Below are 54,414 nucleotides of genomic sequence, written 5' to 3'. Positions count from 1 at the left end.
AATCATGGTGGAATTGCTCTCTCCATACCATGATACGAGGTAGGCTGGCTCACCTCAAAAACCTACCCCCGAAAGCCTCCCAGCCTCCCCCCGCTGGGGGGAGGAGTCTGACACCCCTCCCCCAGCGGGGGAGGGGCAAGGGGTGGGGGCCACCATCCCCCTCCGGGGGAGGGGCAAGGGGTGGGGGCCACCATCCTCCAGCGGGGGAGGGGCAAGGGATGGGGGCTGGAAATGAGGCCCCCCTCCCAGCCTCCCCCCAGCGTGAGAGGGGCAAGGGGTGGGGGCAACACCCCCGCGCGAGCTAACGCCCTACCCCAACCCGGCCAGCGCAGCGCGCACCCGTTGCAGCAACTGTTGCAGCGTAAATGGCTTGGCCAGCACACAATCGCTTGGGAGGCTCACCGGCTCGTTGCCGGCATACGCCGACACATACAACACCCGCAACGCCGGACGTTTGATGCTAAGTTGGCGGTACAGCTCATCGCCGTTCATCGCGGGCAGCATGACATCGCTAATGAGCAGATCGATCGGCCCTTCGTAGCTCGTGGCGAGGCTCATGCCGTGTTCGGCATCCATCGCCTCAAGCACGTGATACCCATGCAGGCGCAACGCACTGGCAATCAGGAGTAATACCGCCGGTTCGTCTTCAACCACTAGCACTGTCTCGTGTCCGGTCAATTGGTCATTCGCAGCAATGTCGTTGCTTGGCGCCGGCGCCGTATCAGCTAACGCCGGCAAATAGATGGTAAAGGTTGTGCCGTGGCCGGGGGCGCTCTGCACGTCAATGTGGCCGCGGTGTTGCTTGATGATACCGAACACGGTGGCAAGACCAAGGCCGGTGCCTTGCCCTTGTGGTTTGGTGGTGAAGAACGGTTCAAAGATGCGGGGCAAGATGTCTGGATCAATCCCGCAGCCGGTATCTTGCACCTGCATCGTCACGTAGTCACCGGCGGCCAGACTGGCCGGATGATACGGAACATTGCCATCGATCCGCACTGGTGCAGTTGAGATGGTGATCGCACCGTTGCCTTCGATGGCATCACGGGCGTTGATCACTAAATTGAGCAACACTTGTTCAATTTGACCTGCATCGGCCATGATTGGCCACAGATGAGGATTGAGCTGCAGATGGATGGCGATCCGTTCGCCGATCAAGCGCCGCAGAATCCCGGCAAAATCACTGATAATCTGATTGAGATTAACCGGCTTCATCTCGAGCCGCTGGCGGCGGCTGAAAGCCAGAATTTGACGGGTCAGCGCAGTAGCGCGAATGCCGGCGGCCCGGATCTGGTCAAAATCGGCGTATAGTTCGCTATCGGGCGGCGCTTCGAGCAGCCCCATCTCGGCAAAGCCGATAATCGGCACCAGCAAGTTGTTGAGGTCGTGGGCAATACCGCTGGCCAATGCGCCAATCGCCTCTAGCTTCTGCGACTGGAAGAGCTGTTCGGTGAGCCGTTGCTGCTCTTCCTCCATCTGTTTACGATCGGTCAAATCGAGGTGCGCGCCGAGCATGTGGGTCGGCTGGCCGTTCTGATCGTAGATCAGCGCCGCTTGCGAGCGGATCCAGCGGTAACTGCCATCTTTATGGCGGAGGCGAAACTCAAGCGCGAAATTGGGCCACGGTTGGCGCAGATAGCGGTCAATCGTGTTCAGGCAGCGCTCGCGATCATCGGGATGCAGCCGCTCTTCCCATACGGCGAAGGAATCAACCAGCTCATCAGCCGCATACCCAAGCTGCGCTTTCCATTCGGGCGAAAAAAAGACCCGATTGGTGGCCAGATCCCATTCCCATAAGCCGATGTGGGCTGACTGCACCGCGAGTTGCAGCCACATTTGGGCGCTGGTGAGCATCGACTGTTGCAGCCGGTTGACTTCGAGCGCCAGCCGGCGCGCGCGGAGCATGATCTCGATCCGGGCTTGTAATTCGGCTTTCTGGATCGGGCTAATGACCAATTCATCAACTGTGCGCCAAAGATGGCGGGTGTGCAGTTGGACGTCGCGCCGGGTCGTGACGAGTAAAAAGGGTAAAAAGATCGGGTGGGCGGCGGCCCGGCGTTGCTGAATGGCCGCCTCGTACCGGTCGAGGGCGGGGCCATCGACAATGCAGAGCTGGAACGGCTGCTGCAGATCGGCGGCGCTGTGTCCTTCGATAATCTGATAGCGCGCTCGCAGCCAATCACGCAGTTGGTTCCGGTTGGTGGCATTGGCTAATAGCAGCAAAATCGTATCGCCGGGCATTGGCGATCCTTTATAGCTTATCGACCCACGTTGGCATTCCGCTCAGGATGCCGCGCAGGTTGGTCAGCGGCTTGCCCACCTTGATCCCGTAACGAGAAATCGTAAACTCGCGCAGCGTCTTCTCAAAATCACCTAACCGCTTCTTCAACACGCCGATCGCCTTGCGCAGTTCACCATCAATCTCTAAAAAGCGTAAGAAAATGATATTATCGCCCAAGTAACTCGCGCCAATGTCAGTGACTTGAAAATCGCCGACGATGCTATTCGTATCCATAATAAGAATGACCGTCACACCTTTGCTTTGCAGATACTTGCTCAGCGCGTGCAATTGGCTGATCAGATCTTCTCCTTGCATACAGAGCCGGTAGCCGGTGACGCTATCGATCATCACCATCTTCACCTGTTCTTGCTCGACATAATAACGCAAGTGTTGGGCGAATTCATCCGAGTTATACTGTAACGGCTCGATCTTCTCAACCCGCAGCAGCCGATGCGTCTGCATCGCGCGTACCGGAATGTTCACCGCTTCGCAGCGTTGCAGCATAATCTCGATCTCCTCTTCAAACGAGAAGACGATCGAGCGTTCGCCGCGGCTCGCCGCTTCTTTCATAAACTGGAAGCCGAGCGTCGTTTTGCCAACGCCTGACGGGCCGGTGATGAGCGTGATGGTGCCGCGTTCAATGCCGCCGTTCATCAACTCATCCAACTCTGGCACGCCGGAAGGCATGGGGGTAAAGGCATGGCCGGCGATCAGCGGGCTGGGTACGATGCGCGGGAAGACGTGCAGGCCGCTGTCGGTCAGCCGCATCGCGTGGCGACCACTGATGAACGATGAGCCGCGCATTTTGCTCACACTGAGGTAGCGTCCACTTTGGATTAATTCGAGGGTAATGATGCCATCGGAGATGTACTGGAGATCATCATCGGGAAAGGCTGCACTATTCTCGGCGGAAAAGATCACGGTTGTCTGTTGTTCGGCCAGAAAGCGCAGGAATGAGATGACTTGCTTGCGGAACTGGAAGATATCGGGGGTCAGATAGCGAAACTGCGTAATCGGATCAAAAAAGACCCGGCTCGGTCGCAAGCGTTGCACCGTCTCGACGATTTGGCGGGTGATCGGCTCGCGCTCTACTTCCGCTGGCGAAAAGATATCGTAGATTTCAGTTTTGGCGAAAAAATCCGATGACGGGCTAAGGTCAAGGATATGCACGTTGCTGAGGTCGATGCCGATCCGCGCTGCGTTGCGGCGAATTTTGCTTTCGGCCTCTTCGAGGCTGATAAAGAGCGCCGTTTCGCCATTGGCGGCGCCGGCTGCGAGAAAGTGCAGGCCGAGCGTGGTCTTGCCAGCGCCGGGGCCGCCGCGCACCAGATACGCATAATGCGGAACCAAGCCGCCGCCGATGATTTCGTCGAGGCCGGGGATGCCGGTGGTGAGGCGGTTCGCTGCTGCGTCGTTCATGAGTTGTCCCTTTGGCTAGGCGCGTAGTCGCTACGCTTATCCTAACGATTTGGTCAATTCACGTCAAGAATGTAGTTGGCCAGCGCATCTCTTGCGCAGGATGGTGTAGCATGCAGGCGCAATGTGATCGTATGTGGGTGAAAGGAATGGTTCATGAACGAGCGAGTGCAGCGGTTGCGCGCCACGTTGGCAGAGCAGGGATTGCCGGCGATTCTGCTGACGGCGCCAACCAGCCGGCGGTATCTCAGCGGGTTTACCGGCAGTGCCGGCGCGTTATTGATCAGCGCCGAGGCAGCGTTCTTGCTGACCGATGGCCGGTATACGGTGCGCGCGGCGGCTGAGGCGCCGGCGTTTACTTTGCGTGAAGTGCGCGCAGCGGTGAAACCGCTGCCGAAACTGGTCGCTGAGCTGGCGGCGGAATTGGGTCTGAGCCGGCTGGGTTTTGAGGCGGCGGCGATGACGGTGGCCGAGTATCAGCAGTTTGCGAAGGCGTTGGCTGAAACGGTTGAATTGGTGGCGACCGAGAATATCGTGGAAGAACTGCGCGTGGTGAAAGATGCCGGCGAGATCGAGCTATTGCGGCGCGCGGCAGCGATCACCGATGCGGCGCTGGCGGCAGTGTTGCCGGTGTTGGCTCCTGATATGACCGAGCGTGAAGCGGCGTGGCGCCTCGAAGTAGCGCTGCACGATCTGGGGGCCGATGGGCCTTCCTTCCCGATTATTGTGGCCGCTGGCCGCAATAGCGCCCGTCCCCATCACGAGCCGGGCCATGATGTGTTGGGTGAAGGCCAGCCGATCATCATCGATATGGGGGCGCGGCTCAATGGCTATCACGCCGATCTCACCCGCACCATCGTACTGGGCCAACCCGACGACACCTTCCGCGCGGTGTATGCGGCGACGCTCGCCGCTCAGCAGACGGCGATCCGCGCGTTGCGTCCCGGTTTGCCGTGGGCCGAAGCCGATGCGATTGCCCGCCGGGTGATCGAAGAGGCCGGCTATGCCCATGGCATTGCCCATAGCCTCGGCCACGGCGTGGGTTTGGTCATCCACGAAGCGCCGTGGCTGCGGATCACTGCCCCCGACGCGCCGCCTAGCCCGCCGTTGCAAGCCGGTATGGTGACGTCGGTCGAACCGGGGATTTATCTGCCGGAATGGGGTGGCGTGCGGATTGAAGATTTGGCGCTCATAACTGATGACGGATGCGAGGTGCTGTCGCAGGCGCCGCGTTAGAGCAGAGAAGTAAGGGCACAGCAACGCTGTGCCCTTACGAGATGACGGGTGGCGGTGCTGGTTGCTATACCTCGCGCACAGTGACTTTGGTCATCTTATCGCCTTGCTGGATGGCGTAGACCACGTCCATACCAGACACGACCTTGCCAAACACGGTATGGCGGCCATTCAGGTGGGGTTGGGGGGTGTGGGTAATGAAAAACTGGCTGCCATTGGTGTTGGGGCCAGCGTTCGCCATCGAGATGACGCCAGCCTCGTGCTTGAGCGGGTTGCCCATCACCTCATCGGGGAAGCGATAGCCGGGGCCGCCGCTGCCGCGCCCGGTCGGGTCGCCACCCTGAATGACGAAATCCTTGATCACCCGATGGAAGGTGAGGCCATCGTAAAAGCCTTCGCGGGTGAGGAAGACGAAATTGTTGACCGTCATCGGCGCATGCTGCGGGTAGAGATCAAGCTCAATCGTACCGCGGGTGGTCTCCATCGTCACCCGATAGGTCTTGGTGACATCAATCTGCATTGCTGGCGGGCTGCTCCACTGTTTAGCCACGGGTATGCTCCTCATTCTTTCAAGTACAGCGATTTTTCGTCATTGTACCATTGAATAGGGTGCTCTGAACGGGTTCTGTCCGCTAGCGGGGGAGATTGCGTCGCCGCGCGAGGGCAGAGAGCACCGCTCGGCCCCTACCGCTCGGCTCGCAGACAACCGGTTACGTTGCGAGGGTGTGCAGCGCCCGAAGCAATCTCCTGCTTCAGCGAGAATCATGGCTGAGTGGTCTCCATCCGTTAGCGCGGGGGATTGCTTCGCCGCCGGAGGCGGCTCGCGATGACACCCATCTCACCCTACGGCAACCAACCTCTTGCCTGCAAATCTTCATTACCAACGAGACAGAGGAACAACTGCTCATCACGCTGTTCAATCCGCCCGCGCTCAAACCATTGCTGGTCAGGGTTGGCTGGGCTCAGCGGATACCCAAGGGTTGCCACACCGCCATATTGCACCCATGCCTGCAACATCTTGCCGCACAGGTTATAGCCAGTTTGCGGGAAGTAACGGCAATCGGCGCGCGGGTTTTCGGTGGGAGCCGGCCCCTGCTCTGCGATGAGCGCTGCCGCCACCCGGCCAAGCGTTGGTGTCGCGTTGGCTGTGAGCGGCACTTCAATCCGGCCCCGTTCAAAATATTGCACCAACTCATCGCGCCCGCTATCAACATTACGTTCGATAAACGGCGCCGTGCGCGGCATACCAAGCGTGATCATCCCACCCGCCTGCTGCCAGCGACTCAGAAACGGATCGCTCAGCGTTTGGCCAGTAGCTGGAAAATAACGCTCACCACTCTCAGGTGGCTGGGGTGTCGTGGGCAATGCGGCTGTCGGCAACAGGCCCCGCGCGCGCAACAGGGCCGGCCCATCCGGGGTGGCCGCCCGGTAAATGCCGTGAATGGTGCCTACTAAGACGACGCCGGTCGGGCTGGCACTGATGTCAGTAATGTCGGGGGTATAGGGAATATCGTCGCGCAGCGCAATTGGGCGGGCCAGTTGCAAGCGGAGTTCGCGCCAGCCGGCCAAATCATCCCAGCGCTGCGGGTCGAGGTTGCGCCACACATGCCCGTCGTCGCTGCCGGCCCAGAGTGTGCCGCCGCTGACAATGCTCACCGCGATCCGTGTTGCCGGCAGCGGCGCTGCCACCCAGTTGGCGCCGTCAGTGCTACGCCAGAGTGCGCTTCCCGACACCGATGGCTGATCGGGGCTAGCAATCAGCGCGATCAAGGCGCCGTCGGGGCCAACCAGCAATTCGCGCGGGCGGGAGGCAGCCGGCCATTCGCCCCAGCGATCCCACGACAGACCGCTATCAGTAGAACGGAAAAGCTGCCGGTTAGCGATCGCATACAATGTGCCATCAGGCGCAACGGCCAGCGTCGTTTCAGCCGGGTCGGGCAACGGTTGGGCCAGATCGCGCCACGTGAAGCCGCCATCGTCCGAACGGCGCAGCCGCCAGTCGCCGTGAATCGCCAAGAGCGCGCCGTTGTGCTGAGGCGCAAGCGCGAGCTGATAATACATTGCCCGGCTGACAATCTGCCAATGCTCGCCAAAATCATCGCTGCGGTAGAGATAATGATCACCCCAGCGGTAGAGGTACAAAATGCGCCGTTCGGTGTCAACAACGATGCGTCCGTAATGCAAATTCGGCGTTGCGGGACTCAGCGGCTGCCACGTGCGGCCCGCATCGAAACTATGCCAGCCGCCGATGGGCGAGGTCGCGTAGACATGATTCGCATCCAGCGGATCCCAGACAAGGTTATGCAAATGCGGGTAGAGGTAATCGCTTGGTGATCCCATCATCGGCGCCGGGCGAGCGTGGAGTGAGGCCGGTGCAGAGCTGATCAGCGCAAAGATGAGAAGAATGAGGGCGGTTGGCAACCAAACGTTGCGCATAGCGATACTTTCACGGTCGTGATAAGGGATTTGATCTGATTACAGACCATTTTATACATAGTCAGGACATTTTGAATGATAAATGGATGAATGGAGTATTCATGTTCTATGTAGTCGTTTCAAGGGCTCGTACACACTTGTCATGGCGAGGGCGCGCAGCGCCCGAAGCAATCTCCCGATTCAGTGAAAGGTATGTCTGAGCGGATCGCTCTCGTGTTCGCGGGGGATGGCTTCGCCGTGCGAAGGCAACGCACCGCTCTGCCCCTACGTGCGGCTCGCAATGACAAGAGAGGTAACGGCTTCGCCGCAGTGGCCAGCGCAGCGTGTTGATCTTCACGTGGAGGTTTTCCCCTCACCCTTCCCCCAACCGGCGGGTAGCGTAGGTAAGCTCTTTGGCGGTCGCGCTGGGGCGATGGGTTTGGTCGAGGGTGGCGGCTTCGGCGACAGCGAGCGCGGCCAGTTCTGTTTCGCCGGCTTCGCGCAGGCGCGCCGCCAGTTGGCGCAACAGTTGGGCTGCCGTAGCGTAGTCGCCTTGCTGGCGGGCAAGGTTGGCACGCTGGTGCAGGTGGGCGATGGTGGCGCGGGTAATGATCGACAGTAAGGCGGGCGGCGGGTTGGTTGCCTGTAGCTCGTAGTGGGCGATGAGGTCGTGGTGTTGTTCGTGTTGGCCGCTGCTAAAGCGGAGGCGGGCCAGCCGGCGCTGGCTGCCGGGCGGGCCGGGGGCAACGAGGAATTCGCAGAGCAATCGCACCGCTTCACCCCGGCGCAGATCGCCGAGCGGCAGAGTCAAGCGCCGGCCATGCTCGGCACTGAGCGGGGTTAGCACGCTTAGCGCAGGGGCAAGGCGGGTGATCCGGCGTAGCGTCACCGTTTGCGGCAGCGCCATCTGCATCGTGATCGCTTGGGCCGAGGTCTGGCGGGCATGCTCCAGCTCAGCGGCGATGATGGCTGGGATGTGGCTGGCGTCAAGCACAAAGCTGGCTCTCCCGCCACTGAGGTCGGCGAGTTGGGTGAGTAACGCTTCTTCAAAGGCGCCACCCAAGCCGATCGTGCTGATGGTAATGCCGCGCGCCGCCGCTTCGCGGGCTGCGGCGACGCACAGCGCTGCATCGGTGGTAAAGCCATCGGTGAGCAGCACCACCCGGCGCACTGCCGGTTCATCGGTGACGACAAACTGGGCTAACGCCAGTTGCAACCCTTGCGCGAGATTGGTCGTGTCGCCGAGGCGCAGCGCCGGCAGGCGGGCAATCGCGGCGACCAGCTCGGCGCGGCGGTCGCCGGGGGTGCTCGGCGCCAGCACCATTGCATCGCTAGCACAGGCGATCAGCGCCAGCCGGTCGGTCTGATCGAGCCGTTCGATCAGGCTGTGCAGGGCGCGGGCGGTGTAGTCAATTGGGCTCGGGTAGCGGGCGCGCATGTCATTCGCCAGCGGCGTGCCTAATTGCCACACCGGCACTCCGTCAACCAGCACCTCGTGCGCGCCGCTACTGCGCACCAGTTCGCGAAACTGGTCTTCATCGACCAGCGGAATGCGCATCGAGCGGCTGGCGTCAGCCACGATCGCCAGATGCAGCGGCAGATCGCGGTAGCCATCGGCGGCAATCGTCAGATGGACATACGCCACTTGCGGTTGCGACAGGACAGGCAATGTTACCGGTTCAGGAGCGCAGCGCACCTGTAACGGCATACGCAAATCCCTTAGCGGCAATCGGCTGGTAACGGCGGATCGCTGAACGTCAATTCGAGTACTGCCCCGTTATTGTAGGTCGTGATGCGCCGAGTGCGGGTGATGGATTGCAACTGGTTTGATCCAGCCACCCGGATGCACGAATCAACGCTGGTGACTTCGATCGTTTCGCGAACACCGCCACGGGTAACGCCAATGATAAACTCTTGGGCCACGGCCAGCTTGACCGGTTGCAAAAAGCCGAGGCCGAGCAGGCTGATCGCCAGCATTGTGATCACAAAGAGCCAGAGAAGACAGCCGCTGGGGCCGCGCCGTTTGGGGGGCGGCGATTTGGATTGGGTTGCTGGTTGTTGCTTACTCTGCTGACCGGCTGGTTGTTGCGCTGCCATACCTTCATCCGTAACAATCTCTCAAAAGCGTCTATTCGTTTTCCGGCAATGGTTCAAGGTCAACCAGATGGGCGCCGGCGGCAACGCTCGCACCAGCTTGATAGGGCAAGCGGCGCACAATGCCGGCATACGGGGCAACGACGGTGTGTTCCATCTTCATCGCTTCGAGCACCAAAAGCGGCTGGCCTTCGCGCACCTGTTCGCCGACGGCGACGTGCAGCCGCACAATCGTGCCCGGCATTGGCGCGTTGAAGCTGGCGGCATTCTGATCATTGGCGCGGCTGGCCGTATCGGCGGTGAGCGGCGCCGGACGGGTGAGGTGGTGGCTCTCGCCGCGCCATGCAATCTGCCAACCCTGATCGGCGCGGGCAAAAAAGAACTGTACCCGTTGCCCATCGATCGTAAGAGCCAATTCGTGATCGCCGCGGTGCGCCAACGTAACCTGCGTGTCCCAATCATTCCCGCTGACCTGCCAGCCATCCACGCGCGGCGTCACCCGCAGCCGGTGCTCGCCGTGCGCAGTGAAGGTCAGCGGGATCGTATCGCCGCCGAGCCGCCAGACGGCAGCCAGCGGATCGCGGGCCGGCGGTTCGGCGGTGACGGTGAGGATTGCCGCTGCAATCAATACCTCACGCGGGGGCGGGCCGGGTGGCGGCACAAGACCTTCGTGTTCGGACAAGAAACCGGTATGGGTCGCGCCATCGGCAAAGGCCGGATGTTCGGCAATCGCCTGCAAAAGCGGCAAGTTGGTAGTGGGGCCAAGCACCGCCATCTCGCGCAGGGCGCGACGCAGGCGGGCCACCGCTTGTCGCCGGTCGGCCCCGGCCACGATCAGCTTAGCTAGCAGCGGATCGTAATGCACCGTCACCTCATCGCCGCTGGTCAGACCGGCATCAACCCGCACCCCCGGCCCCTGCGGCGGCGCGAAGAGAGCAACCTTGCCAACCGCCGGCAAGTAGGTGCGCGGATCTTCGGCGTACAACCGCACCTCGATCGCGTGGCCGCGCACCGTTATATCTTCTTGGCGGAAGGGGAGCGGCTCGCCGGCGGCAATCGCAATCTGCAAGTGAACGAGATCGTAGCCGCAGACCAACTCGGTTACGGGATGCTCGACTTGCAGCCGGGTATTCATCTCTAGGAAGTAGAATTCGCCATTAGGGGCAAGAATGAATTCAACGGTGCCGGCATTGACATAACCAGCGGCGCGGGCAACCGCGACGGCGGCATTGCCCATCGCGGCGCGCAGGGCCGGGGTCAGCGCCGGGGAAGGCGCCTCTTCAACCACCTTCTGGTGGCGGCGCTGGATCGAACAATCGCGCTCGCCGAGATGCACCACGTTGCCGTAGCGGTCGGCCAGCACCTGAATCTCGACGTGGCGCGGGCGCAGCACCAGCCGCTCGATGATCAGCCGGTCGTCGCCAAAGGCAGCGCGCGCTTCGCGGCGCGCGCCTTCGATGGCCGCCGGCACCTCGGCCAAATCGCCGACCGAACGCATGCCCTTGCCGCCGCCGCCGGCGCTGGCCTTAATCAACAACGGCGGCCCAATCCGGCGCGCCTCGGCGATCAGGCGCTCGTCGCTCTGATCTTCGCCGTCGTAGCCGGGCACGACCGGCACACCGGCAGCTTGGGCCAGCAACCGCGCCTCAGCCTTGCCACCCATCGCCGCAATCGCGGCTGGCGGCGGGCCGATGAACGTGATGCCGGCGGCGGCGCACTGTTCGGCGAGTTTAACGCTCTCGCTGAGGAAGCCGTAGCCGGGATGGATGGCCTGCGCATTCAGTTTCAACGCCGCCTCGACAATCGCCTCGGCGCGCAGATAACTTTGGGCAGCGGGAGCCGGCCCGATCAGCGCAGCGGCATCGGCCATGCGCACGTGCAGCGCCTTGGCATCGGCTTCGGAATAGACAACCACTGGGCTAATGCCCAATTCGCGGCAGGCGCGGATGATCCGCACCGCAATTTCGCCGCGGTTAGCGATCAAGATGCGGTTGAACATGGGCGTAAGTTGGGCAAGACAGCTTCGCCAAACGCTTTAATCCATTCCACCTGATTGCGACCGACATTATGCACATAGATCTCGTCGAAGCCGAGATCGATAAACTGTTGGAGGTGGGCACGGTGCTGGTCGAGATCGGACGAAATCAACACTCGTCCGCGAAAATCTTCAGGCCGCACCAGCTTGGCCATTGCGGCGAAATCTTCGGGAGAGCGAATATCTTGCTTGGGGAAATTCATGCCGCCGTTCGGCCATTGGTTCAGCGCATTCTGCAACGCCTCTTCATCGGTGGGAGCCCACGAGACATGCAGTTGCAGCAGTTTTGGCATTTTATCAGGGTCTTTGCCGGCCTCGCGCGCGCCGGCGGCAAAATCGGCCAGAATCCGGCGCAGCTTCTCAGGCGCGGCCCCCGGCGTAATCAAGCCGTCGCACGTCTTGCCCGCCCACCGCAGCGTCTGCGGGCCGGTGGCGGCGATATAGATCGGTACCGGCTGTTCCGGCAGCGTCCATAACCGCACCTTGTTCATCTGAAAATAGCGCCCGCGGTAGCGCGCCTCTTTGCCGCTTAGCAGCTTCTGAATAATCTCGGTCGCCTCTTGCAGCATCTCAAACCGCACCAGCGGTTCGGGCCACACCCCACCGACCACATTCTCATTCAGCAACTCGCCGCTGCCCAAGCCGAGCCAGAAGCGTCCGGGGAACATGGCGCCGAGGGTGGCTGCCGCTTGCGCAATTACTGCCGGGTGGGTGCGGAATGAGGGGCAGGTTACACCCGGCCCAAAGCGGTGGTTCGTCATCACGCCGAGCGCGCCCATCCAACTATAGACGAAGGCGTTATGGCCTTGAGCAGGCACCCATGGTTGGAAGTGGTCGGCGGCCATCACGCCACGGAAGCCGTATTGCTCAGCGAGCCGGCAATGTTCGAGCAGTTCGTTGGGATGAAACTGTTCTAGCGCTGCGGATAGGCCAATCGTTGCCACAAGCGTTACCCTTATTGTTTCAGGTGAAGTCTAGCGCATAGTATACCACGAGGCGGCGTGACGCCTTGTCACGGCGCCGGTAAAGCGATCGTAATCAGGCGGTGGGTCAATTCGACGTTGCCCTCGACAATCACCCGGTCGCCAATGCACGACACTAAGGTCAACCGTTCATCGCCGGTAGGAAGAATGTACTGCACTTGATCTGGCGTTACCCGCTCTTTGCGCGCCACCACGTAGCGGAAGACGGCGCCATCGGCACTGTAGAGAAAGATCTCGCTGCCAATCGCTAACCGTTCCACATCGGCAAAGGGCGCGGGAATATGCGGCGCTTTGCGGAAGCGCAAGACATGCCCCCAGAGCACAATGTTCTCACCTTGGCCCGGCTTGGCGCTGTAGAGGTACCAGCCGACATCGTGATCGAGCACGATCGGCACGTTGTTGTTGTCCAATCCAACCGGATACAAGGTGCGGTCGAGGTTAATGGCCGGAATGACCAGCCGTGCCGGAGTACGGTCGCCGGTTGGCGGCGGGGTTGGCGCCAGCGTTGCGGTTGGCGATGGAGTTGGCGTCGGTTCGGCAGTGGGGGTAGCAGTAGGGGTTGCGGTAGGCGCAACGGTCGCCGTTGCGGTTGGGAGCGCGGTTGGTGTGGCGGTTGGCGTTGCCGTTGGTATGCTGGTGAGTGTGGCAGTTGCGGTCGGTGACGGCACAGCTAACGCCGCGGCATCAGTCGCGGCGACGCTGCACGCGCTGAGCAAGCTACCGGCTAACATGATCAGCAATAACAGTCGCGTCACGGATCACCTCAGTCCAGTTCATCGTCCCTCTGGTAGCCTACCACAAATTCCTATGGCGCGCGGCAGTGCAACTGCCGCGGACAATTCTGATGTCATTGCGAGGTTGAATAGCCACAAAAACACGCAAAAGACACGAAAACGATCAGATTGTTTACGTTGTTTGTGTGCTTTTGTGGCTATTCTGCGCGGTGCTCACCCCCCGGCCCCGCTCCTACCTGACAGCGGGATCGGGGGAGGCGCTGGGTGGAGGAATAGCCACGAAAAGACACAAAAGACACGAAAACGATCGGATGTTTGTGTCTTTTGTGTGTCTTTGCGGCTATTCTGCGCGGTGCTCACGGGGCCGCCCGACCGAAGCAATCTCCCGCTTCAGCGAGAAAAGCCGCTGAGCGAAAACGATCGAATTTTTGCGTCGTTTGTGTGTTTTTGCGGCTATTCTTCTTGTCGCAGCTCGCAATGACAGAGGGGGCAGCAATAGCACGGTGCATAATGGTGTACTATACCTCTGGCAGAATCATTACGACGCTTCACGTTGACATCTATGCGCACATTGACCGTCCACCATCTAGGTTTTATGGAGTACACCGCCGCGTGGGAGGTGCAGCGCCAGTTGGCCCGCCAACGTTCGAGCGGCCAGATCGGCGATACGCTGCTCTTGGTTGAGCACCCGCCGGTGATTACGCTCGGCAACAAGGCCCGTCCTGACCACATTCGCGCTGCACCGGAGGCGCTAGCGGAGCGCGGGGTGGCTGTCGTGCAGAGCGATCGCGGCGGTGAAGTGACCTATCACGCGCCGGGGCAACTGGTCGCCTACCCGATTTTCAAGCTCTCGCAGCACGGCAGTGATGTCGGGCGCTACGTGCGCGGCTTGGAGGAGAGCGTGATCCGCGTGTTGGCCAGCTATGGCATCACCGGCGAGCGGGTCGCTGGCTTGACCGGCGTATGGGTGCGCGGCGGCGCGGCCAAAATCTGCGCAATCGGCGTGAAGCTCAGCGCGAGCGGGGTGACGACCCACGGGTTGGCGCTAAATGTCGATCCCGATCTGAGCGGGTTTGATCTGATCGTGCCCTGTGGCATCACTGATCGCGGCGTCACTTCGCTGGCTGCCGAGCTGGGTGCGGCGCCGCCGTTGGCCGAGGTGGCCGAGCGGTTGGTCGGGCAGATCGGTGAGGTGTTTGATCTGCAACCGGTCGCGACGGTGCAACGAAGCGTCTGATCGAGTTGCCCATCATGCGGTACAATACAACAGCGACATCGAAATCATAGCTGATCGCCCGCTGGCGGCGATCACTGGAAGGCGAGAGCGCCAATGGCAGAACTGATACCGCTCAGCGAGGTGGGGGTGACGAACACCGCACCTGCCGCCACCAACCGGCCCCGCCGGCCCGAATGGCTCAAGGCCCGCGCCCCCGGCGGCGCTAACTATCATGATGTGCTGCGCCTCATGCGCGAGAAAGGTCTCAATACCGTCTGCGAAGAGGCGCGTTGTCCGAATATCGGCGAGTGCTGGAGCCATCGCACAGCAACCTTTTTGCTGCTCGGCGATACCTGCACCCGCGGTTGCCGCTATTGCGCCATCGGCAAAGGCAAACCTAAGCCGATTGACGAGGAAGAGCCGGAGCGGGTGGCCGAGTCGGTGGCCCATCTGAAGCTGAAGTTTGCCGTGCTGACCTCAGTCAACCGCGACGATGTGCCCGACGGCGGTGCGCATATCTTTGCCCGCACGATTGAGCTGATCCGGCAGAAGGTGCCCGATTGCAAGGTTGAGGTGCTGATTCCCGACTTCGACGGCAATTGGGACGCGCTGGCGATGGTGTTAGACGCCGAGCCGGATGTGCTCAACCACAATATCGAGACGGTGCCGCGGCTGTTTCGCCGGTTCCGCCCGCGGGCCAAGTTTGAGCAGAGCATCGAACTCTTGGCGCGGGCGCGCGCCGCTCGTCCGCATTTGGTGACGAAGAGCGGGATGATGGTTGGCGCTGGCGAGACGAATGAAGAGGTGTACGAGGTGATCGACCGGCTGCGCGAAGCCGATGTCAATGTGTTGACCATCGGCCAATACCTTGCCCCCGACGCGAGCTACTGGCCGGTGCATCGCTACGTCACCCCTGCCGAGTTCGCCGATTTCCGGGCCTACGCGCTGGCGCGCGGCTTCCGCCATGTCGAGAGCGGCCCGCTGGTGCGCTCAAGCTACAATGCCCATCTGCACGTCGGTGCAGCCCAACATTAAGGCGAGAGTGGGGAGTAGTCGTTAAACATCTTGTGGCTATTCCCCACACCCATTGCGCCTGAGCGCCACTGCGTTTATCATTTTGCCTATCATTGCAATGCGGTGATTTCGGCGGCGCGGGCCGGGTTCGCGCCGCCGCTGCCAGAAACGAAAGGATTGTTCCGTGAGCGAGCAAGTGTACGATCTGGTCGTGCTAGGATCAGGGCCGGGCGGCTACGTCGCTGCCATCCGCGCCGCCCAACTCGGCATGAAGACGGCGATTGTCGAGGTCAATGCGCTCGGCGGCGTGTGTCTGAATATCGGCTGCATCCCAACCAAAGCGTTGCTCCATAGCGCCGATCTGCTCGAAGAGGTGAAAGAAGCCAAGCGGTTTGGCGTGATGGTTGAGAACATTGGCTTCGAGCTAGCCGGCGCGATGAAGCACAAAGATACGGTGGTCAAGCAGAGCACCGACGGCGTCGCCTTTTTGATGAAGAAGAACAAGATCGAGGTAGTGGCGGGCCGGGGCCGGTTAATTGGCCGCGGCCAAGTGCATGTGCAGTTGAACGAAGGCGGCGAGCGCGTGCTGGTGGGCAAGCAGATCATCGTCGCCACCGGCGGTCGTCCGCGGCCCTTCCCCGGCGTGCCGTTCGACGGCGAGCGAGTGCTCTCTTCGACCGATATGCTCAACCTAAAGGCGCCGCCGCGCAGCTTGTTGGCGATTGGCGCCGGCGCAATCGGGGTTGAGTTCGCCTCGATGTTCCGCTCGTTCGGCAGCGAAGTGACGGTGGTCGAAGCGCTGCCGCGGATTGTGCCCAACGAAGACGAAGAGGTCAGCGCCGAGTTAGCCAAAGCCTTCCAGCGCCGCGGGATCAAGACGCTGGCCGGCGCCAAAGTCGAGAGCATTGATGCCGGTGGCGAGCAGGTGGTGGTAACGGTGCTCGATAGCGCTGGCAAACCGCAGCAGATCGCGGTCGAGAAACTGCTGGTCTCGATCGGCATCGCCCCCAACACCGAGAACATCGGCCTCGAAGAGGTGGGTGTCAAGGTCAACAGCCGCGGCTTCATCGAGACCGACGGCTTCCTGCGCACCAGCGCCGAGGGGGTCTACGCAATCGGCGACTGCACCGCCAACACGCCATGGCTGGCGCACAAGGCCAGCGCCGAAGGCATTCTGGCCGTCGAGCACATGGCCGGCCACCACGTCACCCCCATCGACTACGGCAAGATCGCGGCCTGCACCTACTGCAATCCCGAAATCGCCAGCGTCGGCTTGACCGAAGCCAAAGCCCGCGAACGCGGCTATCAGGTCAAAGTCGGCAAGTTCCCCTTCTCGGCCAACGGCAAGGCCCGCGTGCTCGGCCAGACCCGTTTCGGCTTCGTGAAGCTGGTCGCCGAAGCTCAATACGGTGAAATCTTGGGCGTTCACATGATCGGCCCGCGTGTCACCGAAATGATCGCCGAAGGCGGCATCGCCCTCAGCCACGAAGCCACTGGCGAGAGCATGATGCAGACCATCCATGCCCACCCGACGCTCTACGAAGCGATCGGCGAAGCGGCGCATGCCTTAGTGCATGGCGCGCCGATCCATTTGTAGGGTGTCGTTGACCGCAGCGAGCGCCGAGGACGCAGCGCGCTTGGCCGCGCTGGGTGCCCGGCGCTCGTTTGCGTTTGGGATGTGTTCTGTCCCTGCTGTCATTGCGGGGGTAGTCCTAATGTCATTGCGAGGGAGCCACCCATCTGTCATTGCGAGGGCGCGCAGCGCCCGAAGCAATCCCCTGCTTCGGCGGAAGGCATGCCTGAGCGGGTACAACCCGTGCTCGGAGGAGATGGCTTCGCCGCGCTCCGCTCGGCTCGCAATGACAAGCGGGGAGCGGGGTGGTCGCCACCCATCTGTCATTGCGAGGGGGCGGCGGCATCCAGCTATGCTGGATGCCGCCCGACCGAAGCAATCCCCTGCTTCAGCGGTTGCGGTGCAGACAGCACGTCTGATCGAGCATAGGCGCTTACCGCTGTGCAGGGAACCCGGCCCTGAAGGGCCGGGCTACGGTTACGAAGCCCGCTGCGCGGGCTGCTGGCCCTCACCCCCCAACCCCCTCTCCCACCTAACGGCGGGAGAGGGGGAGCTGCTTGGTGGGCAATAACGACAGTGCTCTCGTGGAACGCAGCAGCGCCCCGCTCCCGCGCCAGTGGGAGCGGGGCTGGGGGTGAGGGTGCGTTCCCCTCCCCCAGCGGGGGAGGGGCAAGGGGTGGGGGCACAATCCCTCATCGAAAGAGGAGCGAGAGATGGACGCGAACCATCGCCCGCTTGCCTGTTGTCATTGCGAGGGCGCCACCCATCTGTCATTGCGAGGGGGCGTAGCCCCCGAAGCAATCCCCTACTTCAGCGGAAGGCATGCCTGAGCGGGTGCAACCCGTGCGCAAGATAGTCAACAGATCTTAAGCACGTGTTAACCCCTCTCGCCCCAAGCGCCTGCTCGACCTCACATTGCATTGCGGTATCATGGCCGGTGGCAGTGAGACTGCCGCCAGTTTCGTTCTCTTGCCCAAACCTAGAATGACGTTGTATGCGCCAACGAATGTTCTTGCTAACGCTTATCGTGATCCTCGCCGGCTGTGGCCAGTCCTTCATTCCCGAACCAACGCTGGCCCCTGCCGGTGCGCCGGTACAAGTGCAATACCTCCTCCCGCCCACCTTTGCCGATGAATACGATGTCTTGCCCGAACCGGCGCCGGTGGCTGATGAGCAGGGCTTTCTGGTCGCCATCCGTCCGCGCGGCGGCACGGCGACCATCACCATCGGCGGCGGCGCGCCGGCCCGCACGGTGTGGGAACAGAACCAGCCGGTGGCGGGGAGTGATCGGGTGAAGCCCTATCTGCTGCGCGGTGCGCGCGGGGTGAAGGTGATCGACCCCGGTTTGGTAACGATGGCGTGGGTGGCCGATGGAGTGCCCTATTTCGTCTCGGTGACAACCATAGACGACAAGACGGTCGAGGTCTTCACCAATGCGCTGGCCGTCTATGATCTGAACGCATGGCGGAGCCGGGTCGGGAAATAGGGAGACAGGGAGTGGGGAAGTAGTGAGTGGCGAACATCCTACTCCCCACTCCCTATTCCCTACTCCCTATTCCCTACTCCCTACTCCCTATTCCCTACTCCCTCCCTGCTGTGGCTTGCATCAGCTCCCACAGCGCAGCCACATCAGCGTGCTCGGTCGGCTCGGCGCCGATGCTAATCCGCGCCATCCAACGGCCATCGAGAATAGCCGGCGTCAAATAGGCCGCGCCGCTGGCGTTGATCGCACCCACCCAGCGCAGGGTATGGCGGTCGAGGTCTTCGCCGCTCAGGCCCGGCGGCTCGTGGCGGACACAGACAGTCTGCAGCGGTACCGGCGCTAGTCTTCGCCAGTGCGGCGTCGCGTCGATCTGCTCAGCCAGCCAGCGGGCATTGGCGAGATCACGGCGCAGACGGGTGCGCAGGCCCTCGGCCCCTTCGCAGCGCAGCAGAAAGTAGAGCTTGAGCGCGCGGAAGCGCCGGCCCAGCGGGATGCCCCAGTCGCGATAGTTGGTCACTGCACCGTCGGCGCTGGTTTGCAGATAGCTGGGATTGGTTGACATAACTCTAATAAGATGCTGCGGGTCGCGCACGTAGTAGAGTGAACAATCGAACGCCGCTCCCAGCCACTTATGCGGGTTCAGCACCAAGCTATCAGCCTGCTCGATCCCCTGCCAGAGCGGGCGGCATTCGGGCAAGATCATCGCCGAGCCAGCCATCGCCGCATCGACGTGCAGCCAAATCCCTTCGCGCCGGCAAATCGCGCCGATCGGTTCGAGCGGATCGCAGGCGGTGGTCGCGGTGGCGCCAATACTAGCGACGACGGCGCACGGCACTCTGCCGGCGGCGCGGTCAGCGGCGATCGCGGCTTCGAGCGCATCGACCCGTAGGGCAAAGGTTTCGTCTACCGGCAACAGGCGAAGATTATCGCGGCCAAAACCGGCCAGCAACGCCGCCTTCTCCACCGAACTGTGGCTCTGGGTCGAGGTATAGACCACCAGCGGCTGCGGCAGCGCCTGCAAGCCGCCGCGCACTTGGCTATGGTCGCTGGCCCGTTCGCGGGCGCAGAGCAGCGCCACCAAGGTGCTGGTGCTAGCCGTATCTTGAATCACCCCGCGCCACGCCTCGCTCAACCCCAACAACTGCCGCATCCAATCGGTCGTCAGCTCTTCCAACTCGGTGAGGGGCGGGCTGGCCTGCCAATTCAATCCCAACTGGCCCAACCCGCCGCTCAGCATATCTCCCAACAGCGAGGCCAAGCTGGCATTAGCCGGGAAGTAGCCGAAAAAGCGCGGGTGCTGCCAATTCGAGAGGCGCGGCATCATAATCTGCTCAACATCGGCCAAAATCGCCTCCGGCGGTTCGGGGTGTTCGGGAGGGGTGGCCGGCAACTGGCTGCGCATCTCGCCGGGACGGGCCTGCGACCAGACCGGACGGCTGGCGATGGTGGCGCGGTAATCGGCGATCAGGTCAATGATTTGATACCCAAGGCGGCGAAATTCGTCAGGGTGCATGGCATCTTCCTGTCTATCACAGGGTGAACAACCGCGGAGAGTCGCACGGCTGTGCGGCTCTACAATGGCCCAACCGGTCAGGCTGGCTGATATGATACCAAAAACCAACCGGTGCATAGCACTGGTTAGCACGCCGGTTGCAAATGCCTACGGAGTCAGTGACCCTGACTGGCCACTGGCCGTTTGGGCATGCTCTGCGCCGCTTGAAGAACTTCTATGATGTTGGTTACAATCGTCTAGTAGTTCAAAGGATCATCTCTTTTGAACATGAGCTGCCTAATGGCTTGCCGTTCAACCTAACGCGGGGCAAAGGGTGCAAAGCGACCAGAGCGTTCGGCTGGAGTGAGATGTTAGGCCGCCTTTTGCTTTTCGAAGGTAATGCTTTCTGAACGCAATAGGTAAACGCTACACCATTGCACAATGGCGGATGAATTTCAGCATTTGCCACCAATTGCCATTTGTACCGCTAGTGTCGTAGTGAGTGTATTTTCTCTCATGCGTTTTCAGTCTACTTTCCCGAATATATCACGTCTGACTTCGTTAAAGTTTACTATCCTTGCCTTACCCAGAGATTTTGCTATATTCAACGCCCAGTGTGCTTCCTTCCTAGTTTCTCCTATTCCGACGGATATCGTAAAGTGGTCTAGCTCAAAATGCCGTAATGCATTGTCAACAAGATGTTCAGAGATTTTGAAGAAGATACTATCACCTGTACAGAAGAGCACCTCGCCTTGATTTTGAATTACCCACGCGGCTACAGCTTGAAACGTAGTTGTCACTAACTCACTGAATGCGCGAACCTCATCGTCATTGTTCGCTTGATAAATCTTTTGAGTAAGCAACCGACCAATATCATCGCCGTCGACGGATACGTAGATCATTGTCAGTTTCCTCTAAACAGTGTACAGGCACGTATCTTTCCGAGTATGTAGAGAACTCCATGTAGCATTTGGCGTGCGTCTACTTCATTTTGCAGGGCTGAACTATAGCGGTTGCCATGCCCTGAATAATTGCGAATCATTGCCAGAGATTGACAATGCATTCCAACAGAAATAAGTGGAGCGAAATCAAAAGTTTCTTTTAGTGTTCTCAACGTTCTTCCTTCGATTGATTGTGTAAATCCATTTTGTATGCCAGAAATTAGTTGATTCACGCGTGTACATGCTTGTCCTAGCGTATGCGCTTTGCTTCCCAAGGAGTTTTGAGGCGAGTTGTTATTGATAAGTGCCATCCACAGGGAGCCAAATCGCGATGCCAAGAGCCGGAGAGTTTCATCCAAGATTTCTTCCAAGATTGTTGCAGCAGAAACAATGCACGCATCAAAATCTCCTCTCATATAGTGCTCAAATGCTTTCAGGAGTCGTTCATATAACTTCGCGAAGTCTAGTTGAATTAGGGAGTCAGTTTTTGCCCACTCTATGAAAGTTGTAACTTCTTGAAGGTAATATATGTATTCAGAATAAGTTGAACGAATGAGTCGTTGTAAATCGCTTGTGTTGGGTATCGGTTCGAGTTGTACTTGGATTGCTTCAAGGTTAACTTGGTTATATGGGAGCATGAACTCCTCTTTTGGTACTTGGACGCGAAATATATTAGAAATTTGCATTAAGGTACAGACTAAATAGACAAAATTGCACCACGTTTTAGTGCCATTTGTTAAATCAACGATTATGGATTTGTTCGTTTTTTCCTTCGCCAAAATTTGACTCAGCATGCTGGGGAGCGTAGTTGCTAGGTTTGTCGCATCAGTAATAGGATACTCGTGGTACTCATATGCTCCTCCGAGGAGGGTGTTACAAAGTCCGCGCCAGTCTGGTGTCTCGTTTTCGGATTTGGGGCGGATTAAGTGTATTGCGTAAATTGATTTTGCTCCCCATTGTTTGATAACTGCGCGGAGTGTATTGGCAAAAGTATTGACATTCCTATTCCCCATAATGATGAGGTGGAGCTTTGGCTCAAGAGGTTTGTGTGTGAGCATATTGCTTGCCTATTTCTGGCGATTCTTGGTCGCCAATTCTGCTTGTGTTTAGAAGACTCCTTCTAATCACAATGTCATAACGGTTCGCGCATCACTTGCAGGTAGCCGAGCATAGCGAGACGAAGTCTGTAAGTACATAAGCTAGTTGGGTGGCATATTTCAGCTCGCTATGCTTGTCTCAATTCTTCAAGTTCATCCAAGTCGAAAGTATGCCAGCTCATCGAGCAGAAAACATAAGGGCAACTCGCAGGACAGGTTGCATTATTGCGAGTAAGGTTTTGAGATGGGTTTCACCGTTTCTGCTCAACACTCAAACCACCTAATGCTCAAATGATGCAGCGCCGTCTAGCTTTGGGTACCAGTCGCACGCGAAACGAGCGCAGCGAGTAGAGCATGCTAACTAGACATGGTGTCAGACCGCCAGCCCGAATCAGGGTTTCTCTGCTTTGGTGATAATATCAATCTCTCGAATCAGAATGCTACCGGTCTTTTTGGGTGCGTTATCTGCATATACTTCCCAAATAATTTTCATATTACCAAATTTGTTTTTATCGAAGCTCTCTGTTAATTTCCACTTCCAAGTATATGATAGACCGGGTAAGATGGGGTCGAACCATGATGAACCATATTGGTGAACGCCGAATGCTGCTGTTTTCACGATGTCTCTTTGTATATTACGCTTAGACCATACTACATGCTTAATTCCATCTACTTCTTCAATGTCATTTTCACTGTAGTTGAATTCGCGTTCATATTCTGGTATAAGCTCAACAGGAACATATACGAAGCTATTCACATATTGGGCGAAAACGCGACCTGTATTTCTAGCTCTAATAGCCAATTCAAACTTAGGCTTTCTTTTCGGCTCCTCACGTGGGGCTTGCCCTAAAATGGGAAAACTTATTGTTGGAAATGACGCCTTATCAATATAAATACTTGCTTCGATGCTGAACTCAAGTTGTATGCTAGGATGTTGACGTCGTCCAAAAATGTCTGCTACCAACCGATGGCCAATAGGACGAGATTTTCCTCCGATACGTGCATAGTATCTTATTGTCCGTTGCCTGATGCGGGGCTTGGCTGCTATCTGATATCTCAACAATGAATACACCTCTTCCTGCGGCTATTTGTGAGGTGTTGCTTTTGCTTTGAACAACGTAGACATTGAAGGAGGATAAGGGCAGATCAACCAATGTGGGAATTATATCTTCGAGCCGTTCGCGAGTGCTCGGTCTCTTCATAGCAATATCAATACCTCCATCATCTACTTGCCAATTATTGCGAGGATTGCTGAGGCCAAACACAATTACACCACCACCGCTATTAGCAAATGCGGAGATGGCTTTTGATAGGTTCTCTCGCAAGTCTGACTCGTGGACATTGGGCAAGGTCAGGTCTAATGCACGCCTGCTTTTTACTTCGAGCCAGTCGAATTCACCTATGGGAAGATTTAGCAGGTATTCTTCATCCCATTCTCTTAGGTCTCTCACTGGATTTTGTCCCACAAGTTGACGCTCTTTATCTTGATAAGAGTATAGTGCTGAGCTTTGTTTGCGCTACCCAATCTGAATTAGACCGACCTCCTCTGCCGAGGCCAGTATCGGCCACTATATGACACGGGTAACTATTCCCGCTCTATGCGACGGTCGAGACCATTCGTCCGCCTATACCTAGCTGTGCTATGTGAGATGGACGCCTGCTCGCCTGTAACGTACGTGCGACGCAACCGTATCTTTTGTACACGTTGCGCAGAACTGCGATGAGTATAGATCATTCTCTATCCCATGTAAAGAGGTGTCAACTGGTCTCCGCCAGTCATTGAATAGGGCGCTGGGTATCTCCAATCGTGATATGCTGCTCGGCGAAAAGCGGCTCACAATCCCATCTGAAGTGAAGGTCAGATAGCGAAATGATGGTCGCTGCATTCCGCGTTGGGGCATTTGCGATCCAGAAACGCACCTTTTCGGCGGGTGCTGCGAGCGAAGCACGCACTAAGGTTACTTGGCAGCGATCCGAGCTGTTCGCAGTGGTGGTGGTAGTATGCATCAAGCCGACCTGCCCACGACTTTATTGCCCGCGTCGGTGAGCTTGCCAGTGTAGCGTCACGCGAATGTTCATACTTCACTTCTGCTACGTGACTAAGCGACTGGGATCAACAACCGGCTAAGCCTTGGCCATCACCCTACCCGCGGCGGCGCGGCTTATCATACCCAAACGAAAACACCCGGCATTGCCCGCCGGGTGTTTACTATTGTGATGTTTGGCTCCCCAACCTGGATTCGAACCAGGAACCCGCTGATTAACAGTCAGCTGCTCTACCGTTGAGCTATTGGGGATTGACTTCGGCTGAGAGTATAGCACAGGTCGGCAAAACGTGCAAGTGGTTGGTCAAGCGAGCGGCGAAGCGGGTTTTATCGCTTTCTAATGCGAAACATGCTGCCGATAAGCATGTTAGAGAAGTGTTGGCGTTTGCGCTGCAACTTGGCGGTGTCGGCCCGGCAGTGGCGATGCGCTGTGCAACGTGGCCGAACAACGGAGCGCAGCCGTTGGTTGATCCGGCTGCGCTCGCGTGTGGTAATATGCCGGCAGCGGTTTACTCGGCGTTGTTGTTGTGGCCGTTGCGCTCGGCCTCGTAGCGCTCGGCCAGTTCGCGCAGGGCAGTGAACAGTTCAACGTCGAGCAGGACACCAGCCGGATAGCCCTTCTGGGTGACGATAATCGGCTGGTGGGTGGCTTGTGAGCGCTTGATCAGCGCGGCGAGTGATGATGCCGCCTTCGAGATTGGCACCACGCCTTGGCGAAGGTCGACATTGAGCAGGTTTTTGGTGATGTCGGACATCGGTCGCTCCGTTCTACAAGTAGAAACTTGCTTTTTGCCTTTGATTCGGTTTTTGTCCCGGTTATGATCGCCAATGCCGAGAAGAGTAGATTGCGCATCTACCTTATAGCTGCACACGCGGCAGGCGAAACCGGTACAAAAATGAATCAGATTCAGTGTGCTTCTGCGACAGTATAACGCATCATATACTAAATTTCAACTCTAGATTGTTGTTAGGAATATGGCTAAATCGCTGACCCTTAACCATGGCCCCTTAGCCTTGCCGGTTTTTTTGCCCGATGCCACCTTTGGCACGGTGCGCGCCGTTGATAGCCGTGATTTGGTCGAGGCCGGTATAACGGCATTGGTGATGAATGTGTTCCACCTGATGCAACGGCCCGGTACTTCGACGATCGCTGCGCTCGGCGGGTTGCACCGGATGGCGGCATGGGATAGGCCAATTGTGACTGATAGCGGCGGGTTTCAGGCCTATTCGCTGATCCGCAATCATCCCAAGCAAGGCCGGATTTCGGATCAAGGTTTGGTGTTTCAGCCGGAAGGCGCGGAGCGGCGGTTTCAACTGACTCCTGAAAAAAGCATTCAACTGCAACTGAGCTATGGCGCTGATATTGTGATCTGTCTCGATGATTGTACTCACGTTGATGATTCGCCTGCCGAGCAGCGCCGGTCGGTCGAGCGGACGATCCGTTGGGCGCGGCGGTGCCGTACTGAGTTTGACCGGCAGGTGGCGCAACAGAAGCGGAGCGGGCCGCCGCCGTTGCTGTTTGCGGTGGTGCAGGGCGGCGGCGATTTGGCCCTGCGAGCCGAATGCGCGGCGGCGTTGCTTGAGATTGGGTTTGATGGCTTCGGTTTCGGTGGCTGGCCGCTCGATGCTCAAGGCCAGTTGCTGAGCGAGATTCTGGCCTTTACCCGTGAACAGATTCCGGCCCAGTTTCCCATGCACGCGCTTGGCGTCGGCCATCCGGCGAGTGTGGTGGCCTGTGCGCGGATGGGGTACGATATCTTTGATAGCGCGCTGCCGACCCGCGATGCCCGCCAAGGCCGCTTGCTGGCTTTTACCGCCGACCCGCAGCGGCCCGGCTTTCGGTTGACCGGCGAGTGGTTTAGCTATGTCTACCTCGCCGATCGCAAGCATATCAAGGCTGATACGCCGATCTCGCCGGGGTGTACGTGTTTTACCTGCCGCCACTACAGCCTTGGCTATCTGCACCATCTGCATAAGCTGGGTGAGACGCTGGCGTTGCGCTTGGCGACAATCCACAATTTGCATGTTATGGCGCAGGTGATGGCATTGATCCGGCAGGAGCGCAGCGCAACCGGGTGAGGTGTGATGAACGTGACAGTACGCCGCAAGATGAACCACCGAGGCACAGAGGCACAGAGGGGGTAGGCGGAGTGAGCACTCCCTACTACTCCCGCTGCGCTCGCGCATGAACCACCGAGGCACAGAGGCACAGAGGGTACAACGAGGAGTGTACACACTCTACCACCCCTCTGCGTTCTCTGCGGTAAATGCTTTGCGATAAAAGACCATGATGGCAGAGCGTGATTCTCAACTAGCCGAATTGATTGCCGCCGTGCAGGCCAGCGCGCGCTACCGCACGATCGATGCTGCCGTGATCGAACGGGTGGGGCGCGAGTCGTTGCAGCGTTATCCGTCGCTCAAAGCGGCGATTAAAGCCGCCAAAACGACATTACACCAGATGATCGGCGCCTATGCCGATCGTGCTCTGCCCTACCCGCAGTGGCTGGCTGAATTGCAATCAGCGCCGGACAAAACAACCCGCCAAGCGGTTTGCCATCGCTTGATGGCTCACCATGCCTCGACCCGCGAGCGGTTGCCGGCGTTAGATCGCCTTTACCCGGCCTGTTTTGGCGGCCAGCCGCCGCAGCGCGTGCTCGATCTGGGTTGCGGCCTCAATCCGCTCGCCATCCCGTGGATGGAGTTGCCCCCAACCACGTGGTACGCCGCTTACGACATTGACATGGCCCTCAGCGGGTTTATCCGCGCGGCCCTGCCGCTGCTCGGCGTGCAGGGAGAAGCCAATACCTGCGATTTGGCGGCGGGGCCGCCGCCGGTCGCGGCTGATGTTGCGCTCGTCTTGAAAACAATCCCGCTGCTCGAACAGCAACGGCGCGGGGCCGGCGCCGATCTCCTACGCGCCATCCAAGCTCCCCGGCTCGTCGTTTCCTTCCCCACCCGCAGTTTAGGCGGGCGCAATGTGGGCATGGCGACGACCTACCGCGGCTATATGGATGCACTGGCCGCCGCCGAGGGATGGTCGCCGCACGTGATCGAGTTGCCCAACGAACTGGTGTTTGTGATCGAGCGTCACACCCCCTCGCGTTCGCGGATGTAGGCCAACAGATTGCGGCACGCCGTCTCGATCAACTGGTACACTTCATCGAAGCGACCGTTGTAGTAGGGATCGGGCACTTCATCAACCCCCAACTCCGGCGCAAAACTCAGCAACAGCTTGGCCCGTTCACGCGCTCTGGGGTGAAAGCGGCCTAGATCGGCCAGATTCTCGCGATCCATGACCAGAATGTAATCGAACTGGTCAATATCAGCCGAGCGCACCTGCCGCGCGCGCATACCGGCGGTCGCGATGTTATGGCGGGCCAGCACCCGCTGCGTCCCCGGATGCGGCGGCTCGCCAACGTGCCAGCCGCCGGTGCCGGCTGAGTCAATTTCAAACCGATCGCTGAGGCCGGCTTGCTCGACCAGATGGCGGAAGATGGCTTCAGCCATTGGCGAGCGGCAGATATTGCCCATACAGACGAACAAGACACGGATCTTTCGTTGCATAGCTTCCTCGTATCAGGTGTGAGCCAACGCGGCCAAGATCGCATCGGCTACCTCATCGATCCGGCGCACATGGCGAAAATAGCCGGCATGCGGCCCGATCACCAACAGCGGCGCCGGTGCGGTAGTGTGGGTGGTGGTAGCCGCCTGTTCGATATTGCCATGATCTGACGTAATCAGCAAGCTGTCGCTTGGCCGGCGCGCGCGTAGCCAACCGGCCAGCAAGCCATCGATGCGGGTGAGCGCGGTGGCAGCGCCGTCGGGGCCGAGCCGGCCATGGCCGGCGAGATCGGGCAAGAAGCTCTCGAAAAAGACCAGATCGTAATCGCTTGCCAAGCGCGCCAGTCGCTCACCGGCTGCGAGCGGACTGATCGGCGCAATGGTCGCTGCCGCCGGATCGCGCGCTGCCAAGCCTTCGCCGGTAATATCCCAGCTCAGTGCATTCCCGGCGCGCAAATCGTCGAGCGTGCGCAGATAGAGACCGGCGCCTTCGGCGGCGATCACACTCGCCGAGCGGCGCAGCCGGCGTTCGGCCAGCGCCTGCCAGTAGCCGGCAGTGAAGACATTGGCAAACGCCACTCGTTGCCCTTGCATCTGCGCGCGCCGGAAGAGCGAGCGTTCGGCCAGCAGCGGGCGCAACGCCACCGGCGGAAAATGCGGCTGGTGCCTCCCGTGCAACGCCGGCGCGTTAACGCCGGCCAGCAGGGCAACGTGGTTAGTGCCGCTTTGCGGCAGTCCTTCCACCCCTAGGCACGCATCGAGCGGCGCCAGCAGCAACTCGTCGCGATAGCCAATGTGCTCGCTCGTAAGCGGCCCGCCGAGCAACCTGTGCAGCGCCGGCATCGGCACATGCGCCAGCGGATTAGTTGGTGCAGATGGCGCTAATCCCACCCCATCCAGAAACACAAATATGAATGCCATGCCCGAATCGTTCATCAATATAAGGCAAACAGCCTTTGCCCAGCTTGTGAAAATGTTGACAGGTTCACCATCATCGCCTATAATTGCCGCCATTGTAAAACAAGTCTCGACTTCCGCGACGGTCAACTCCACCGACTGGAACGGTACGACGGCCTTGGAGCACTTGCCAGCCTGCGGAGCCGGCGGCTCGCGCCAGCGTAGCGAACTGCATACAAAGCATTTTGCGCGACCTGACGTGTACCACCGCACGACCCGGATCGCGCTCTTTTTGCGCCGCCGCGGCAGTTGAGACAAACTAAATCTCTTTGAGGAGGCTTTGTAGCATGTCTGTCCAGCCCGACCCTGTGACCCGGCAGAACGAGGAAGATCTGGATTGGACCCAGTTGCTCGATGAGTATGATTATGCCCGCCCCCAGCGTGGTGAGCTGCGCGAAGGGTTGATCATGCACATCGAAGAGAGTGGTGTTCTGGTCTCGATTGGCACCAAGCGTGAAGGCGTGATTCCGGCTCAAGATTTGCGCCAAATGGGTGATGATTTCATCAACTCACTGAAAGTTGGCGATACGGTTCAGGTGTATGTGCAAGAGCCGGAAAACCGCGACGGTGACTTGATCCTCTCGCTTACGATGGTGCAGGTGGCGAAGGACTGGGAAGTAGCCGAGCAGCTCTTCCACGATGGCGGCATCACCCGCTGCAAGGTGATCGGTTTCAACAAAGGCGGTTTGTTGGTGCAATTCAACCGCATCCGCGGCTTTGTGCCGGCGTCGCAGGTGGCGCAGTTGCACGGGCGCACCGCTGCCGATGAGCGGCAGCAGGCGCTGCAAAAGATGGTCAATCAGGAGATTCCGCTTAAGGTGATCGAGGTTGACCGCGAGCGCAACCGGTTGGTGCTCTCTGAGCGGGCGGCAACCCAAGAGTGGCGCAAGGCGCAGAAGCATCGCTTGCTCACCGAGCTGCAGCCGGGCGATGTGCTGGTGGGGCGGGTCAACCAGCTCACCAACTTCGGCGCGTTTATTGATTTGGGCGGCGCCGATGGCTTGGCCCACATCTCTGAGTTGAGCTGGCAGCGGGTCAATCACCCGCGTGAGGTGCTCCAACCCGGCCAAGAGGTCAAGGTGGTCGTGGTCGAGATTGACCGCGAGCGCGAGCGCATCGGTCTGTCGATCCGCCAGTTGCAGAACAACCCGTGGGAGACGATCGACCAGCGCTATACGCTCGGCCAACTGGTGACTGGCCCGGTGACGAATGTGACGCCGTTTGGCGCCTTTGTGCAGGTGGAAGAGGCAGTTGAAGGCTTGATCCACGCCAGCGAGCTTGACGCCGATCCGCAGACGCAGCCGCGCGATGTGTTGCAACCCGGCCAGATTGTCACCGCTCGCGTGATTAGCCTCGATCGCCAGCGCCAGCGGATGGGTCTGTCGCTGCGCCGGATCAACGACAATGAGGCGGCTCCCGCTCCGGCTGAGGCCGAGAGTGACCAGCCGGCGCAGGCGTAAGTGCAGCGCGCCGGGTGAGGTGTCTGCTTGAGACGCCGGAGTAACGTTGGCAGGCAAGGTAGCGCCAAATAAAGATGGTGTGTTCCAAACCGGCATGGATTCCCATCCGTGCCGGTTTTGTCGTATGATAAGAGGCGGTGACGGTTCGCACAACCAACGAGGAGGTGGGCATGCGATTTCTCTCGGCGGCTGATGTCGCGCAGGCCGTGCCGATGGCAGCAGCGATTGATGCGGTGGAGCAGGCGTTTGGCATGCTCGCGCGCGGCGAAGCTGACATTCCGCTGCGTACCGCCATTGCAACCCCCGCGTATGCCGCGACAACCTTCTTTATGCCCGGGCGGCTGGGCGGCGATTCGCCAGCGCTCGGCCTCAAGACCGTCTCAGTCTTTCCACAGAATATGTATCGCGCCGAACCAACGATTTACGCGCTGGTGACGCTCTTCGATCCGGCTAGCGGGCGACCGCTGGCGGTGCTTGATGGCACGTACCTGACCGCATTGCGCACCGGTGCGGCGTCGGGAGTGGCGACCCGCTGGCTGGCCCGTCCCGATGCGCGCACGCTGGTGGTGTTCGGCGCTGGCGCACAGGCGTTGCCGCAATTGCAAGCCGTGCTGGCCGTGCGGCCCGCGATCAATAATGTCTGGATTGTCAACCGTACCCGTGATCGGGCAACCCTCCTTGCTGCGCGTCTGCGCGGCGAGGGTTTTCGCGGCGATATCCGGATTGCGACCGATCCAACCATGCCGCTCGCCGAAGCTGATGTGATCTGTACCGCTACCAGCAGCGCCACGCCGCTCTTCGCCGCCGAGCTGGTGCGACCCGGCACCCACCTCAACGCCATCGGCGCCTATCGCCCCGATATGGCCGAGATCCCGCCGGCGTTGGTCGCGCGCAGCCGGCTCTTCGTCGATCAGCGCCACGCCGCTTGGGCCGAGGCCGGTGATCTGATCCAAGCGCGCGCCGCCGGCCTCATTGATGAACAGCATATCATTGGTGAGTTGGGTGAATTGGTGAACGGCACAGTTGCCGGACGCACCGCCGCCGATGAGATTACCCTCTTTAAGTCGGTTGGCAATGCCGTGCAAGATCTCGCGGTGGCGGCGTTAGCGCTGCAACGCGCCAATGAATTAGGCTTGGGGACTGAGATCGCGCTCTGAGCTTTTGTTATCCATTGGCGCGGCATTATTCATCGAAATGTCACACCTATTGCGTACAACGGTAATAAAACGCAGTGGATCGGGTTGCTATCCACGCTGACGTAAGGAGACACGATCGTGAAGAACATTTGTGTGGTAGGCACCGGGTATGTCGGGCTAACGACCGGCGTCTGTTTCGCCGATCTTGGCCACTCGGTCACGTGCATCGAAATTGATCTGCACAAGCTCGAACTGCTGCGCAGCGGCAAATCGCCGATCTTCGAGCCCGGCCTCGAAGAGGTGCAGGAGCGGAATATGCGCGCCGGACGGTTGCGCTTTACCGATGACTATGCGGTCGGCATTCCTGAAGCTGAATTCATTTTCATCACGGTGGGGACGCCGATGGGTGAAGATGGGTCTGCCGATCTGACCTACGTCAAAGCCGCGGCGCGCAGTATTGGCAAGTATCTGCGCTCAGGTTCGATCATTATTGACAAGAGCACGGTGCCGGTCGGTACTGGCGATATGGTCGAAAACATTATCGCTGAGCATGCTGGCCCTGATGTCAAGTTTGATGTGGTCTCGAACCCCGAATTCTTGCGCGAAGGCAGTGCGCTGAGCGACTTTTTCAAGCCCGACCGGATCGTGCTGGGGGCCAAGAATCGCGAAGCGGCGCAGCGGGTGGCGGCGCTGCACGAGACGCTCGGCGCGCCGATTATTATCACCGATCTGCGCACGGCGGAGATGATTAAGTACGCCTCGAATGCGTTCCTCGCGACCCGCATCTCGTTCATCAACGAGATTGCCCAGATCTGCGAGCGGCTCGGCGCTGATGTGCGCGAAGTGGCGCGCGGGATGGGTGCCGACAAGCGGATTGGCCCCCACTTCCTCGAAGCCGGTGTTGGCTACGGCGGCTCCTGCTTCCCGAAGGACGTGCTGGCGCTTTACCACATGGCTGCCTCAGCCGGCTGCCACCCGCAATTGTTGCAGGCAGTGATGGATATTAACAGCGATGCGCGCAAGCGGTTTGTCAAGAAGGTCGAGACGGTGCTGGGCGATCTGACCGGCCGGCTGATTGGCGTGTTGGGCTTGTCATTTAAGCCCAACACCGACGACATGCGCGAAGCGCCGAGCGTCGATATCATCAATGCGTTGCTCAAGAAAGGGGCGCGGGTGAAGGCGTACGACCCGGTCGCGATGCCGCGGGCCGAAGAGTTGTTGCCAACTGTGACCTTTACCGCGACCGCTTACGATGTGGCCAAGGATGCCGATGCCTTGTTGCTTGTCACCGAGTGGAATGAGTTTAAGCAGTTGGATTGGGAGCGGATCAAGCGCTATATGCGCCAGCCGGTGGTGATCGACGGGCGCAACCTCTACGATCCGCGCGAGATGCGCAGCCTTGGCTTTACCTACTGGGGTGTCGGGCGCGGCGAGGCGCCGGTAGCGTTGTGGGAAGAAGCAACGAATATTGGTGATTGATAGGGGTAACTGTCCCGGCGTTTCCATCGGGTAGAGCCGCACGGCTGTGCGGCTCTACTGGTTTTTTACCAAACATCCCGCCCATATTGCGTCGCCAAATCCAAATCGCGTTACAATACGCCATGTATCCGGTTCAGACGCATTGAGGAGGCTCGCGATGAGCGATAACCGCCGCAGTCGCATGATCACCGAAGGCCCGCAGCGTTCGCCCAACCGGGCAATGTTGCGCGCGGTCGGGTTTGGCGACAACGATTTTACCAAGCCGATTGTGGGAGTAGCGAATGGCCACAGTACGCTGACCCCGTGTAATTCGGGGTTAGGTGCGCTTGCTGCGCGGGCGGAAGAGGCGATTCGCGCCGCCGGCGGCATGCCGCAGATCTTCGGCACGATTACCGTCAGCGATGGCATCTCGATGGGCACCGAAGGCATGAAGTATTCGCTCGTCAGCCGTGAGGTGATCGCCGATTCGATTGAAACGGTGGTCAATGCCCAACGGATGGACGGCATTCTTGCGGTGGGTGGCTGCGACAAGAACATGCCCGGCGCTTTGATCGCGATGGCCCGGCTCGATATTCCGGCCATCTTTGTCTATGGCGGCACCATCAAACCCGGCCATTACAAAGGCCGTGACTTGACCATCGTCAGCGCGTTTGAGGCGGTCGGTGAATACAGCGCTGGCCGGATCGACGAGCACGAACTGCTTGAGATCGAGCGCCACGCTTGCCCCGGCGCCGGTTCGTGCGGCGGTATGTACACCGCCAACACGATGTCGTCGGCGATTGAAGCGTTGGGTCTCAGCTTGCCCGGCTCTTCGACGATGGCCGCCGAAGACGAAGAGAAGGCGATCAGCGCGGCGCGCTCAGGCGAGGTGCTGGTGGAAGCAATCCGGGCCAATCGCACCGCTCGCCAAATGATCACCCGCAAATCGCTTGAGAATGCGATTGCCGTGATTATGGCGCTAGGTGGTTCGACCAACGCGGTGTTGCATCTGCTGGCGATTGCCCATGCCGCCGATGTGCCGCTGACGATCGACGATTTCGAGACCATCCGCCAGCGGGTGCCGGTGCTCTGCGATCTGAAGCCGTCGGGCCGCTACGTGGCTACTGATCTGCACCGGGTGGGCGGGGTGCCGCAGGTGATGAAGATGCTGCTCAACGCTGGCCTTATCCACGGCGATTGCATGACGATTACCGGCCAGACGATCGCCGAAGTGCTGGCCGATGTGCCTGACGAGCCGCCGGCTAATCAGGATGTGATCCGGCCGTTCTCGCAGCCGATCTACGAGCAGGGCCATCTGGCCATTTTGCGCGGCAATCTGGCCGAAGAGGGTTGCGTCGCTAAGATTACCGGCATCAAGCAGCGCCGCATTACCGGCCCGGCGCGCGTCTTTGACGCCGAAGAGGAATGCCTTGAGGCGATCTTGAGCGGGAAGATTAAGGCCGGTGATGTGGTCGTGATTCGCTATGAAGGGCCGAAGGGCGGCCCCGGTATGCGCGAGATGCTAGCGCCAACCTCGGCGATCATTGGCGCTGGGTTGGGCGACAGCGTTGGCTTGATCACCGACGGTCGCTTCTCGGGCGGCACCTACGGCTTGGTCGTCGGTCACGTCGCGCCGGAAGCGGCGGTGGGAGGCACGATCGCGCTAGTTGAGGAGGGCGATAGCATCACGATCGATGCCGATGCCCGTCTCTTGCAGCTCAACGTTTCAGACGAAGAGCTGGCCCGGCGGCGCGCGGCGTGGCAACCGCGTCCGCCGCGCTATACCCGCGGCGTGTTGGCCAAATATGCCAAACTGGTCTCTTCGGCCAGCCTCGGCGCGGTGACCGACCGGTTTAGCGAGTAGGCCAACCCCGGTAGGAGCCGCCTTGCCGGGCGGCTCCTACTCATCACCGGTCGCGTATCCGCCCCACCCAATCACTCCATTTGGGGCATAGCTCAACAAGGCGTGCAACGCCGGATCAGTGAGGTTGATCAATGCCGGCGCGGTGCTGCACAGCATCGGCAACCCCAACGCCTTCAGCCACTCGTCATCGTCGAGGGCGGCAGGCGGGCGCGGGCCGGCGTGGTCGGTGATTACCGCGAGATCGCAGCGGTCGAAGGGCAATCCTTCCCGCAAGAGACTATTGGTGTCAAATCCGATCACCAACGCCGGGCAAGCAGGATCAGCCAGCGCCGCGAGCACAGCCGCTCGATCTGCGTGATCAAGTGCGCGGGCTTGGTAACGATTGGCTTGCTCGGCGACGGTGTGGCTGCGGTAGCGTTCGCCGGTGACGGCCACAATCGGGATGCGGCCTAGTTGCGACCACGGCGGTTGCAGGCCGGGCGCAGCCCGTAGATCGGCCACCGTCACCGTCCAGCTTCGTTCGCCATACCCCAGCAGCAAGCGTCCATCGGGCAATACCGTGGCCGGCAGGTCGTGCCGGCGGGCATTGGCGATCAGTTGCAGGGCAGTGACCGGCAACGCCTGCGCTTGGCGGCGGTCGCGCAACGCCAGCAGCGGCTCGTCGGGATCCCACGTCTCGTCGCCGGTGATCTCGGCGTTCATGCCGTCGATCACATACTGGCATAATTCAGCGCCGATTGCCGGCTCGTTGGTGGTGAAGAAGGCGCTCAGCAGCACATCGTCTGATCGTGGCTGCGCTGTGACGTGTAGATGGGCGATGACTAGCCCGATCGCCAGCGCGCCGCCTTTGATGGCACTGCGGAGTCGTTCGCTGTGGTCGGCGCTAGTACTGGCCCGCAAGACCACGCCGGGTTGCGGGCGGTAGATGTTGGGGCCGTGCAGTGCGGCGAGTTGGACAATGGTGATTGGTCGCTGCATACGTGTGTATCCCGCTAAGGCGCAATGCCGCCGAGCGATGGCAGGTTGCAATGCGGTTAGGTTTGATTAACCATACAATCCCTTGGCGCCTTTGGGTGCCGGCATATTGGGGGAGCCGCACCGCCGTGCGGCTCTACCTGCGCACCTTCGGGTGCTGGCATATTGGGGGAGCCGCACCGCCGTGCGGCTCTATGCTTGGATTGCAACCGTGCATTCATCGATTTTTGCTGGCATATTGGGGAGCCGCACCGCCGTGCGGCTCTACCTGCGCGCCTTATGATACCACTGTTGCATCAACCCTACTTGGCGCGCATTCGCCATGCCCTGCTCGCCGCCACTCCCGCCGGCGCGCGCGTTGCGCTTGACGTGGGCTGCGGTGATGGTTCCAAAACCCTGTGGCTGCGCGCGCGATGCGCCTCTGATGCGCTGCTGATTGGCATTGACCGTGATGCCGCCGCGTTGCGGGCAGCGCCGGCCTTGGCCGCCATCGCCGGCGACGCCGAGGCGTTGCCGTTGCGCGATAGCTGCGTCGATCTGATCTGGTGCGTGGCCGCACTGCAACTCTTTGCCGACCGGCAACGGGCCTTGCGCGAGTTGTGGCGGGTGTTGCGGCCCGGCGGGACGTTGCTGATCGCGACGGCGGGCGAGTATTGGGTGCGCCTGCGCCGCCATCCGCCAGCGTTGCTGGCCGCGCTGCCGCCGGTCTTGCCGCTTGCTCCCGCTGATGGTTTAGCCGATGAGTGGACGCTCTTGCTGGCCGGCGCTGGTTTTGCCGCGCCCCAAGCGCAAGCCTATCTGCTCGACGGCGCTGAACCGGCGCAGGCGGCGTTGATCGATAGCGCCGATCTGGCGGCGTATGCCGGGCTGCCGTTCGTAGCCAGCTCTATCGCCGAACCCGACCCTCGCCCGGTATTGTTTGTGGTCAGCGGGCGGAAGTGAGCTGGCCCGGCGCACTGCTCCTACCTCATTTCATACAACACGCGCAAGACTTCGGCCACGCTCCACGCTTGGGCGAAGCAGCCGCGCGGCTGGTGGGGCGGATCGCCGTCGAAGATTTCGCTGATCGTGCCGATGCAGCCATCGCTGAGGTGATCGAGCAACGGCGCTAGCAACCGGCGGGTAGCGGCCCGATCGCCGGTGAGCCGGTAGACAGCGCTGGCGTAGGGGCCGAGCAGCCATGCCCAGACCGTGCCTTGGTGGTAGGCGGCGTCGCGCTGCAAGAGCGGCCCGGCATAGCGCGGCGCGTAGTCGGGATGGGCCGGATCAAGGCTGCGCAAGCCAACGCTGGTCAGCAAAGCTTGGCCGCAAGCGCGCACGACTGCCTGTTGGCGCTCTCGGTCGAGCGGACTGTGCATCAGGCTGGCGGCAATGATCTGATTGGGCCGGAGCGTCGCATCAACGCCGTTGGGCGTGTCGATCACATCGTACAAGTACTGGCCATTCGCGTACCAGAACCGGTTGAACCCGGCGCGCGCCGCCGCCGCCATCGTCTGATACCGCTCAGATGGGCGACCCAGCCGTTGGGCAAAGCCGGCCATGCTCTGCAACGCGTTATACCAGAGCGCATTAATCTCAACCGGCTTGCCAGCGCGCGGCGTCACCACCCACCCCTGCACGCGCACGTCCATCCACGTCAGTTGGGTAGCCGGCGTGCCGGCCCGCAAGAGACCATCGCCGCGATCCAACCCGATTCCATCACGGGTACCGCGCACGTGCCAGTCGATGATCTCTTCAAGCAGCGGAAACAATTCGGCGAGCAGATCGTCGCCGGCAAAAGCGGCATGGTGGGCGCGCACCGCTTCAAACAGCCAGAGGGTCGCATCCGCGGTGTTGTATTCAGGCGCTGTACCTTCATCGGGGAAGCGGTTGGGAACCATGCCGCGATCAACAAACCGGGCGAAGGTACGTAAAACTTCCGCCGCGACCTCTGGCCGGCGGGTGGGAATGGTCAAACCGGGCAGGCTGATCATTGTATCGCGACCCCAGTCGGTAAACCACGGATAACCGGCGATAACGGTGCGTCCGCGCGTCCCGCCGGGCAAGGGCCGCTCGACGATGAACTGATCGGCGGCCAGCGCGAGCTGGAAAACGAATGGGTCGTCCGTCCAGTCAATCCGCTGCACCAAAGCGGCTTCGTAATCGGCGCGCAACTGCCACGCCGTTTCGCTGTCAAGGGTGGCCGCGGGTTCGGTGGTAGCGACCACCAACAACGACTCTCCCGGCGCGAGGGTGGTGGTGAGCCGGCCCACCCGGCGCAGGTTATCGACCGCCGCTTGCCCGCGTTCAGCTTCGGTAGCCAAAAAGAGATCGGTGAGCCAGCCGCCGAGCGGGGTAAAGGTTCCCTGATCGCTGAGCAGGCGCAGATGGCGTCCGCCGGCTAGCGGCCATATCCGCAACCCGTTGGCGATAGGTTCGGCCTGCAAGGGAATGTCGCCTACCTGCGCCACCGCGTGATGGTCACGCGCCGTCGCCAAAGCGTCGAGCCGGAGGGCGAGCGGAGCCGAGGCGCGCCGGACGGTATAGCGAATGTAGGTGGTGTTGGCCCCCGGCGCCATCCAGATTCGCCGTTCGAGCAGCGCATCGGCCAGCGCGTACTCCCACACCGGCGTCGTTCCCTCCAGCCGCCAGCGTTCGAGCCACGGGCAAGCTCGGGCCGGTTCGCCAGTGCGCCGGTGGGTGGTGAGATCGAAGGTCTGGCCGAGATAGCTCACATGCGCATCGAGCGACGCTAACGTCAGCACCCGGCCCAGCGGCGGTTCGAGCGCGGCAATCAGCAAACCGTGATAACTGCGCGTGAGCGTGCCGGCAATCGTACCGGCGGCATAACCGCCGATCCCATTCGTCACCAGCCATTCGCGATGCGCGGCAAAAGTTGGCTCGCTACCCAAAGCGCGTCCGAAAGTAAACACAACGTCAGCTCCTTCCTGAGACGGTTCCATAGCCATGGTACACTACGTGGAGAGTGTGGTTAATAGCCCCCCTCCCAGCCGCCCCCCGTTGGGAGAACGAGTCCAACCCCCCTCCCCCAGCGGGGGAGGGGTCGGGGGTGGGGGCACATCCCCCCTCCCCCAGCGGGGGAGGGGCTAAATAGCCGCTCGCCGAGTGCAAGGGCGGACAGAACGTATGAGCGCAGATATGATTGATGGCTTTGCAATGCGCCGGTTCACCCTCACCCCCTTCCCCTCTCCCGCCACGCGGGAGAGGGGCGCTACTGCGTTCCGCTCAACCAGTGCCGGTCGCGAAGATGCGGCAGCTCCCCCGCTCCTGCCGTCAGGTGAGAGAGGGGGCCGGGGGTGAGGGAGTCAACGCAACGCCGCAAAGTGAGCAAAGGCGCAGAGATTTTTAACGCAAAGGCGCAGAGAACGCAGAGGGCGCAAAGGTTTTTGGGATGGGGGTCATCCTCAGCGTCCTCCGCGCCCCCTGCGGTAAAAAACACACCTCCCTCCCCCTCCGGGTGAGGGGCAAGGGGTGGGGGCTGACAAGCACATACATACGGAGGATGTTCCACACCAATGAAGATAGCTGTTCTCGCCGACATTCACGCGAATCTCGCCGCGTTTCGCGCGGTGATTGCCGATATTGAGCAGTGGCAGCCTGATACGGTCATCATTGCCGGTGACATCATCAATCGCGGCCCGCAACCACGCCCTTGCCTTGAGCTAGCCTTGCAGATGCAGGCTGAACGAGGCTGGCATGTGTTACGCGGCAATCATGAGGGTTACATCCTCAGCTATGACCACGATCTGAACGCGGGCCATCCGCCGCAGGGCGGCCAGCGCGTATTGCACGGGCCGATTATCTGGACGCATCAGGAAGTGGTTGATCTGTTGCCGCAGATCAAGGCACTCCCCACGAGGTTGGCGTTAGCAACGCCGGGTGGGACGGTGATGGTCTATCACGGCTCGATCCATCACGACCGTGATGGTCTGTTGCCCTCTCATTCGCAGCTCGAATTGCAGGCCAAGATTGATCCGGAAGCTGCGGTGTTTTGTACTGCTCACACCCACATGCCGTTCACCCGCTGGGTTGGCCAGACGTTGGTGGTGAACGTGGGGTCGGTGGGGTTGCCCTTCGATGGCGACTGGCGGGCCGCGTATGCTCGCCTGACACTCGACCAGCACGGCTGGCAGGCGCAGATTGTACGGGTGCCGTACGATCGCGCCGCTACGCTGCATGCGGCGCGCGCGGTGATGATTCCTGCGTGCGGGCCGATTGCCCAGATTATGGTGCGCGAGCTGGAAATGGCGCGCTCGTTTCTGTTCGATTTTGTGCCGGTGTATTACGATCCGGTGATCGCCGGCAAGATAAGCGCGGACGAGGCCGTCCACCGGTTTTTGGCCGACCTTGACCGGCTGCCGGCTACGGCTCCTGCACTCGCAACGGCGCCGTCGCTTCTAATGCCTTAACCAGATCGCACAGCAGCTCGTTGAACGGCGTCGGCACGCCGAGCCGGCGTCCTTCACGCACAATCGCGCCGTTGATGGTGTCGATTTCGGTGGGTGCGCCGCGCAAGATATCTTGCAGCATTGACGAGCGATTTGCCGCGGTCGCTTGCGCCACGGCCAGCGTCTCGGCCACAGGATCGGCTAACGCCAGTGTAATCCCGGCGGCGCGTGCGACGGCCACCGCTTCCTCGACCGCCTGCCGGACAAGGGCAGATGCTGCCGGCACGCTTGCCAAAGCGCCATTGGGAACGCGCAGGATCGCGGTGAGCGCGTTGATGCCCACGTTCACAATCAATTTGCCCCAGACCAAACTGTTGAGATCAGTTGAAACCCCAGCCGGCAAGCCGGCGGTGCGAAACGTGTCGGCGAGGGCATAAGCGATGCTGAGCGACGGCGCTGCGCCAAACGTGGTCGGCCCGCGACCGGCGAGACGTACCCGTCCGGGGCCAAGCAGGGTTGCGCCGAGCGTGGTGACGGCTTGCCCAACGCGCAATGTTCCCAGCCGCCGGCTCAGCACTTCAGCGTTCCCTAGCCCATTTTGCAGTGTGTACGCTACCCCGCCGGGTTTCAAAAGCTGCGCGGCTGTCTCGGCGGCCCACGCGGTTTGGGCGGCCTTGACAGTAACGAGCGCGACATCAACCGGCTCAACACTCGCCGGGTCAGTCGTTGCTGGGATCGAACGGCTGGTTTCGTCGCCATTATAGGTGCAGCGCAACCCGGTCGCGTTGATGGCGCCGACGTGTTCCGCCCACGGATCCACGAGCGTGATCGAAATGACAGGAGCAAGGTGGAAGCCGATCACACTGCCGAGCGCACCAGCGCCAATAATTGCAATCTTCATGGTGGGCGACCTCTGTTATACTACTGTCACGACCATGGTAGCACAGCAGATGAGAAGGTGCGCTATGAAGCAGAGCTGGAGATGGCTCATCGCAAGTCTGGTCTTGTGGCTGGTTGGTTGTGGGGGAGTAGCAGCGCCACCGACACCGACGCCGACTCCCGATCCGCGCGCGTTGGCAGCGGCTATCGGTCAGGCAACCCAAAATAGCCAGAGTGCCCATTTTCGGATTACCCTGACCGGCAAGCCGGTGGCGCTCGATGCAGGCGGGGTGACGACACTGAATGGCATCGAAGGCGATTTGCGCCGGCCTGATGCTGTGCTCTCGGTGCTCAACATCACGCTTGGCAATGCAATTGGCGAGATCCGGACGGTCTCGCTGGCCGGCAAGCAGTATACGACGAATCCGATTACCCGCCAGTGGATGTGTCTGCAACCCGGCTCGACCTTTGATCCGGCGGTCTTGTTTGCTCCCGATATTGGGATCGAGGCGTTGCTGGCGAACCAGTTTGCCGATGTGACGCTGGTGGGGATTGAAGACCTGAACGGTCGCCCGCATTACCATCTGCGCGGTACGCTACCGGCTGACAAGTTGCGCGCGATCAGCCTCAATCTGTTGGGGGCAGGGCCTGTCGCTACTGATTTGTGGGCCGATCAGGCGACGATGCGCGCTAGCCGGGTGGTGCTGGTTGATACGGCTACCGATGCGACTAGTCCCAGCACGTGGACGCTTGAGTTTAGCGAATACGACAAGACGGTTGATGTTCGCGAACCGGTGCAATGCCCATGACGAATCCTGCGCTGACCAAAGCCGGAGTGCGCACGTTCGATCCCCGGATTACGCTGGGATTGGTCTGCTTGGCGATCTTTATCGGCGCGGTTGACTTGACCGTCATTAGCGCGGCGTTGCCGAAGGTCATGATCGACCTGCGCCTGTCGCTTGACACCGAACTTAACCGCGCGTCGTGGGCAGTGAGCGGCTATTTGCTGGCCTATACGGTGAGCATCACCTTTATGGGCCGCTTGTCGGATCTTCTCGGGCGGCGCATGGTCTACCTGCTCTGCTTGGTCGTCTTTTTGATCGGGTCGGCGTGGGTGGCCGCTGCGCCTAATCTGACGATGCTAATCATTGGCCGGGTAGTGCAGGCGCTGGGTGCGGGGGCGATGGTGCCGGTCTCGATGGCGCTGGTCGGCGATCTCTTTCCTCCCGGCCAGCGCGCGGCGGCGCTCGGTTTGATCGGCGCGGTTGATACCGCCGGCTGGATGGTCGGCCATCTTTACGGCGGCGTGCTGATGCGGATTTTCGACGATTGGCGGCTGCTCTTCTGGCTGAATCTGCCGATCGGGCTGGTGGCGTTGGGGTTGACGTGGTACGCATTGCGCCAGATTCCTACCCCGCCGCGAGCCGGCCATTTCGATTGGCTGGGCACGGTGTTGCTCAGTGGCAGTCTGGTGGCGTTGAATGTCGGCTTGGCTGCCGGTAGTGAATTGGGTGCAACCGATTTCTACGGCGAGCGGCTGGGGCCGCCGCCCTACGCCGGGCCGCTGGTGATAGTGGCGCTGGTGTTGCTGGCCCTCTTCGTCTGGGCCGAGCGGCGCAGCGCCGATCCGCTGATCGGGCTGGAACTCTTTACCCGGCGCGATACCGCGATGGCTTGCGTGATCAATGTCATGGTCGGGTTTGGGCTGGCGATTGCGATCACGAATGTGCCACTCTATATCAATACCTATCTGCTGCTCTACAACCCAACCGATAGCGATATTCTGCGGGTGGCGGCGTGGGATGCCGGCTGGATGTTGTCAGCCTTGACCTTGACGATGGCGGCAGCGGCGCTGCCGGGTGGGTTGTTGACCGGCCGCTACGGCGGGCGATTGCCGGCGTTGCTCGGTTTGGCCCTCGCGTTGGTTGGCTATACGCTGATGGCATTTTGGGGGCCTGAAGCGACCTACCTGCGCATGGGCCTTGAGCTGGCGTTGACTGGGCTTGGCCTTGGCTTGGTAATTGCGCCGGTGGCCGATACGGTCGTGGCGGCAGCCGGTGAAGACCGGCGCGGCGCTGCGTCGGCGTTGGTGATTGCGTTGCGACTGGTGGGGATGACGGTCGGCGTCGCGATCTTGACCCTCTGGGGCGTACATCGCCAAGATGAATTGCGGCGGGCCGGCGCCGATAACCCGCTGGCTATGACCGACCCGGCCCGATTCCTGATGGAGATTGCGGCGCAGGTGATCGGCGAAACATTTTTGTTCGGCGCAGCGGCGTGTGTGGTCGGGCTGCTGGCAGCGTGGTTGATGCGCCAAGTCTCCGCCGGTGCGGATGGTAAGCAGTAAACCCGCTTGCTATGGAGTGCGGCAGTACAACTGCCGCACCTCACTCCGCAGTATCGCTGGGTTTGATAACAACAGAACGGATATGTTCAATGCACGACGAAGAGATTCAGCGCCTTATCGCGCAGCGGTTGCCGGCTGATGTGCGGGCTGGCCCGGCTGAGATTCGCCGGTACAGCGACGAATTGATCATCATTCTGCCTATCGCGCGTCCGCTCGAAGAGATTCCGCTCTTGCGCGAGCAGACCCGGCGTGACCGGATGCGGATCGCGCGCGAAATCGAACGCCACAGCGGGGTGCCAGTGGCGTGGGGGATGCGCGCCGCCGGCCACGAGGTGCTCTTTACCACCCGCACCGTGCCGGTGATGACCCGGCTGGGTCGCGCTGAACGCGAATTGCTCGATCTATTGGTCGCAGTTGGCATCGCCGATACCCGCAGCAGCGCATTGGCCTACATTGCCCGCGCCTTTGCCTACGAACACCGTGAATGGCTGGCCGAAGCCCGCCTCGCCGTCGGTGAAATGGCCCGCGTGCGCGCCCGGCTCCAACTCACGCCGCGCCCCGGCCCGCCCCCCGTGCCGCCGGTTGCCGAGGGTGATTGACGTGATGCGGAGGAATCATCCGCAGCGATAGCGCTTTTGGGTCTTTTCGCGGCTATCAGCAACCCGCTTGACAAAATCCCTACCATGCTGCTAACCTTAAAGGCGTCGGGGCGTGGCTCAGCCTGGTAGAGCACCGCGTTTGGGACGCGGGGGTCGTGGGTTCAAATCCCTCCGCCCCGACCACATTCGCCACGTGGCAATGACCGCCGGCCCTTAACCGGCGGTCTTCATGTGTGGAGCAGCTATGGCGACGGTTCTGATCGTCGAAGATGAAACGACACTGGCCGAGACCCTGCGGTATAACCTCGAACGCGAAGGGTATTCAGTGATTGTTGCGGCAGACGGGGTGCATGGTCTCGACCGCGCCCGCCGCGATCAGCCCGATTTGGTTGTGCTCGATATTATGCTCCCCCGGCTCGATGGCTTCTCGGTCTGTCGCATCCTCCGCCAAGAGAGCGATGTGCCGATTATGATGCTCACCGCTCGCCAAGATGAGGTCGATCGGATTGCCGGCCTCGAACTTGGCGCCGATGATTACATTAGCAAGCCATTCAGCCTCGGCGAGTTTCTGGCCCGCGTGCGCGCTATTTTGCGCCGCAGCGAACGCCAACCCCACTCGATTGTCCGTGAAGTGCTGGAGGCGGGTTCGATCCGGGTTGATACCAGTAGCCGGCGGGCATGGCGCAACGGCCACGAGCTCAACTTGCCCCAAAAAGAGTTCGACCTGCTCACCTGCCTGATGCGCAATCGCGGTATTGCCCTCACCCGCGATCTGCTGCTCGAGCGAGTTTGGGGGCAAGATTTCATCGGCGATAGCCGCACCGTCGATGTTCATATTCGCTGGCTGCGCGAAAAGATCGAACCCGATCCCGGCAAGCCGACGTATATTCAGACCGTGCGCGGCGTCGGCTACCGGTTTGAGCCGCCTGCCGATCAGTCGTGACCGGGGTTATGGATTTGGGGAATGCGGCAGCTTCGCCGCCGCATCCGCGCCAGTTTAGAGGGCTGAAGCCGTAGCATCCGCAGCTATCTCGCTGAGATTGCTATGTTGCCCCTTGCAATGCCATCCATAAACGTGACCAAACCGGTTTCCCTGACCCGGCAACGTACAGCCAACAGCATAGAATCTGCATGACCCTGCTTGAATTGACGCTAACGGTGGCTACAGTAGTGCTGGCGGTGAGCTTGATCCTCAGCGTCCGCCGTTGGCGTCGGTTCGAGCGTAAGCTGGCCACGAGCGCCGCTGCACCATCGCTCACCTCGCCTGAGCCGCAACAGGATCACCTGATGATCTCGTCTGACAATTCGCCGGCAATGCTGATTGATCCCGTTCCCGCATTACTCGTTCCCCAACGCCAGCCCCTGTTCCTCGCCCTCGCCCAAGCGGTTGATACCGGTGTGATTGTGGTTGACGCCGAGCGCCAGATCGTCTTTCACAATGACGCGGCGAGCCATCTACTGGCGGGCCAAGGGAGCGCAACTGGCAGTGGCTTGATTACGCTCTTGCGCGATCACCAAGCCGATCTGCTGGCGCGCGATGTGATCGCCGACGGCGAACGGCGGGAATTGACGATTCGCCCGCTGGCGACTGGTCGCACGTTACATTTGCACTATGTGCCGCTGGTGGCCCAAGCCGGCCAGCCGGAAGGGGCGTTGATCGTTATTCGCGACTTGACCCAGATTAGCATGCTCGAACGGGCGCGGCGCGATTTGGTGGCGAACGTCTCGCACGAGCTGCGCACGCCGCTCGCCTCGCTCAAGTTGTTGGTAGAGACGTTGCAATCGGCGCCGCCACCTGATATTGCGGGGAGAATGCTCGAGCAGATGGCGCAAGAGATCGATGCGGTGACGCAACTGGTTGATGAGTTGCACGAACTCTCGCGGCTCGAGTCGGGGCGGGTGTCGCTCAAGTTAGCGCCGCTGGCGGTTGGGCCGGTGATCGAGCGGGCCGTGGAACGCATCCGGCCTCAAGCCGATCGAAAACACCAGACTATCTGCGCTGAGGCGTTGCCTGATCTGCCGCCGGCGCTGATGGATAGCGACCGGATTGGGCAGGTGTTGCTCAATTTGCTGCACAATGCGGTCAAGTTTACCCCCGAAGGCGGCACAATCACGGTTGCAGCCAAGGTGCTTCATATTACAGTAGACGATCCTCCTTCGCGCGAGGATCGACCGCCGCACCCCGCCGGCACGTGGGTGCTGATTAGCGTCAGCGATACCGGTATTGGCATTCCGAGCCGCGAGTTGCGCCGGATCTTCGAGCGGTTCTACAAAGTTGATCGGGCGCGCACCCGCCACGCCGGCGGCACTGGCTTGGGTTTAGCGATTGCCAAGCATCTGGTCGAAGGGCATGGTGGCCGGATCTGGGCCAGCAGCCAAGAAGGGCAGGGTTCGACCTTCTGGTTTACGCTGCCGGCGGCGTAACGGTCACGCACTGCGCACAAAGAACCACACCGTTAACCCGATACTAATCACCACCACGGCGATCCGCACCCGGCGGGCATCGATCCGCCGGGCAATCGCCGCACCGCCGTAGCCGCCAGCGATCGCGCCGATCGTCATGATCAGGGCCGGCAGCCACGCGATCAAGCCGGTGGCCACGAAGGTTGCCACCGCAATCCCGTTGACGAGCGCTGCCTGCAACGTCTTCAGCGCATTCATCCGGTGAATGTTGTCGTGACCGAGCAGGGCCAGTGCAGCCAGCGTGAGAATGCCCAACCCGGCGCCAAAAAAGCCGCCGTAAATGGCAATCGCAATATAGATAGCGATCACCAGCCAGCGCTGGCCGTTACCCTCGCCGACCATCCGTTGTGCCAAGCGGGTGATCTGCGGGCTAAAGGTAAAGACCAGCGTGGCGAAGAGCAACAGGTACGGGATCAGCGCGGTAAAACGCCGTTCGTCGGTATAGAGCAGCAAGATTGCGCCGAGCAACCCGCCGAGCAGGCTTAACCCGCTAAAGAGCCAAATATCGCGCTGCTGGCCGCGCAGTTCGCGCCGGTATGCGCCGATGCTGGCCAGCGTGCCCGGCCACAGCGCCAGCGCGTTAGTGGCATTGGCCACAATGGGCGGCACGCCGGCCACCAAGAGCGCAGGGAATGAAAAAAAACTGCCGCCGCCGGCGATCGCGTTCAGCGCGCCGGCCAGCAGCGCCGCGGTGAAGATGAGGAGTAAGTCGAAGAGTTCCACGTCACATTCCTTTCAATCATCAGATCATCAGATGTTATCAAGCGTAAAAAATCAGGCGTTACCGGCGCTATGGCGCAGCGTCGCTTCGTGCCGGGCCAGAATCTGGCGCGTCACCGCAACTGCTGCCGCTGCATCTCCTGCTGCAATCGCCGCGACCAGATCAACATGCGAGCGATCATCAGCGGCTGGCGCGGCAACATCCCACAAGACACCGAGCGCGTCGCGGAGCGTGACGGCAAACATCCGGTAGAGATCACTGAGCATCGGGTTGTGGGTAGCGCGAGCAATGGCGCAGTGCAACTCGATGTCAGCGGCGAGCGCCGCGGCGGTATCACGATTGGCCAGCGCCGCCGAGCGCGCCGCCAACCAGTGCCGGATCGCGGCCAGATCATCGTCGCTGCGCCGTTCGGCGGCCAACGCCACGACTTCCAGCTCTAATGCGCGCCGCACCTCATGCACTTCTTGTACTTTCGCTTGCCGCAACCGCACAGCTAACGGCTCGGCGACCGCCGTGGCGCGCACGTAGGTGCCGTCGCCTTGGCGCACTTCGAGCAAGCCTTCGTGGGCCAACGCCCGAATCGCCTCGCGTACCGTCGAGCGTCCGACGCCGAGTTGCGCCATCAGTTGCGGTTCGGGTGGCAGCCGGCTGCCGACCGGGTACGCCTGTGTCTTCAGTTGCTGGCGCAGGTGCTCGATAACTTGTTCGACTAACCGTTGCCGGGAAAGGGGCATAAGCGCCTCTGCCAAAAGATCATATCATCTGATGTATTAGTGTACGCTACGCGGTGTGTGTTTGTCAACCGGCATAACTTGCTCATCAGCCGCATCGCGGCTACAATACAAAGCATAGCGCAACGCTGCGGCTGACCGTCCGCTGTGGAGCAAGCCTCATGTCCGAATTACGGCAGAATATTGCCACCCGTGAATGGGTGATCATTGCCAGTGAACGCGCGCGCCGTCCCAATGCGTTTACCGAGACCCGCCAGCAACCGCTCACTGCTGAACGTCCGCCCCACGACCCGCATTGCCCCTTTTGCGTTGGCAACGAAGAACTCGATCTCGAAGTTGAGCGCCATCCCGCGATTGGGGCATGGCAGTTGCGGATTGTGCGCAACAAATATCCGGCCTTGCACGATCACGGGCCGGTGGTGCGCCATTTTGACGGGGTGCGGCGCACGATCAGCGGCTATGGCTACCACGAAGTGCTAGTTGAGCATCCGAACCACAACACGACTCTCGGCCTGATGACCCATGCCGAGGTGCGGGCCGTGCTGGCGGTCTATCTCAGTCGCGGGAAGGCTATGAGCACCGATCCGCGGATCGAGCAGATTGTCATCTTTAAGAATCACGGCGAACGGGCCGGCGCGTCGTTGCAACATCCGCACAGCCAGATTATGGCGGTGCCAGTCGTGCCGAGCGATATTCGCCACCGGATTGAAGAAGCGCGCCGGTTTTTTGATGATACCGGCCAGTGCGTCTTCTGCACGATGCTGGCCGATGAAGTGGCTCGCAATGAACGAATCGTCTACGCGAATGATGAATTTGTCGCGTTTGTGCTCTACGCTGCTTCGTCGCCGTTTCACCTTTGGATTTTGCCGCGCAAGCATCGGGCGAGTTTTTTTCATCTCGACGAATCTGAGCTCGATGGCTTAGCCGATGTGGTGCGCGAGGTCTTCCACCGGCTCTACTACCGGCTCAACGATCCCGATTTTAATCTGGTGCTCCGCTCGACGCCGGCCAAAGAGCCGGAAAACGGCTATTTTCATTGGTATCTGGCGGTGGTGCCGCGCCTGTCGTATATGGCTGGGTTTGAGATGGGCAGCGGCATCTTTATTAATCCGAGCATTCCCGAAGCGTGCGCGGAGTTTTTGCGCGAATGAGGAACATACGCTGACAATTTATGTGATTTCTAGTACATATTTGCAAGTCGATGGTTTAACTACTATTGCTGCAACAATGATTCAAAAATCGGTTATACTATCGTTTAACTACTCAGAGACGAGAGGCTCAGGCTAAGGTTCCGGCTTTGTTGCCAATGATAGAGGAGCTCTGCTACCATGACCGGCGCATTCCCCCTCAGCGACGAAACAGTCAAAGCCCTTGCGCCGTGTGATTTGCCGTTGCTGCGCCACGATCCCTTTGTGCGCAGCGTGAGCAGCGTCAGCATTGCCACCTTGCCGGAACATGTGCAGCCGGTGGTGCGGCGACTGTATGATACGCTGCTCGCTATTTTCAGCCGATTTGACCAGATGCGCCGGGTTAATCTCGGCGAACTGCGCCAGTTTTTGCACGAGACGGGATGGCACGATTTGATGCATGAACTGCGCGGCATCTCGCTCAGCCGGCAAGATCCGCTGTTAGGGCAGGTGATCCACGATATTCGCGGCGGGTCGTTGCAGGCGCTAGCGCTGCAATTGCAACTGCTCGAATTTGATCAGGCGCAGCCTTCTGATGTCGAACGGATCTATCTACTGGTGCGCGATCACCTCAAGATTATGCGCAACTGCGTGCCCGATCTCGATCCGGTGCGCACGGCCCGCGATATTGAATTGCGCGCGCACGGTGTTGATCTGTTATTGGAAAAGTGGCAACAAGCCGATTATCGCTTGCCCGACGGCACGGCCCAAGTTGTGGTCGATGCCCGTTATAACGGGGTGGTGGCCGACCGGTGCGTCGAGTTTTCGGCCCTCGATCGGGTGATCTACAATCTGATCAATAACGCCACCCGCCACAGCGCCGATCATCGGGTGATGGTCGGCATTTACCCCCTGTTCGAGTGCTCATCGCAAAGCCTGCGTTTTATTGTGGCAAACCGGATCGATCCGCTGCAACGCAACGCACTTGAGCAGCGCTTCGGCCTGCATTGGAGCGATCTGTTCCGCGGCGGCTTTACGTTTAGCAGCGATGGCAGTAAGGGCCATGGCTTTGGCTTGGCGATTTGCGCTGAGCTAGTGGCGAATGCGTACGGTCTGCCCAATGGCCCCGCGGCGATTGCCGGCAACTATGTCGGCGCTCTCCCCCACGGCGATCTGTTTGTGGCTTGGTTCCACTGGCCGGTTGCGGCCCCGTAAGTGCATCCTTTGCTCCGCTTAGGCCCAGACCATTGGTCTGGGTCAGTTGTATTTGTCTCCCGCATTCCGGCTTGCAGGAGACCGCGGCGACTGCTATACTGATTCATACGCTGCCGCGCCCTGCACGGACATTTGCTTCTCATGGATGAGCTGCTGGACCTCGAATTGAGTCTGCGTGGCCTTGGCAATGCCGGCTACGCAGTGGCGCTATCGTTTAGCGATCCCGATAGCGATGCCGATGTGCGGATCGAGCGGGGGACCAGCGAGCATCCGATCCGGTTTGATCTTGAGCGATTGCGCGCAGTGGCTGCTGATCCGGCGGCTTACGGCGCAGCGCTCGGTTCAATGCTGTTTAGCGACGGTGATATTCTTGCCCAGTTTACCGCCGCACGCGCGATTGCTCGCCGCGGTCGCCGTCCGATCCCTATCCGTTTCCGGCTCTTTATTGCCCCAAGTGCCGCTGAGTTGCATGCGCTGCGTTGGGAGACGCTGCGCACGCCTGATGGCGAGCCGTTGCTGATGGGTGAAGAGGTCTTCTTTTCGCGCTATGTCACCAGCAACGATGTACAGCCGATCCGCGCCCGCCCGCGCGGCGCCTTGCGCGTGCTGGTTGCGATCGCTAATCCTGCTGGCGTTGAGCGGTTCGGTTTGGCGCCGGTTGATGTGGCTGGCGAATTGGCTCGCGCGCGGGCAGGGTTTGGCGAGTTCGATCTGGTTGCGCTTACTGAACCCGGCGCGGCGACAGTCGATCAGATCATTTCCTCTCTGCGTGGGGCGGCTCGTGAGGGCCGCCCGTTTGATATTTTGTATCTGGTGGCGCACGGCAGCTATGTCGAAGGCAATACCTACCTCTGGCTGGTGAAGCCGGATAATGCCTTCGAGCGGGTCGATGGCGCATCGTTTTGCCAGCGCCTGCGCGAACTCAGCGAGCGTCCGCGCTTGGTGATGTTGATCGCCTGCCAGAGCGCCGGCGGGATGACTGCCGATAACGGTGCGTTGTCGGTGATTGGGCCGCGCTTGGCCGAAGCCGGCATTCCGGCGGTGATCGCGATGCAAGGCAATGTCTCGATGCGCTTGACCGAGCGGTTTGTGCCGGCCTTCTGCAAAGAATTGCTCCACGATGGCGTGATTGATGCAGCGATGGCGCTGGCCCGCGGCGCGGTGCGCGATCTGCCTGATCACTTGGATGCCGGTGCTCTATTCGCGCCTTAAGAGTGGTCGTATCTGGTATGTGCCCGGCTTTGCCGATGAGCGCGATACCGCCGAGAAGATCGAGGCGATTGCCGGCTATATGAGCGATGGTCTTTGTACGCCGGTGATCGGCCCGCAATTGGCCGAGACTCGCCTCGGTTCCAGCCGTATGATTGCGCGGATGTGGGCCGAACGCTATCGCTATCCAATGGAGGATTACGAGCGCGAGCAGTTGGCGTATGTGGCCCAATTTCTCTCGATCAAACACGATTATCGTTTTCCCCGCCGCTCATTGATCGAGACGCTCCGCCAATCGCTGATCGATGAATACCGCGATGTGTTGCCTGATCTCGACCGGCTCGATCTGCTTGACCTCTACCGGACGGTTGGCCGCTATGAGCGGGCGCGCGATCCGTTTGACCCGTACCGGACGTTGGCCGCACAGCCGTTGCCGATCTATGTGACGGCAAATGCTTCAAATATGCTGAGTGAGGCGCTGATCGAAGCGGGGAAGCAACCGGTTATCGAGTTGTGCCGGTGGAATGAGGATCTTGATCGGCTGCCCTCGATCTTCGAGCGTGAACCGGACTATCGACCGAGCGCCGAGCGGCCATTGCTCTTCCATCTGTTCGGGAGTTTTGACCAACCAGAAACATTGGTCTTGACCGAGGACGACTATTTTGATTTTTTGATCAACATTGCCGCCGAACGCGAGCGTATTCCGGCGATTGTGCGCGATGCGCTAGCTGATAGCGCGTTGCTCTTTTTGGGTTTTGAGCTGGAGGATATCGGTTTTCGCACGCTGTTCCACAGTCTGATCAAACCGTTGCGCGGCGCTTCCCGGCGGCGGCGCTACGTTCAGATCGCCGGCCAGCTCATGCCGCGCGAAGATCAGGTGTTGCAGCCAGATCGGGCGGTTCGCTATTTGGAAGCCTATTTTCAAGATACAGCCGCCATTAGTATCTTTTGGGGCAGTCCGCGCGATTTCTGCGTGGCCCTTGCCGCTCAGCTTGCCGAGAGTGACCGGCCCCGGCGCCGGCGCGGTTTCTAATGGAAACGCTACACCACAATCCCTATCTGGGGCCACGGGCCTTTACCCGCGAACACCGGTTGTATGGTCGCGATCGCGAGCTGCGCGATCTGACCAGCTTGCTGGTGTCTGAGCGGATTGTGCTGCTCTATTCGCCATCGGGCGCCGGCAAGAGTTCGTTGGTGCAGGCCGCTTTGATCCCGGCGCTCGAAGCGCGCCGGTTTCGGGTGTTGCCGATTGTGCGGGTTGGCTTGGCGTTGCCTGCTAGTATGCCGCCTGACGCCAATCGCTATTTGGCCGCCGCGGCACTCTCGATTGGCGGCGACGAGGCGATCGAGCGGTCGTTGGCCGAGCTGATTGTGCCGCCGGAACAGACCGATCCTGATGATACGGTGCTCATTTTCGATCAGTTTGAAGAGTTGCTGACGGTCGATCCGCTGCATCGCGCGGCGAAAGAGCAGTTTTGCCGGACGGTGGGCGATCTGTTGCGCGCCAATCGCTTTCTGTGGGCATTGTTTATCATTCGCGAAGATTATCTCGCGCCGTTGATGGAGTATGCCCACTTCTTCCCCTCACGGTTCCGCAACACCTTCCGGCTTGATCTGCTTGGCCCGGAAGCGGCGCTGGCGGCGATCCGCCGTCCGGCGCTCGATGCCGGGGTTGAGTTTGAGCTGGCGACGGCCCGCAGTCTGGTGGACGATTTACGCCGCGCGCGGGTGCAACTAGTATCGGATCAGGTGGAGACGATGCTGGGCGCGACGGTCGAGCCGGTACAGTTGCAGGTGGTCTGTTACCGCTTGTGGCAGCGGCTGTTTCCTGATGGTGCGCCGGCGGGGGCAGCGATTACGTCCGCTGCCCTTCGTATGATCGGTTCGGTTGATGAGGCGCTGGCCGATTATTATGCCGAGCGGGTGGCTGCCGCCGCCGCTGCGAGCGGGGTGCGCGAGCGGGTCATCCGCGATTGGTTTGATCAGCAGTTGATCACGGCAGGCAACATTCGCAATCAGGTGCTGCGTGGCGAAGGCGTTACCGCTGGCTTGCCCAATGCGGCCTTGCCGCCGTTGATCAACGCCTATTTGATCCGTGCCGAACAGCGGCGCAATTTTACGTGGTATGAGCTGGCCCACGATCGTTTGATTGAACCGGTGCGGCAGAATAATGCTGCGTGGCGCGAGCGGCTGGCGCCGTTTCAACGCCAAGCGGCGCTATGGTCAGCAACCGATCGCCCGGCCAGCTTGCTCTTGCAAGATGCCGATCTGGCCGCGGCACAGGCGTGGGTCGCAGCGCATCCCGAACAGGTCGAGCAGATTGATGAAGAATTCCTCAAAGCCTGTCGCGAACGCCAAGCCGAGATCGATGCTGATCGCCGGCGCGAGCGGCTCATCCGGCGGTTGGGGGTGGTGTCGGCAGTGCTGGCGGTGGTGATGCTGATCGCCGCTACTGCCGCTTTTCTTGCTTATCAAGAGGCCGATCGCCTATCGCGCTTGGCCCGTGCCCGCGAACTGGCCGCCGAAGCGGCAGTGAACCTCGCAGTCGATCCGCAACTGTCGCTGTTGCTGGCCCGGCAGGCGGTGCTGGTGCATCGTGAGCGGAACGAGCCGGTTGATTTGGCGGCGGAATCGATCCTCTACCGGGCATTGGCAGTATCGCGGGCGCGCGCGACGGTCGATCTCGGCGCCTCGGTGACGGCATTAGCCGTGAGTGCTGATGATCGCTGGTGGGCCGCCGCGACGATCTCTGAAGCTGGCGCGGTTGAAGTAGTGCTGGTTGAGCGGGCCGATGGCCGGATGCAACGGCTAGCCGGCGCGTCTGATCTGGTCGCGGCGCTCGCGTTTAGCCCCGATAGCAGCAAACTAGTTGCGGTCACGTGGGATGGCATGGTGTTGGGGTGGGCCACGGCCAACCCCGGTCAGGCCACTCGCTGGTTGCATCCGGCAGTGGCGGGCGGTAATACGCCGGTGCAACAGGACGCGACCTTAGGCGTGCGCCTGCTCGATGTGGTGTTTGGGCCTGATGGCAACAGTGTCTATACCGCCGGGTATGACGGTTGGTTGCGGCGGTGGGATGCGGTCAGCGGACGGCAGGTGGTGATCGGTGGTGAAGAGGGCGTCCCGCTGGTAAGTCTGACGATCGATCCCGCCGGTGTGCGTATCGCAGCGGCCACCCAAACCGGTGAGCTGTTTGTGTGGCGGTTGCGCCTGACGCCGACGATGAGCGCAGCACGTGGAGCGATGCTGAGTTGCAGGAGGAGGAGGATAAGGCG

General features: G+C 60.5%; 46 protein-coding genes and 2 tRNA genes. 25 read left to right on the top strand and 23 right to left on the bottom strand.

What is annotated here, in order from left to right:
* Positions 1-309: 309 nt before the first annotated feature.
* Together A6A03_RS10685 and A6A03_RS10680 are read right to left on the bottom strand one after the other, a co-directional pair.
* Entirely contained in the window at positions 310-2,238 is a 1,929-nt protein-coding gene (locus A6A03_RS10685) for a PAS domain-containing hybrid sensor histidine kinase/response regulator (RefSeq protein WP_066787686.1), read from the bottom strand.
* 10 nt (positions 2,239-2,248) lie between these two features.
* The gene (locus A6A03_RS10680; protein WP_066787684.1) at positions 2,249-3,697 is read right to left on the bottom strand and encodes an ATPase domain-containing protein; all 1,449 of its coding nucleotides are present in this window, start codon (positions 3,695-3,697) and stop codon (positions 2,249-2,251) included.
* Between the two features lie 153 nt (positions 3,698-3,850).
* Between A6A03_RS10680 and A6A03_RS10675 the strand changes: the two genes are divergently transcribed.
* Positions 3,851-4,930 carry a M24 family metallopeptidase gene (locus A6A03_RS10675; RefSeq protein ID WP_066787683.1) on the top strand — a complete coding sequence of 360 codons (1,080 nt, stop codon included), beginning with the start codon at positions 3,851-3,853 and terminating at the stop codon, positions 4,928-4,930.
* A 64-nt stretch (positions 4,931-4,994) separates the two neighbouring features.
* Here the strand turns inward: A6A03_RS10675 and A6A03_RS10670 are convergent, their stop codons facing one another.
* From A6A03_RS10670 to A6A03_RS10640, 7 genes are all read right to left on the bottom strand, one after another.
* Entirely contained in the window at positions 4,995-5,477 is a 483-nt protein-coding gene (locus tag A6A03_RS10670; RefSeq protein ID WP_082908959.1) for a peptidylprolyl isomerase, read from the bottom strand.
* Positions 5,478-5,770: 293 nt separating this feature from the next.
* A complete protein-coding gene (locus tag A6A03_RS10665; protein WP_066787678.1) occupies positions 5,771-7,363 on the bottom strand; it encodes a beta propeller repeat protein in 1,593 nt (530 codons plus the stop codon).
* Positions 7,364-7,715: 352 nt separating this feature from the next.
* Positions 7,716-9,050 (bottom strand): vWA domain-containing protein, encoded by a 1,335-nt coding sequence (locus tag A6A03_RS10660; RefSeq protein ID WP_066787675.1) that lies wholly within the window; start codon positions 9,048-9,050, stop codon positions 7,716-7,718.
* 11 nt (positions 9,051-9,061) lie between these two features.
* Positions 9,062-9,439: a hypothetical protein gene (locus A6A03_RS10655; RefSeq protein WP_066787672.1), complete on the bottom strand. Its 378-nt coding sequence runs from the start codon at positions 9,437-9,439 to the stop codon at positions 9,062-9,064.
* Positions 9,440-9,470: 31 nt separating this feature from the next.
* A complete protein-coding gene (locus A6A03_RS10650; protein WP_066787668.1) occupies positions 9,471-11,435 on the bottom strand; it encodes an acetyl/propionyl/methylcrotonyl-CoA carboxylase subunit alpha in 1,965 nt (654 codons plus the stop codon).
* Entirely contained in the window at positions 11,417-12,415 is a 999-nt protein-coding gene (locus tag A6A03_RS10645; RefSeq protein ID WP_066787666.1) for a TIGR03557 family F420-dependent LLM class oxidoreductase, read from the bottom strand. The genes A6A03_RS10650 and A6A03_RS10645 overlap by 19 nt, the downstream gene beginning before the upstream one ends.
* 68 nt (positions 12,416-12,483) lie before the next feature.
* Positions 12,484-13,209 (bottom strand): sortase, encoded by a 726-nt coding sequence (locus tag A6A03_RS10640; protein ID WP_245668951.1) that lies wholly within the window; start codon positions 13,207-13,209, stop codon positions 12,484-12,486.
* A gap of 541 nt (positions 13,210-13,750) precedes the next feature.
* Between A6A03_RS10640 and lipB the strand changes: the two genes are divergently transcribed.
* The 4 genes from lipB to A6A03_RS10620 all read left to right on the top strand — a co-directional run bounded on the left by lipB (position 13,751) and on the right by A6A03_RS10620 (position 18,477).
* Complete coding sequence (lipB, locus tag A6A03_RS10635; protein WP_066787664.1) at positions 13,751-14,425, top strand: lipoyl(octanoyl) transferase LipB; 675 nt, start codon at positions 13,751-13,753, stop codon at positions 14,423-14,425.
* A gap of 93 nt (positions 14,426-14,518) precedes the next feature.
* Positions 14,519-15,439, top strand: coding sequence for a lipoyl synthase (gene lipA / locus A6A03_RS10630; protein ID WP_066787663.1), 921 nt, complete (start codon positions 14,519-14,521; stop codon positions 15,437-15,439).
* A gap of 163 nt (positions 15,440-15,602) precedes the next feature.
* On the top strand, positions 15,603-17,015 hold the full coding sequence (gene lpdA, locus A6A03_RS10625) for a dihydrolipoyl dehydrogenase (protein ID WP_066787662.1): 1,413 nt from the start codon (positions 15,603-15,605) through the stop codon (positions 17,013-17,015).
* A 970-nt stretch (positions 17,016-17,985) separates the two neighbouring features.
* Positions 17,986-18,477, top strand: coding sequence for a hypothetical protein (locus A6A03_RS10620; protein ID WP_066787661.1), 492 nt, complete (start codon positions 17,986-17,988; stop codon positions 18,475-18,477).
* A 94-nt stretch (positions 18,478-18,571) separates the two neighbouring features.
* Here the strand turns inward: A6A03_RS10620 and A6A03_RS10615 are convergent, their stop codons facing one another.
* The 7 genes from A6A03_RS10615 to A6A03_RS10595 form a co-directional block, all read right to left on the bottom strand.
* The gene (locus A6A03_RS10615) at positions 18,572-19,987 is read right to left on the bottom strand and encodes a pyridoxal phosphate-dependent decarboxylase family protein (protein WP_066787660.1); all 1,416 of its coding nucleotides are present in this window, start codon (positions 19,985-19,987) and stop codon (positions 18,572-18,574) included.
* A 503-nt stretch (positions 19,988-20,490) separates the two neighbouring features.
* Positions 20,491-20,868, bottom strand: coding sequence for a mCpol domain-containing protein (locus A6A03_RS10610; RefSeq protein ID WP_066787658.1), 378 nt, complete (start codon positions 20,866-20,868; stop codon positions 20,491-20,493).
* A 2-nt stretch (positions 20,869-20,870) separates the two neighbouring features.
* Positions 20,871-21,965: a hypothetical protein gene (locus A6A03_RS20385; RefSeq protein ID WP_156525320.1), complete on the bottom strand. Its 1,095-nt coding sequence runs from the start codon at positions 21,963-21,965 to the stop codon at positions 20,871-20,873.
* A gap of 430 nt (positions 21,966-22,395) precedes the next feature.
* Positions 22,396-22,968 (bottom strand): cupredoxin domain-containing protein, encoded by a 573-nt coding sequence (locus tag A6A03_RS20380; protein ID WP_156525319.1) that lies wholly within the window; start codon positions 22,966-22,968, stop codon positions 22,396-22,398.
* Positions 22,931-23,455, bottom strand: coding sequence for an AlbA family DNA-binding domain-containing protein (locus tag A6A03_RS21090; RefSeq protein ID WP_076798246.1), 525 nt, complete (start codon positions 23,453-23,455; stop codon positions 22,931-22,933). The genes A6A03_RS20380 and A6A03_RS21090 overlap by 38 nt, the downstream gene beginning before the upstream one ends.
* A gap of 771 nt (positions 23,456-24,226) precedes the next feature.
* Positions 24,227-24,301, bottom strand: a tRNA-Asn gene (locus A6A03_RS10600).
* 257 nt (positions 24,302-24,558) lie between these two features.
* Positions 24,559-24,804, bottom strand: coding sequence for a type II toxin-antitoxin system Phd/YefM family antitoxin (locus tag A6A03_RS10595; RefSeq protein WP_066787648.1), 246 nt, complete (start codon positions 24,802-24,804; stop codon positions 24,559-24,561).
* Between the two features lie 220 nt (positions 24,805-25,024).
* Here A6A03_RS10595 and A6A03_RS10590 point away from each other — a divergent pair, with 220 nt between their 5' ends.
* Positions 25,025-26,128: a tRNA-ribosyltransferase family protein gene (locus A6A03_RS10590; RefSeq protein ID WP_066787646.1), complete on the top strand. Its 1,104-nt coding sequence runs from the start codon at positions 25,025-25,027 to the stop codon at positions 26,126-26,128.
* 211 nt (positions 26,129-26,339) lie between these two features.
* Positions 26,340-27,164: a class I SAM-dependent methyltransferase gene (locus A6A03_RS10585; protein WP_066787688.1), complete on the top strand. Its 825-nt coding sequence runs from the start codon at positions 26,340-26,342 to the stop codon at positions 27,162-27,164.
* On the opposite strand, the gene A6A03_RS10580 is transcribed toward A6A03_RS10585, so the two are convergent.
* Both A6A03_RS10580 and A6A03_RS10575 read right to left on the bottom strand, forming a co-directional pair.
* Complete coding sequence (locus tag A6A03_RS10580; RefSeq protein ID WP_066787644.1) at positions 27,137-27,613, bottom strand: low molecular weight protein-tyrosine-phosphatase; 477 nt, start codon at positions 27,611-27,613, stop codon at positions 27,137-27,139. The two genes, A6A03_RS10585 and A6A03_RS10580, sit on opposite strands and share 28 nt — an antisense overlap.
* 12 nt (positions 27,614-27,625) lie before the next feature.
* Positions 27,626-28,531: a metalloenzyme gene (locus A6A03_RS10575; protein WP_066787639.1), complete on the bottom strand. Its 906-nt coding sequence runs from the start codon at positions 28,529-28,531 to the stop codon at positions 27,626-27,628.
* On the opposite strand from A6A03_RS10575, the gene A6A03_RS20375 reads away from it, so the two are divergent.
* The 5 genes from A6A03_RS20375 to ilvD all read left to right on the top strand — a co-directional run bounded on the left by A6A03_RS20375 (position 28,521) and on the right by ilvD (position 34,485).
* Positions 28,521-28,820 carry a hypothetical protein gene (locus tag A6A03_RS20375; RefSeq protein ID WP_156525318.1) on the top strand — a complete coding sequence of 100 codons (300 nt, stop codon included), beginning with the start codon at positions 28,521-28,523 and terminating at the stop codon, positions 28,818-28,820. The two genes, A6A03_RS10575 and A6A03_RS20375, sit on opposite strands and share 11 nt — an antisense overlap.
* Positions 28,821-28,854: 34 nt before the next feature.
* Positions 28,855-30,027: a 30S ribosomal protein S1 gene (locus A6A03_RS10570; protein ID WP_066787637.1), complete on the top strand. Its 1,173-nt coding sequence runs from the start codon at positions 28,855-28,857 to the stop codon at positions 30,025-30,027.
* Positions 30,028-30,197: 170 nt separating this feature from the next.
* A complete protein-coding gene (locus A6A03_RS10565) occupies positions 30,198-31,184 on the top strand; it encodes an ornithine cyclodeaminase family protein (protein ID WP_066787635.1) in 987 nt (328 codons plus the stop codon).
* A 117-nt stretch (positions 31,185-31,301) separates the two neighbouring features.
* Complete coding sequence (locus A6A03_RS10560; protein ID WP_066787633.1) at positions 31,302-32,642, top strand: UDP-glucose dehydrogenase family protein; 1,341 nt, start codon at positions 31,302-31,304, stop codon at positions 32,640-32,642.
* A gap of 157 nt (positions 32,643-32,799) precedes the next feature.
* Entirely contained in the window at positions 32,800-34,485 is a 1,686-nt protein-coding gene (ilvD, locus tag A6A03_RS10555; protein ID WP_066787632.1) for a dihydroxy-acid dehydratase, read from the top strand.
* A 36-nt stretch (positions 34,486-34,521) separates the two neighbouring features.
* On the opposite strand, the gene A6A03_RS10550 is transcribed toward ilvD, so the two are convergent.
* The gene (locus A6A03_RS10550; protein WP_066787629.1) at positions 34,522-35,463 is read right to left on the bottom strand and encodes a DUF4938 domain-containing protein; all 942 of its coding nucleotides are present in this window, start codon (positions 35,461-35,463) and stop codon (positions 34,522-34,524) included.
* 276 nt (positions 35,464-35,739) lie between these two features.
* Between A6A03_RS10550 and A6A03_RS10545 the strand changes: the two genes are divergently transcribed.
* Complete coding sequence (locus A6A03_RS10545) at positions 35,740-36,402, top strand: class I SAM-dependent methyltransferase (RefSeq protein WP_066787627.1); 663 nt, start codon at positions 35,740-35,742, stop codon at positions 36,400-36,402.
* 20 nt (positions 36,403-36,422) lie between these two features.
* On the opposite strand, the gene A6A03_RS10540 is transcribed toward A6A03_RS10545, so the two are convergent.
* Complete coding sequence (locus A6A03_RS10540; RefSeq protein ID WP_216636347.1) at positions 36,423-38,372, bottom strand: amylo-alpha-1,6-glucosidase; 1,950 nt, start codon at positions 38,370-38,372, stop codon at positions 36,423-36,425.
* 603 nt (positions 38,373-38,975) lie between these two features.
* Here A6A03_RS10540 and A6A03_RS10535 point away from each other — a divergent pair.
* A complete protein-coding gene (locus A6A03_RS10535) occupies positions 38,976-39,869 on the top strand; it encodes a metallophosphoesterase family protein (RefSeq protein ID WP_066787620.1) in 894 nt (297 codons plus the stop codon).
* Here the strand turns inward: A6A03_RS10535 and A6A03_RS10530 are convergent.
* Positions 39,823-40,749 (bottom strand): ketopantoate reductase family protein, encoded by a 927-nt coding sequence (locus A6A03_RS10530; RefSeq protein WP_066787617.1) that lies wholly within the window; start codon positions 40,747-40,749, stop codon positions 39,823-39,825. The genes A6A03_RS10535 and A6A03_RS10530 overlap by 47 nt on opposite strands.
* Before the next feature lie 64 nt (positions 40,750-40,813).
* Here A6A03_RS10530 and A6A03_RS10525 point away from each other — a divergent pair, with 64 nt between their 5' ends.
* From A6A03_RS10525 to A6A03_RS10500, 6 genes are all read left to right on the top strand, one after another.
* Positions 40,814-41,536 (top strand): LppX_LprAFG lipoprotein, encoded by a 723-nt coding sequence (locus tag A6A03_RS10525; protein WP_066787611.1) that lies wholly within the window; start codon positions 40,814-40,816, stop codon positions 41,534-41,536.
* Entirely contained in the window at positions 41,533-43,074 is a 1,542-nt protein-coding gene (locus tag A6A03_RS10520) for an MFS transporter (RefSeq protein ID WP_066787607.1), read from the top strand. Before A6A03_RS10525 ends, A6A03_RS10520 begins: the two co-directional genes overlap by 4 nt.
* An 89-nt stretch (positions 43,075-43,163) precedes the next feature.
* On the top strand, positions 43,164-43,673 hold the full coding sequence (locus A6A03_RS10515; protein ID WP_066787605.1) for a hypothetical protein: 510 nt from the start codon (positions 43,164-43,166) through the stop codon (positions 43,671-43,673).
* A 106-nt stretch (positions 43,674-43,779) separates the two neighbouring features.
* Positions 43,780-43,856: transfer RNA gene (locus A6A03_RS10510), tRNA-Pro, on the top strand.
* 61 nt (positions 43,857-43,917) lie between these two features.
* Positions 43,918-44,616: a response regulator transcription factor gene (locus A6A03_RS10505; RefSeq protein ID WP_066787604.1), complete on the top strand. Its 699-nt coding sequence runs from the start codon at positions 43,918-43,920 to the stop codon at positions 44,614-44,616.
* A 188-nt stretch (positions 44,617-44,804) separates the two neighbouring features.
* Complete coding sequence (locus A6A03_RS10500; RefSeq protein ID WP_066787602.1) at positions 44,805-46,097, top strand: sensor histidine kinase; 1,293 nt, start codon at positions 44,805-44,807, stop codon at positions 46,095-46,097.
* Positions 46,098-46,100: 3 nt separating this feature from the next.
* On the opposite strand, the gene A6A03_RS10495 is transcribed toward A6A03_RS10500, so the two are convergent.
* Together A6A03_RS10495 and A6A03_RS10490 are read right to left on the bottom strand one after the other, a co-directional pair.
* Positions 46,101-46,859 (bottom strand): sulfite exporter TauE/SafE family protein, encoded by a 759-nt coding sequence (locus tag A6A03_RS10495; RefSeq protein ID WP_066787600.1) that lies wholly within the window; start codon positions 46,857-46,859, stop codon positions 46,101-46,103.
* A gap of 51 nt (positions 46,860-46,910) precedes the next feature.
* Complete coding sequence (locus tag A6A03_RS10490) at positions 46,911-47,591, bottom strand: FadR/GntR family transcriptional regulator (protein ID WP_066787598.1); 681 nt, start codon at positions 47,589-47,591, stop codon at positions 46,911-46,913.
* Positions 47,592-47,749: 158 nt separating this feature from the next.
* On the opposite strand from A6A03_RS10490, the gene galT reads away from it, so the two are divergent.
* The 5 genes from galT to A6A03_RS10470 all read left to right on the top strand — a co-directional run.
* Entirely contained in the window at positions 47,750-48,739 is a 990-nt protein-coding gene (gene galT / locus A6A03_RS10485) for a galactose-1-phosphate uridylyltransferase (RefSeq protein WP_066787596.1), read from the top strand.
* 177 nt (positions 48,740-48,916) lie between these two features.
* Positions 48,917-49,930, top strand: a complete 1,014-nt coding sequence (locus tag A6A03_RS10480; protein WP_066787593.1) for an ATP-binding protein — start codon at positions 48,917-48,919, stop codon at positions 49,928-49,930.
* A 141-nt stretch (positions 49,931-50,071) separates the two neighbouring features.
* Positions 50,072-51,142 carry a CHAT domain-containing protein gene (locus A6A03_RS20875; RefSeq protein ID WP_245668949.1) on the top strand — a complete coding sequence of 357 codons (1,071 nt, stop codon included), beginning with the start codon at positions 50,072-50,074 and terminating at the stop codon, positions 51,140-51,142.
* Positions 51,063-52,172, top strand: coding sequence for an SIR2 family NAD-dependent protein deacylase (locus A6A03_RS20870; RefSeq protein WP_245668948.1), 1,110 nt, complete (start codon positions 51,063-51,065; stop codon positions 52,170-52,172). The genes A6A03_RS20875 and A6A03_RS20870 overlap by 80 nt, the downstream gene beginning before the upstream one ends.
* On the top strand, positions 52,172-54,414 hold a 2,243-nt coding region (locus tag A6A03_RS10470; protein ID WP_245668947.1), incomplete at its 3' end, for an NACHT and WD repeat domain-containing protein. The genes A6A03_RS20870 and A6A03_RS10470, both read left to right, overlap by 1 nt.

This window comes from Chloroflexus islandicus, assembly GCF_001650695.1.
GTDB lineage: Bacteria > Chloroflexota > Chloroflexia > Chloroflexales > Chloroflexaceae > Chloroflexus > Chloroflexus islandicus.
This window is presented reverse-complemented; position numbering and strand designations above follow the sequence as displayed.

Bases quoted from the DNA above. Each gene is read 5' to 3' on its own strand.
- A6A03_RS10685 (WP_066787686.1), bottom strand. From the start codon at position 2,238: ATGCCCGGCGATACGATTTTGCTGCTATTAGCCAATGCCACCAACCGG.
- A6A03_RS10680 (WP_066787684.1), bottom strand. From the start codon at position 3,697: ATGAACGACGCAGCAGCGAACCGCCTCACCACCGGCATCCCCGGCCTC.
- A6A03_RS10675 (WP_066787683.1), top strand. From the start codon at position 3,851: ATGAACGAGCGAGTGCAGCGGTTGCGCGCCACGTTGGCAGAGCAGGGA.
- A6A03_RS10665 (WP_066787678.1), bottom strand. From the start codon at position 7,363: ATGCGCAACGTTTGGTTGCCAACCGCCCTCATTCTTCTCATCTTTGCG.
- A6A03_RS10660 (WP_066787675.1), bottom strand. From the start codon at position 9,050: ATGCCGTTACAGGTGCGCTGCGCTCCTGAACCGGTAACATTGCCTGTC.
- A6A03_RS10655 (WP_066787672.1), bottom strand. From the start codon at position 9,439: ATGGCAGCGCAACAACCAGCCGGTCAGCAGAGTAAGCAACAACCAGCA.
- A6A03_RS10650 (WP_066787668.1), bottom strand. From the start codon at position 11,435: ATGTTCAACCGCATCTTGATCGCTAACCGCGGCGAAATTGCGGTGCGG.
- lipB (WP_066787664.1), top strand. From the start codon at position 13,751: ATGCGCACATTGACCGTCCACCATCTAGGTTTTATGGAGTACACCGCC.
- lipA (WP_066787663.1), top strand. From the start codon at position 14,519: ATGGCAGAACTGATACCGCTCAGCGAGGTGGGGGTGACGAACACCGCA.
- A6A03_RS10620 (WP_066787661.1), top strand. From the start codon at position 17,986: ATGCGCCAACGAATGTTCTTGCTAACGCTTATCGTGATCCTCGCCGGC.
- A6A03_RS10615 (WP_066787660.1), bottom strand. From the start codon at position 19,987: ATGCACCCTGACGAATTTCGCCGCCTTGGGTATCAAATCATTGACCTG.
- A6A03_RS10610 (WP_066787658.1), bottom strand. From the start codon at position 20,868: ATGATCTACGTATCCGTCGACGGCGATGATATTGGTCGGTTGCTTACT.
- A6A03_RS20385 (WP_156525320.1), bottom strand. From the start codon at position 21,965: ATGCTCACACACAAACCTCTTGAGCCAAAGCTCCACCTCATCATTATG.
- A6A03_RS10595 (WP_066787648.1), bottom strand. From the start codon at position 24,804: ATGTCCGACATCACCAAAAACCTGCTCAATGTCGACCTTCGCCAAGGC.
- A6A03_RS10590 (WP_066787646.1), top strand. From the start codon at position 25,025: ATGGCTAAATCGCTGACCCTTAACCATGGCCCCTTAGCCTTGCCGGTT.
- A6A03_RS10585 (WP_066787688.1), top strand. From the start codon at position 26,340: ATGGCAGAGCGTGATTCTCAACTAGCCGAATTGATTGCCGCCGTGCAG.
- A6A03_RS10580 (WP_066787644.1), bottom strand. From the start codon at position 27,613: ATGCAACGAAAGATCCGTGTCTTGTTCGTCTGTATGGGCAATATCTGC.
- A6A03_RS20375 (WP_156525318.1), top strand. From the start codon at position 28,521: ATGAATGCCATGCCCGAATCGTTCATCAATATAAGGCAAACAGCCTTT.
- A6A03_RS10575 (WP_066787639.1), bottom strand. From the start codon at position 28,531: ATGGCATTCATATTTGTGTTTCTGGATGGGGTGGGATTAGCGCCATCT.
- A6A03_RS10570 (WP_066787637.1), top strand. From the start codon at position 28,855: ATGTCTGTCCAGCCCGACCCTGTGACCCGGCAGAACGAGGAAGATCTG.
- A6A03_RS10565 (WP_066787635.1), top strand. From the start codon at position 30,198: ATGCGATTTCTCTCGGCGGCTGATGTCGCGCAGGCCGTGCCGATGGCA.
- ilvD (WP_066787632.1), top strand. From the start codon at position 32,800: ATGAGCGATAACCGCCGCAGTCGCATGATCACCGAAGGCCCGCAGCGT.
- A6A03_RS10550 (WP_066787629.1), bottom strand. From the start codon at position 35,463: ATGCAGCGACCAATCACCATTGTCCAACTCGCCGCACTGCACGGCCCC.
- A6A03_RS10545 (WP_066787627.1), top strand. From the start codon at position 35,740: ATGATACCACTGTTGCATCAACCCTACTTGGCGCGCATTCGCCATGCC.
- A6A03_RS10535 (WP_066787620.1), top strand. From the start codon at position 38,976: ATGAAGATAGCTGTTCTCGCCGACATTCACGCGAATCTCGCCGCGTTT.
- A6A03_RS10530 (WP_066787617.1), bottom strand. From the start codon at position 40,749: ATGAAGATTGCAATTATTGGCGCTGGTGCGCTCGGCAGTGTGATCGGC.
- A6A03_RS10525 (WP_066787611.1), top strand. From the start codon at position 40,814: ATGAAGCAGAGCTGGAGATGGCTCATCGCAAGTCTGGTCTTGTGGCTG.
- A6A03_RS10520 (WP_066787607.1), top strand. From the start codon at position 41,533: ATGACGAATCCTGCGCTGACCAAAGCCGGAGTGCGCACGTTCGATCCC.
- A6A03_RS10515 (WP_066787605.1), top strand. From the start codon at position 43,164: ATGCACGACGAAGAGATTCAGCGCCTTATCGCGCAGCGGTTGCCGGCT.
- A6A03_RS10505 (WP_066787604.1), top strand. From the start codon at position 43,918: ATGGCGACGGTTCTGATCGTCGAAGATGAAACGACACTGGCCGAGACC.
- A6A03_RS10500 (WP_066787602.1), top strand. From the start codon at position 44,805: ATGACCCTGCTTGAATTGACGCTAACGGTGGCTACAGTAGTGCTGGCG.
- A6A03_RS10490 (WP_066787598.1), bottom strand. From the start codon at position 47,591: ATGCCCCTTTCCCGGCAACGGTTAGTCGAACAAGTTATCGAGCACCTG.
- galT (WP_066787596.1), top strand. From the start codon at position 47,750: ATGTCCGAATTACGGCAGAATATTGCCACCCGTGAATGGGTGATCATT.
- A6A03_RS10480 (WP_066787593.1), top strand. From the start codon at position 48,917: ATGACCGGCGCATTCCCCCTCAGCGACGAAACAGTCAAAGCCCTTGCG.
- A6A03_RS20875 (WP_245668949.1), top strand. From the start codon at position 50,072: ATGGATGAGCTGCTGGACCTCGAATTGAGTCTGCGTGGCCTTGGCAAT.
- A6A03_RS20870 (WP_245668948.1), top strand. From the start codon at position 51,063: ATGCAGCGATGGCGCTGGCCCGCGGCGCGGTGCGCGATCTGCCTGATC.